This window comes from Serratia proteamaculans (assembly GCF_008830365.1).
Classification (GTDB): domain Bacteria; phylum Pseudomonadota; class Gammaproteobacteria; order Enterobacterales; family Enterobacteriaceae; genus Serratia; species Serratia proteamaculans.
Genome location: NZ_WBKI01000001.1, coordinates 115344 through 171439 on the forward strand (window position 1 = coordinate 115344; position 56096 = coordinate 171439).

A 56096-nucleotide genomic window follows, 5' to 3' on the forward strand; every position below is an offset into this window, starting at 1 on the left:
ACGGCTAAACCGCCGATCAGCCAGGAGTAGATGCCGGCGGGACCGGCGATGGAGGAGACGTGGCTGGCAGCAAACAGCCAGCCGGAACCAAAAATTGCGCCCAGGCCGATAAACGTCAAATCGGTGAGCGTAAGCTGCTTCTTGAATTTGCCTTGGGTTGTCATGGATTTACCCTTTTGTTATTAGGTGGCATGCAGATGCGGCCGGGCTAGTTGCTGGCAGGTGAGTGGATCGGATCTCGGGTGTAAATACCGTTAACCAACCTCAGCAGGCCAAGCGGATTACTGTCTTGCAACGGTGGCGGCAATAACGCAGCCGGATAATTTTGCAGGCAGACAGGGCGCAGGAAACGTTCAATGGCCAACGTACCGACCGAGGTGCCACGGGTATCGGTGGTGGCCGGATAAGGGCCGCCGTGAACCATGGCGTCGCACACTTCCACTCCGGTCGGGTAGCCGTTGAACAGCACTCGTCCGGCTTTACGGGTCAGCAGTTGCGCCAGCGGCGCGGCGTCGGCCAGATCGTCGGCGTCGGTCAGCAGCGTGGCGGTCAGTTGCCCTTGCAGGCTTTCCAACACGGCGGTCAGTTGCTGGTGGTTTTCTACCGTCACCACAATGGCTGCCGGGCCAAACACTTCTTCCAGCAACAGCGGATCCCCGCTGAGCAGTAAATGACTGTCGGCCTGATACAGTTGTGGCGCCGCCAGATGAGGCCGATCCTCAGGATCACCGGCCAGATGGCGAATGCCTTGGTGCTGATCCAGTGCCGCTAATCCGCTGCGGTAATGTGCCAGCGTGCCGGCATTGAGCATCGGCTGCGGGGCGGCGGCGTTTACCCGCTCGGTTAATTCACGGATAAACTGGCTGAATGCTTCGCCGCGTTGGCCGATGATCAACCCCGGCTTGGTGCAGAACTGGCCGCAACCCAGCGTGAAAGAGGCAACCAGATCGCGTGCGATCTGCTGCCCACGTTGGGCTAATGCCTGCGGCATGATGATCAGCGGGTTGATGCTCGACATCTCGGCAAAGACCGGGATGGGGTGCGGACGGCGCATGGCCAGATCGAACAAGGCTCTGCCGCCGCGCAGCGAGCCGGTAAAGCCCACCGCCTGAATGGCCGGGTGCTGTATCAGTTCCGCGCCAATGCGGTCGCCGTAAATCATGTTGAATACCCCGGCCGGGATCTGTTGCTGTTCTCTGGCCCGTTCAATCGCCTGTGCGGTCAGCTCGGCGGTGATCATATGGCCACTGTGCGCCTTGAACACCACCGGGCAACCTGCGGCCAGTGCGGCGGCGGTATCACCGCCTGCGGTAGAGAAGGCCAGTGGGAAATTGCTGGCGCCAAACACCGCCACCGGACCGAGCGCCGTGCGGTATTGGCGTAGATCCGGACGAGGTAGCGGCGTCCGCTGGGGTAACGCGCTGTCGATACGCACAGCATGCACATCACCACGGCGCAACAGGGTGGCAAATAACCGCATTTGGCCACTGGTTCTGGCACGTTCACCGTTCAGACGCGCTAATGGCAAGGCGGTTTCCTGCATGGCGAAGGTAAAGAATTCCTCATCCAGTGCATCCAACTGCTCGGCAATAGCCTCAAGAAAGTCAGCCCGGCGTTCGGCACTGAGTTGAGAATAGGCGGTGAACGCCAGTGCGGCGGCATCGGCGGCGGCGGCGGTTTCTGCGATGCTGGCCGAGAAAAAACGGTGGCCGGTCGGCTGGCCGTTATCGGCGCGTAGGCTGACCAGTTCGGCCTCACCGCTGGCGCGGCGTTGGCCGCCAATAAACTGTTGACCGCTGATGGTATGGGCGTTGGGCATGGGGTCCCCCAATAGGCAAGTGGCTGGGCCCGGCAGGCGGCCGGGCGAGAGTGGCAATTACAGGCCGACGTCCGGTAGCGCAGGGCGGTTTGCCAGCGCTTTTTTAACCACGGCGGTGACTTCGGCCAGCGTATCGCCCTGCAGCGCCAGGCGAGGTGGACGGGTGATGGCGCTGCCGCGACCTACCAGCTCTTCACACAGCTTGATGCACTGCACCAGGTCTGGCCGCGCATCCAGATGCAGCAACGGCATAAACCAGCTATACAGCGCCAGTGCTTCTTCAAAGCGTTTTTGCTTCGCCAGACGGAACAGGGTTTCGCCTTCACGCGGGAAGGCGTTGGACATGCCGGAGATCCAGCCTTCGGCACCGACGGCGATGCTTTCCAGCACCACGTCATCGAGCCCGGCGAACAGTACAAAGCGATCGCCGACCTCGTTACGCAGGTCGATAAAGCGACGGGTGTCGCCGGAAGAGTCCTTGAAGCACACGATATTTTCGCAGTCGACCAACGACGTCAGAATGTCCGGCGTCACGTCGTTTTTGTAAATCGGCGGGTTGTTGTAGACCATAATCGGCAGATCGGTGGCAGTGGCGACGCTGCGAAAGTGGGCGGCCGTTTCGTGAGGTTTGGCGGAGTAGACCAGCGCAGGCATGACCATGATGCCGTCAACGCCGACCTTTTGTGCTTCACGCGCCATGTCACGGGCAAAGGCAGTGGTGAATTCGGCAATACCGGCAATCACCGGGACCTTGCCTTGCGCCGCATCGCGCGCTACTTCAATCACCGACAGTTTTTCCTGAACGGTCATCGAAGTGTTTTCGCCCACGGTGCCGCACACCACCAGGCCAGAAACGCCGTCTTTGACCAGGTTTTTGATCACCGTATGGGTGGCGTCGAGATCCAGAGAGAAATCGCTACGAAACTGAGTGCTGACCGCCGGGAATACGCCGCTCCAGCTAATGGCTTTATGGCTCATAGTGTTTGTCCTGTCGTCCAAGTTTGTTAATCAATGGTGAATTATTGGTAAAATCCAATCACAGATTGACCTGTATTGTTCGCAGGAGCTTGACGGTTTTCTCCGAATGCCATGACGAAATTGGCACAGTGGCGCCACGAATCAGGCGACGAAAAGACTGACCTTAAAAGCGCCGAAGTGAAGTCTGTTAATAAATTAAATCATAGGGTTAAGGTGATAGGGTTGTGCGGAAGTCGCGCGGTGTAGACCCCGTCATGGCTTTGAATTGGCGGCTGAATGCGCTGTGATCGGTGTAGCCGCACTGCAGGGCAATGTCAGTAATCGGCAAGTCGCCTGCCAGCAGTTCGGTGGCTTTTTCCAGCCGAACCTTGTGCATCATCTGGCGTGGCGTGAGGTGGAAAATACGTTTGCAGTAACGTTCGATCTGCGCCACGGAAAGGGCAGTGAGTGCGGTTAATTCCTCAAGGGCAATCGGTCGGGCGTAATGTTGACGAATATAGACGTCGATCGCCGCCAGTCGCTGATAGGCAGGGTGGTTGGCTTTGGCCTCCTGCAGGTCGTGCGAAATGCCCGCCATGCCGATGATTTTGCCCTGCGCATCGAACAACGCCAGCTTTTGCGTCAGGCACCAGCCGGTCTCGCGCCCACTGTATAGGTGCATCTCCAGTTGGTCCTGGATCAGCACGCCGTTGCGCAGCACGCGCAGATCCTGCTCGGTATAACCTGACCCTAATTGGGTCGGAAACACGTCCGCCGAGGTTTTCCCCAGCAGGGGGGTGACGGTTTTAAAGCCGCAACGTTTGGCCAGCGTCAGGTTGGCCAGCAGGTAACGCGCTTGCAGGTCTTTGATGAAGAACACCACGTTGGGAATGGCATTGAGCAGCGGAGCAATCAAAGCCAGTGAATTTAGCAGATCGTGCAAGGTGTTCGGACGTTGTTGCGCCAGCCCATCACACCAGCGGGACAGTTGTTCTACGGCAAAAATGTCCTCTTCCGGTTCATCGATAAGGGGGAGAGGAGCCGTAACAACCTGATGATCTTGGGTTAAACGCATAGCATTACCTTTTCCCGCTGGGTGACTCAGAGTCTGAGGCGGCCGGACAGGCCGTTTTTGGCGCGCTTAATCAATATTAACTTTCTTATAACTTTTCAAGCTTAGCTGCCAATTATGCGGATGACCGCATACTTTTGTTCCCTGAGGTGTACCGGCCCGGCACCATCCCGCCTGGAGGATTGTGCTGATTTCTGCATTCGCCACGCCGAAATCCATCAAGCCGCCGTCAGCATATTCGGTCAGTCTAGCCCCATAGGTAACATTTCATTAACCCAGGAGACTCCGATGGCACTTTCTTCGCATTTCACCGCGCTGCGGGCGATCGATTCCCATACCGCCGGGGAGCCTACCCGACTGATTGTCGAAGGATTCCCCGATTTGGGTACCGGCAGTATGGCTGAACGCAAGGCGTTGTTTGCTCGACAGTATGACGACTGGCGTAGCGCGATCATTCTGGAACCTCGCGGCAACGACGTGCTGGTGGGAGCCTTGCTGTGTCAGCCCTGCTCACCGCAGGCCGCCGCCGGGGTGATTTTCTTCAACAACAGCGGTTATTTGGGTATGTGCGGTCATGGCACCATCGGTCTGGTGGCCTCACTGGCCTACCTGGGGCGAATTGGCGTCGGTGAGCACCTGATAGAAACCCCGGTGGGCACGGTGAACGCCACCTTGCATCAGGACGGCAGCGTGACGGTGGAAAACGTCCCGGCCTATCGGTATCGCCAACAGGTCAGGGTTGAGGTCAGCGGCTATGGGCCGGTGGTGGGGGATATCGCCTGGGGCGGTAACTGGTTTTTCCTGATCGGCGAACATCATCTGGCGATCAATACGCAAAATCTGGAGGCGCTCACCGCCTTTAGCTGGGCGGTGCGTCAGGCGCTTGAGAGCGCAGGGATTTATGGGGAAGACGGCGGTGTTATCGATCATATCGAACTCTTTGCTGATGACGCGCAGGCCGACAGTCGCAACTTCGTGCTGTGTCCTGGCAAGGCTTATGATCGCTCGCCTTGCGGCACCGGCACCAGCGCCAAACTGGCCTGTCTGGCGGCCGACGGCAAATTGCTGCCGGGTGAGAACTGGCACCAGGCGAGTGTGATTGGCAGCCAGTTCAGCGGCTATTACCAACACAGCGGCGATCGCGTGACCCCTTTTATTCGCGGTCAGGCCTACGTGTGTGCCGACAGCCAACTGCTGCTGGACGAGCGCGATCCCTTCGTTTGGGGGATCCGCTGATGGTTGCCGGCAGGCAGGCAGATGCGATAGTGGTGGGCGCCGGTATCATCGGTGCCGCCTGCGCCTGGCAGCTGGCGCAGCAAGGGTTACAAGTGCTGCTGGTGGACAACCAGCGTGCCGGGGCGACGGCGGCCGGCATGGGGCACCTGGTTTGCATGGACGATAATCCCGCCGAGTTGGCTTTAAGCGCCTATTCATTGCAACTGTGGCGCAACCTGGTGGATCGCATGCCGGAAAACTGTGCCTGGCGCGGCTGCGGTACGCTGTGGCTGGCGGAGCGGGACGATGAAATGGCGATTGCCGAAGGTAAACTGCAACGCATGGCGGAATACGGTGTGACGAGCGAGGCACTGAGCGCCGCGCAGGTTGCTGCTCATGAACCCATGCTGCGGCCCGGATTGGCCGGTGGCTTGCGTGTGCCGGGCGACGGCATTGTTTATGCGCCCAATGTCGCCCGCTGGTTAGTGGCCGACGCCGGGGCGGCGGTCAGGGTAATTGCGGGGGAAGTCACTGCGCTGGAACAGCAGGCGGTGGCGCTGACGGGGGGCGAACGGTTGACGGCACCTGTGGTGGTGCTGGCCTGTGGGTTACAGGCTGACAAGTTACTGGAACAACCCTTGCTACGCGCCAAGAAAGGGCATCTGGCGATCACCGATCGCTATCCGCAACGGGTACGTCACCAATTGGTCGAGCTGGGGTATGGTGCCAGTGCTCACGCCAGCGACGGTACCTCGGTGGCATTTAACGTTCAGGCCAGGCCAACAGGCCAGCTGTTGATCGGCTCTTCCCGCCAGTTTGATGCCCCCGACAGCAGCATCGATATGCCGTTACTGGCCGCCATGCTGGCACGGGCTACCACTTTTTTGCCCGCATTGGCGCAGATGAACATTATCCGCTGCTGGACCGGCCAGCGCGCCGCGTCCGCTGACGGATTGCCGCTACTCGGGCCGCATCCACAACATCGCTGGCTGTGGCTGGCGTTGGGGCATGAAGGCCTGGGCGTCACCACCGCGCTGGGCAGTGCCGCGCTGATTACGGCGCAGATCTATAACCATCGACCGGCAATTGACGATACCCCTTATCTGGCGGCACGAATGTTCCGTAAGGAGGCCTTGCCGGTATGAGCCAAAAACAGAATTTACTGACATTGACCCTTGACGGTGAAAGCCTCTGCGTACCGGAGGGTTCCAGCGTGGCCGCGGCGCTCAGTCTGAGTGGGCGGGATAGCTGCCGCATCTCGGTCAATGGACAACCCCGCACGCCGTTTTGCGGCATGGGTATCTGCCAGGAATGCCGCGTCACGGTGAATGGTGTGCGGCGTTTGGCGTGCCAGACGTTGTGCCAGCCTGGCATGCATATTGAGAGGACAGAAAATGAGTGATCTCGCGTGCGATGTGCTGATTATCGGTGCCGGCCCGGCAGGGTTGGCGGCAGCCTGTGCTGCGGCAGAGAGTGGTCAGTCGGTGTTGGTGCTCGACGATAACCTGCGCCTAGGCGGGCAGATCTGGCGTGACGGGCCGAACGTGGCATTGCCGGCACTGGCTCTGCAATATCGGCAGGTTATCGGGGCACTCAGTAATGTGACGCTGCTTAACGGCGTGAAGATTGTCGCCCAGTGCGGGCCGCAGAAAATTCTCTATGAAGATGCGGCGGGCAGCGGGAGGGTGGATTATCAAGCGTTGATCCTGTGCTGTGGTGCCCGGGAACTTCTGCTGCCATTTCCCGGCTGGACACTGCCAGGGGTGACCGGGGCCGGTGGATTGCAGGCGCAGATTAAGCAGGGGTTGTCTATCAAAGGGGAACGGGTCGCCATTGCCGGTAGTGGGCCACTGTTGTTGGCCGTGGCTGCCAGCGTGGTGAAAGCCGGTGGCGAAGTGGTCATGTTGGCGGAACAGGCTCCTGCTGCCCGGTTGGCGGCCTTTGCCGGTGGTTTGTGGCGCTGGCCGGTGAAACTGCGTCAGTCCTTTAGCCTGTTCAACCGGCATTATCGTCCTGATAGCTACGTGCTGAAGGCGCTTGGCGAACAGCGACTTACGGCGATTCATATCCAAAAAGAGGCTCGTGAGGTCACGCTAGATTGCGATCGCCTGGCCTGCGGTTTTGGGTTGGTGGCGAATATCGAACTGGCTATGTTGTTGGGGTGCCGTATCCAAAATGATGCGGTTGCCGTGGATCTTTACCAGCAAACCAGTCAGCCGCAGATTTATGCTGCCGGTGAATGTACCGGGATCGGCGGCAGCGAGTTGGCATTGACGGAGGGGGCGATTGCCGGCTATGCCGCAACCGGCAACGAGGAGCAGGCGCAAGCATTGATGGCACAATGCGATAAGTGGCGGCGATTTGCCGGTGCGGTGGCGCGAACCTTTGCGCTTAACCCGGTGCTGAAAACGCTGGCGACACCGGAAACGCTTTTGTGTCGTTGTGAGGATGTATCTTTGCATCAGTGCAGTGAATTTGCAGATTGGACAGCGGCCAAGTTGGGCAGCCGCTGCGGTATGGGCGCTTGCCAGGGCAAAATCTGTGCGACAGCGGCGCACCATTTACTCGACTGGCCACTGCCGGCTCCGAGGGTCCCGCTGACGCCAGTCAGGGTCGCCACCCTGGCCCGTTTGGGGCGCAGCGAGACTGACGGATAAGCCAACTAACTGCACTCAGGCACGCCGCACGGTGATGATGAGTCCTCTCCGGCGGCAAGTTGTGTTATGGGGCCCAGACACCAAGTCCGTTGTTGCCCCTGTTACTGTGGCCAGTAATAGGTTTTCTCATGCCAGCCTTTGCCATACATACAGGCTTCGATGGTCGCCGAACGGGCACCTTCATTGCGATCATTTTGCACCGTTTTAAACGAAGGTTGTTTATCGTAACGGTAGCCTTTCGGGCAGTCTTTCTTGTCTTTCTCACAGCTATGGTATTGGTTTTCGTAGCTAAACTCGAAATCTCTCACCACGTCGGGGGGGAAACGTTCGTAGCCTCGTCCCTTGCACTCCGCATATTCCGCCTCGCGTGTGGCGTTCCCGGCACCTGCTCTCTCCCATTGAGTGCAGGCCGTCAATGTAACTAATGGTAATAAAATCAAAAATCTATACGTCTTCATGATATCCCTAACTCTTCATTTCATCCTAAAAGCACTCGCTAAGAATCTTCCTAGGCGAGGTGGGGCGTGAGTGTAATAAACTGAGGCAAAAATTGGAAATGATAATAGTTATTGTTTAGAAAAGGTTGAGGTGACGGGTAGCAAGGATGAGTATTTGTAAGTGAAATAATGCTCATTTGTTATCATATTCGTGCTAAGTTTTTCTGATGATATATTCGACTTATTCCTTAAGATATTTACCTAAGGATTTTTTCTTATTATTGGCTGCAAAAGGATATTTATTCAGTGGGGAATTAAAGCTGGGATGTTTATATTGCTTTTTCAAAATAATCACAATTAAAGCCATTATTGAATTCACCGGTAATACGATTGCAATTTATGTACAAATTTTTTAGATTCAGCAAGGATGAGTGCTTCATCATGATGATGAAGAAATTAAAGGGAGTTTTATTTTGGCGAATAAATCTGAGATACCTAAAGACAGTGGTGATTTACCTTCATTATCAGATGATTGTGACAGGTTGAGAAACCTTTCTGATGTCGGTGATTCATTTGGCTATGGCCGCACTCGCTTTTATCAATGGTGCCGAGGGCGCGGTTTTCTTACCCTTATGAATGCACCTTCTACGGAGATGATTAACGCCGGTTATATGGTGACGGCGCTGTCAGAAAACGGCTACTCGCGGGTCTATGTGACTGAGGATGGCTTTAACTATGTGGGCAGTGTATTTCGTGATGACATCAAAAAACGCATGGTTAAGCTTTAAGAAATCATAAAAATCTTACTCATTTCAATACGCTAACCACAGAATCTTCTTATGGTGGTCGGTTGCCTTGCCTGACAGGCAAGGCGGTCGGCACCGAGGTATTGTCACCTCCCTGAATTTCTCCAGCTCACTGGAAGTTATCCTAATTTTTCATTGATGATGTCCCGACGCTACAGTCAGTGGCAGTTATCTTGCTAGTATGAGGATGGGTTTATTTCAGGAGTTCAGGATGAAGCATTATGCCGCGTTACTCGTTACCACCGTGCTGTTGTCTGGCTGTGCCACTCAGGCGGTTCCCTTACAGCAGGCTGAATCACCGCCTCCAAGCCGGTTGATGCTATATCAGAATGTACCGCAAACGCCTTTTGCCACGTTGGTGGTGGTGCGTGACAGTGGGATGCTGGCAGGAAGTTGCCGGACCGGGGTTTATATCAACGGAGAGTTTGCCGCATCGCTGGCATCCGAAGAAAAGGCCGAGTTCCGGGTGCCAGTAGGCAATAATGAAATTAGCATTGGGCAGGATATGATCGAAAACAGTCTGTGCATTTGGCGTGATACCAGCGGGCGCTTGCCAATGACGCTGCGCGCCGGCGAGAGCCGCTATTTCCGCATTGCGGGTGATATGCAGCGCGGCTTTGTGTTGCAGGCCGGTAAGCCGTAATTCAGGCGGGGCGCAATCAACGCCCTTGCCACCATCCCCATAGCGTAATCAAGAGCCACGCCGCGGCAATCCAGCACAACACTGCGGCCGCCAACGCCCAGGACAATCTCATGCTGTTGATAAAGAAATACAGCGAGATCAGATACACCAGGTAAGGCAAAACGGCCCACATACCGAAAATCAGCGTGGTTCTCAGTGCCTCTATTGAACGTTCGCTGCCGACAATGTAATGGGCGATCAGGGCAAACGTTGGGAACAGAGGGACCAGGCCGGCGATATAGTAACTGCGGCTTTTGGCAAGCAGACCGATTAATACCACCACCAATGCGCCGATCAGTGCTTTAACGAGGATGCCCATAGTGCTCTCTGGCGTAAATAAAAATACATTGCCTGAAATAACCCGTGGGTTCAATGACTCGGGAGGGACTGCTGAGGAAACGGGCCTGCAATGACGGCAGGCCGGAAGGGCGACAGATTATTGACGGTAAGCGTGCTTAATCTGTTGGATGCTGTTTTTAAAGATTTCGGCCTGGGCCGGATCTTCAATCTGTGCGATAAAGCGTTCCATGTTGATAATGACTTTCCCGGCATCGGCCTGACCGATCGATTTCAGGATCAGCGTCAGTGTGGCTTTAAGGCAGGCAACTTCTGTCGCCAGCATTTCCGGGTTTGCAGACGTAGTGAAATCAACGTTGCTCATTTTCTCTCCTGATTTTTGAGGCCGAAGCCTGAAGCAATGTACATTTTTATGCGCACCCACACCGATGTCATTCACTCGGACCTGCAGATGCGTATTTAACTGGGCGCGGAGTATAGCATAGCATGCAGATATCCACCTGCACTGATAGCGCTGGATCGGGGGCCGTGGTGGTTAACCTGGTATCTATCCGGGGTTTCACCGATTTCACATTATAGTGCATACTCACTATTGATTAATTAATCAGCTTGCCAAACAATACCGCCAGGTTATTTTTTCTGTGTTAATAAGTATTTGTCCGCCTGCTTATTGTTTACTTGTTCCGATTATTTAAATGATCAACATTAGCCCCTTGCCTGACGTTACACGGACGCGGGTTGAATAATTTCTTTTGCAATGGATTTAGCCCTGTGAGATAAAGGCAAAGTTACCATATTGTTTTGTTTCAATGGATTACACTTACATTGAGTGGCATTGCTATTATTTGTGTTGCGATTGCTTACACTGATTTTACCTGCGGTTTAGGGTAGACGCACTATCATGAGGTCAGGACTGCACATGGTAATATTTCCATCGTCGGCTTTTCCTCTGCAATCCATGGTTTTATCGGGCTGCATTGAGCGGCTAAAATTCAAAAATCAGGCCCATTCCGCAAAGTTAATCGGGAGTAAGTATTAATCTGTGTTCATTCTTGTCTGAAAAACAAGTAATATCTCAGGCTATAACAGAGGCTGATTGCGTTACTCCCTTCTTTTTGGAGATTTTTCCTTGATTAGCGTTCTTCTTGTTGATGACCACGAACTGGTGCGCGCAGGGATACGACGCATTCTTGAAGATATCAAAGGTATAAAAGTTGTCGGGGAGGCCCAGTGCGGTGAAGACGCCGTGAAATGGTGCCGTGGCAATGCTGTAGATATCGTTCTTATGGATATGAACATGCCGGGTATTGGCGGGCTGGAAGCCACGCGCAAGATTGTGCGTTATGCGCCCGACGTGAAAGTTATCATGCTGACTATTCATACCGAGAACCCATTGCCTGCCAAGGTGATGCAGGCTGGGGCCGCGGGCTACCTGAGTAAGGGCGCTGCACCACAGGATGTGGTCAATGCCATTCGTGCGGTACAGGCCGGACAGCGCTATATCGCGTCCGATATTGCCCAGCAAATGGCGTTGAGTCAGTTGGAGCCGCAGACGGAAACGCCGTTTAGCTGCCTTTCTGAGCGCGAGCTGCAGATTATGCTGATGATCACCAAAGGTAAAAAGGTTAACGAGATCTCGGAACAACTGAGTCTCAGCCCTAAAACGGTGAACAGTTATCGCTACCGTATGTTCAGCAAGCTGAATATCAGCGGTGATGTTGAATTGACCCACCTGGCTATCCGACACGGATTGTTCAATGCGGAGACGTTGTTAAGCAGTGAGTGACCGTTTTGATGCCAAAGCATTTCTAAGCACCGTAACCAGCCAGCCTGGCGTCTACAGAATGTACGACGCTACTGGCACGGTTATCTACGTCGGTAAAGCCAAAGATCTGAAAAAACGCCTCGCCAGTTACTTCCGCCAGCAGGTGGGTAGCCGTAAAACTGAGACGCTGGTTAAGAATATCGCTCAAATAGACGTAACTGTTACGCATACCGAAACAGAGGCGCTATTACTGGAACATAACTACATAAAGTTATACCAGCCGCGATACAATGTTCTTTTGCGAGACGATAAATCTTATCCGCTGATTTTCCTCAGTGCGGACAGCCACCCACGGCTGGCCGTACATCGTGGTGCCAAACACGCCAAGGGGGAGTATTTTGGCCCATTCCCCAATTCCTATGCCGTGCGTGAGACGCTGGCGCTGCTGCAGAAACTGTTTCCGATACGCCAGTGTGAGAACAGCGTGTACCGCAACCGCTCGCGCCCCTGTTTGCAATACCAGATCGGTCGTTGCCTGGGGCCCTGTGTCGCCGGGTTGGTGAGTGAAGATGAGTATCGTCAGCAGGTGGATTATGTGCGCCTGTTTCTGTCCGGCAAGGATCAACAGGTACTGCATCAGTTGATTGAACGGATGGAAAACGCCAGCAAGGCATTGAACTTTGAAGAGGCCGCGCGGATACGCGATCAGATCCAGGCAGTACGCAGAGTGACGGAACGTCAGTTCGTGTCCGGTAACAGCGACGATCTGGATGTGATCGGCGTGGCATTCGAGTCTGGCATGGCCTGCCTGCACGTATTGTTTATTCGCCAGGGTAAAGTGTTGGGCAGCCGCAGCTACTTCCCCAAAGTGCCGGGCGGCACCGAAATGAGCGAAGTGGTACAGACATTTGTCGGTCAGTTCTATCTACAGGGTAGCCAGATGCGTACCTTGCCGGCAGAAATCCTGTTGGACTTCACATTGCCGGAGAAAGACCTGTTGGCCGAGTCGCTCTCTGAACTGGCCGGTCGTAAAATCCAGATCCAGAGCAAACCGCGAGGGGATCGCGCACGCTACCTTAAACTGGCGCGTACCAACGCAGCGACTGCCTTGACCACCAAGCTTTCTCAGCAGTCGACCATTCATCAGCGATTGGCAGAATTGACGAAGGTACTAAATCTTTCCGAGATTAACCGCATGGAGTGCTTCGATATCAGCCATACAATGGGTGAGCAAACCGTCGCTTCTTGCGTGGTATTTGACGCGAATGGGCCGCTGCGTTCTGAGTATCGGCGCTATAATATCACCGGCATTACACCGGGGGATGACTATGCGGCGATGGCGCAAGTGTTGAAACGCCGCTATGGTAAGGCTCTGGAAGAGAAAAAAATCCCCGACGTTATCTTCATTGATGGCGGTAAAGGGCAGCTAGGTATGGCGATTGATGTGTTTAATTCGCTGAACGTGAGCTGGGATAAAAACAAGCCCTTGCTGATTGGCATCGCCAAAGGCGCTGACCGCAAAGCCGGGTTGGAGACGTTGTTCTTTGTGCCGGAAGGTGAGGGCATTGCCCTGCCGTCGGACTCACCGGCGCTGCATCTGATCCAGCATATCCGCGATGATTCGCATAACCACGCGATCACCGGGCACCGTCAGAGAAGAGCAAAAGTAAGAAATACCAGCGCGTTGGAACTGATCGACGGCGTTGGACCAAAACGGCGACAGGTGCTGTTGAAGTATATGGGCGGACTTCAACCATTATTGAACGCCAGCGTTGAGGAAATTGCAAAAGTGCCGGGTATTTCACAAGCATTGGCAGAAAAGATCTACAATGCATTGAAACACTGAGGGCAATGTAGCAACATACTCTTAATTCCCACTCCAGCCAGATAGTTACCGTAGCATTATGCAATTGAATATACCGACTTGGCTTACTCTGTTTCGCGTAGTTCTGATCCCATTCTTTGTTCTGGCATTTTATCTGCCGTTCACCTGGGCTCCGATGGTTTGCGCCGTCATCTTTGTGTTTGCTGCCATAACCGACTGGTTTGATGGTTTCCTCGCCCGTCGCTGGAAGCAAACTACCCGTTTTGGGGCGTTCCTCGACCCGGTGGCGGACAAGGTGATGGTGGCGGTGGCGCTGGTACTGGTGGCAGAACACTACCATGTCTGGTGGATTACCCTGCCTGCGGCGACCATGATTGCCCGTGAAATTATCATCTCGTCACTGCGTGAGTGGATGGCGGAGATCGGTAAGCGCAGCAGCGTGGCGGTGTCCTGGATTGGCAAAGTGAAAACCATGGCGCAAATGATGTCGCTGGTCGGGTTATTGTGGCGCCCGGACCGGACCGTTGAGTATGTGTCCTTTGGTTTGTTGTACATCGCGGCGGTGCTGACTTTCTGGTCAATGTTCCAATATTTGAACGCTGCCCGCAAAGATTTGCTGGAACCCTGATCAAAGCGCTGCAAAAATCGTCAAACAAACGTAATGAGCCAACAATTTTATTGACTCATTACGTCAGGTAAGTAGAATGCATCGCATCAGACGGCAGCAGTGATTTGCCGAAAGATAGCAAAAAAATCAGTAAGTTCTGATTAATGCGGGAATAGCTCAGTTGGTAGAGCACGACCTTGCCAAGGTCGGGGTCGCGAGTTCGAGTCTCGTTTCCCGCTCCAAATTTAATAAAGCTGGTGTTTTACGAGCTTTAGCCTGTAAAAGGCAAATAGAATTTAGGCGCGTTAACAAAGCGGTTATGTAGCGGATTGCAAATCCGTCTAGTCCGGTTCGACTCCGGAACGCGCCTCCAATTTTCCCGAGCCCGGGTGGTGAAATCGGTAGACACAAGGGATTTAAAATCCCTCGGCTTATGGCTGTGCGGGTTCAAGTCCCGCCCCGGGTACCAGGAAAATAAATTCAAGAATAACAAAGCAATAAGTAGTAATGTCGTAGCCGCCGTGAGGCGGTTTTTTTGTTTCTGACACCCGCTTTGCCATACCCTCCTGATATCCCTTTACCCTATTCAAACGCCAAATAATTTCCTGACGGTCAAACGACAATCATCAATCGGGCCTGGCGGAAATACCCGGCCGTTGAGCCGGGGTTGTGTCTATCTGTTTTTCCTCAAAGTCTTGACCACTCATGGTAGATGCCGAACGGCGGTGCTATATCCCCGCGCTACAGTTCGCCACCCACATCATGGTTACCACGGCGGCAATGGAGATAATGGTACATAGATCCGATTTGCGCATGTAGTCCCTTAGCGGCCAGTGACGCCAATGACTTCGATAGCCGCTCGGTGCAGCTTTTGGCCGTAGTCATCGGGTTGTCTTTCGATCTCTTTGATCAGATAAGCGAGAATGTTTTGCTTGCTGATGGGTTGATTGGCGGAGAGCACCTGAATAATGCCCTTACCGAGCAAGTTGTAGATTTGTTCACGGTACGTCTCGATATCTTTATCGTTGAGACCGTAAAGGGTGTAATCGATCATGGAATTTTACCGCTGATGAAATTTAAAGCGCCAGCCGAAGCTGGCAGAGAAGCCATATAAAAAATAAAATCGTGCAAATTCCACTTAGGGAGATATCCAGGTGGCAGGTTAACGATAGCGTAGTAAGAATATTCCTATCAATAGGCAGCGGCAATCTGGATGGCTAATTAGGAAAATCCTCAGGCCGTTGCCTTGGCCTGGCGGGCAGATCCTGAGGAAACCTGAACGGTGCGGCAGTGCGGATTTAATCTTCTGTTTGTGCGCCCAAACTCTCGGGCAGCAGCTGTGCCAGCAGCAGGTCCAGAGTCAGCATCAGCCCGTAGCGAGCAGCGCTGCCGCCGCTGAGCGGCAATACCTTATCGGCCAGCGTCGCCAGCGTGCTACCTACCGGGGTCAGGGCGATGCGATAAGCCCCAGTGGCGCCAGCCAGCCTGGCGGCATTGAGCAAATCGGTATTTTCCCCACTCATCGACAGCAGTATCACGCACTGTTGTGCGCTCAGAGTAGAGGCGGTCATGCGCATCAGTGCTGCATCCTGGCAGGCAAAGGCAGGGTAACCCAAACCCACCAGGCGTTGTTGCAGCTCGTTGACGTACAGCGCCATGCTGTTTACGCCAAAAATATGCACACTTTTGGACTGGCTCACCTGTTGGCTGGCGTCGATTAACGCCGAATGCTCTACCTGTTGCAGCTGTTGATGCAGCGTAGTCTCCACGTCGTTGACGCGTTGCAGCCACAAACGAGGAGGCCCATTGGGCGTGGATTGGGTGCTCAAATAGCGTGAGCCACTGACGCTGGCTTGCGCCAGCTTCATACGCAGATCGCGAATATCATCACAACCGATGGTTTTGGCGAAGCGGGTGATGGTCGCCGGACTGACCCCAGCCTGACTGGCCAGCAGCTCTATAGTGGCGGAAGAGGCGAAGGCGATATCGTCCAGAATGGTCTGTGCGACCTTGGCTTCCTGCTGACTGAATTGGTTTTGCCGCGCGCGGATCTGATAGACGATGTCGCCGATATCTTCACAGCCGATGGATTTGGCAAAGCGACTCAAAGTCGTGGGGCTGACGCCGGGCAGCTTGCCAATACCGGCGGCTGAGGCGAATGCGATATCCATGCCGCCCAGCACGGGTTGTGCTACTGCTGCCGGCTGGTTTGCCGGCACAGGTTGGGTACGCATCAGCGAGATAAAGTCGTTAAGATCCTGGCAGCCCAGGGTTTTAGCAAAATGAGCGACGATCTCGGTACTGACGCCGGCTCGCTCCGCCAACTGTTCAATGGTCGCCGTTGAAGTGAAGCTGAGGTTGTCCAGGATAGTCCTGGCAATTTTCGCCTCCTGGCGGCTGAACGGACTCTGGCGAAACTGAATGTGGTAAACGAGATCCATGACTGCAGTGTCCCTTCTGTTATGCCAACCGGCACCTGTGCTTCAAGCTAGCCTGTTTTTCGCACGGCATAAAGCGATAACCCGCAGAATAAACCAATGAAAATAATTTTCAATATGCCCTGTGGGAAAACACGACGTTGCTCTCAATGTTTATTCGCTGGTTACTTATCCTGCTGTTTTTAAACGCTAAAACTCTAAATTGAAATTTTTATTCGGGCATAACTCGATCGTCGATCACAGTGTTGAAAAAAATTTTCATTGAGATTTTTATATAACGTTATGTTTTTAAACAATTAAATAAAAATCATAATCAAATCGTATGGATCTAAGGTATTTACAAGCGTGTTACATAGCTGTTTTATATTTGAACAGCCGTGGTGGCTAACAACCGGGACACTGAAAAATGCAAACAATCGTCTTATGCTGCGCCGCAGGAATGTCTACCAGCATGCTGGTACAAAAAATGAAAATCGAAGCCCAAAAACGGGCGCTGGATATCGAAATTGAAGCTGTACCGGTAGCGGATTTTGAACGTATCGTCGGCCGGGCGGATATCGTCCTGCTGGGGCCGCAGGTTAAATATGAACATGCGCGGCTTGCTGAACTGGCGGCACCCTTGGGCAAAACCGTGGCGGTTATCGACATGATGGATTACGGCACCATGCGCGGCGACAAGGTACTGGACAAGGCGCTCGGCCTGCTGGCCTGAAAACCCTTCTGGAACCAGGCTTCTGACATTCGTTTATTTATTGATTTATTGATTTATTGCGGGTTATTTCACTGACCCGCAGTGGGATCACCGTGCCTGTCATCAGGCGGGGGAGGGAATGATGGATTTGGAAACTAGCGTGATGGAATTGCTGGTTCATGCCGGTAGTGCGCGAAGTTCGCTGCTTTCTGCATTGCAATTAGCGCGTCGCGGTGAATTTGAGGCCGCTGGCGACAGACTGGAAGAGGCGAAGGCCGCTATCGGCCAGGCGCATAGCATGCAGACGGAGCTGATTGGTATGGATGAAGGCAGTGGAAAGGTACCGGTCAGTCTAATTCTGGTGCACGCGCAGGATCATTTGATGAATGCGATGCTGATCCAGGATCTGGCCACCGACATGATCGAACTTTATCGTCGTTTACCCCAGGGGACAGGCAATGACTAAAATCACCGTAATCGGCGGGGGCAGCAGCTACACGCCAGAGTTGGTCGAAGGATTGATCGCACATTATCAGGATGTTCCGTTCACCGAGTTGGCGCTGGTTGATGTGGAATCTGGCCGTGAGAAAGTGGGCATCATTGCCGAATTGACCAAAAGAATGCTTAAGCGCAATGGGCTGGAGCAGGTGGTGGTTTCGGTGCATTTCACACTGGAACCGGCCATTCGCGGTGCCAGTTTTGTACTGACCCAACTGCGGGTGGGGCAGTTGGCCGCCCGTGCTGCCGATGAGCGTCTGGGGCTGAAATACCAGCGGCTGGGGCAGGAAACCACCGGCATCGGCGGCTTCGCCAAGGCACTGCGTACCATTCCGGTCATACTGGAAGTGGCGCGCATGGTAGAAGCTGTGGCGCCAGATGCCTGGATTATCAACTTCACCAATCCGGCCGGGATCGTCACCGAAGCGGTCTCACGTTACAGCAAGGCGAAGATTATTGGTCTGTGCAACGTGCCGATCACCATGCACCACATGATCGCAGATATGCTGAAGGCACCGCACGATCAGGTGGATCTGCGTTTCGCCGGGCTGAACCATATGGTGTGGGTGCATCAGGTCACACAAAGCGGCAAGGATGTGACCGCCAAAGTGCTGGAGATGCTGAGCAATGGCGAAACGCTGTCAATGAACAACATCAAAGACCTGCCGTGGCCGCCGGCATTTTTGCAGGCGCTGGGAGCGATCCCTTGTCCGTACCACCGTTATTTTTATCAAACCGCCGGCATGCTGGAAGAAGAGATGGAAGCGGCCGCGGCTCAGGGCACTCGCGCCGAACAGGTGATGAAGGTTGAGGCGGAGTTATTTGCCTTGTATGCCGACCCTACACTGGATAAAAAACCGGAACAACTGAGCTTTCGTGGCGGTGCCTTCTATTCTGAGGTGGCGGTCGAATTGATCCGCGCCATTCACAATAACAGCGGCAAGGTGCTGGTGGTGAACACCCGTAATAACGGCGCCATTCAGGGCCTGCCGGATGATGCGGTGATTGAAACCAACTGTGTGATCGATGCGCAAGGCGCTCACCCGCTGAGTTTCGGCCCGTTGCCACTGGCCATGAACGGCTTGACCCAGCAGGTTAAAGATTTTGAACGGCTGACCATAGAGGCGGCGGTGCATGGCGATCGCCAGAGTGCGCTGTTGGCGCTGGTGGTGAACCCGCTGATTGGCGGTGTCGGCATCGCACAACCCTTGCTGGACGAGGTGTTGAACCTTAACCAGGCCTATTTACCGCAGTTTAATTAAGTCGATATTCCATAATAACAACCACGACAGCCGGCTTTGCCGGGCAGGGGGGATGATGGCGGGTCTAAATAGCATTCTGGAACGTTACGTGTTGCCGACGGCGTTAAAAATCGCCGGGCAAAAACATATTTTGTCAGTGCGGGACGGCATAATTCTCAACATGCCGTTTATGTTAATCGGGTCATTTTTCCTGATCTTCGCTTATTTACCGATCCCCAGCTACGCCAATCTGATGGGCGAGGTGTTTGGTGCAGCATGGCGGGATAAGTTGCTGTATCCGGTCAAGGCGACTTACGACATCATGGCGATAATCTCCAGCTTTGGTATTGCCTATCGGCTGGCGGAGAAATACCGCGGGATGGATCCGCTCAGTACCGGTGCAGTTTCGCTGGTGGCGTTTATCATGACCATTCCCCAGCATACGCTGTTTGCGCCGGTGAAAGGGGCTGCAGAGCAAATTGTTAAAGGCGTGCTGCCGATGAATTTTATCGGTAGTCAGGGACTGTTTGTGGCAATCGTTGTGGCACTACTGTCGACGGAAATCTACCGTTTTGTGCATAACCGTAATCTGGTGATCAACATGCCGGAAGGGGTACCGCCGGCGGTGGCAAAATCCTTCCTGGCGCTGATCCCGGGGTTCTGCGTGCTGGCAGTGATCTTGTTGCTGCGTTTGATCGTTGAAGCCACGCCGTTTGGTGATATCAATACCATGATCGCCACGCTGATCGGCATTCCAATGCATCACGTGGGGGGAACGCTGCCGGGGATGATTTTCTCGGTGATCCTGATCGGCCTGCTGTGGACGCTGGGGCTGCATGGTGACGCCATCGTACTGGTGTTTATTCAACCGGTGTGGCTGGCGAATATGTCAGAAAACCTGGTGGCGTTTCAGAGCAATCAGCCGATCCCACACATTATTACCCAGCAATTTTACGACCTGTGGATTGCACCCGGCGGCACGGGTGCTCTGTTGGGGTTAGTGATCTTTATGCTGTTGCGCAGCCGTAGTGCACAGATGAAACAGTTGGGGAAAATCGCCGCACCGGGTTGTCTGTTTAATATCAGCGAACCAATGGTGTTCGGGATCCCGCTGGTGATGAACCCGTACTTCTTCCTGCCGTTTATCCTGACCCCGGTGGTGCTGGTGATCGTGACCTACAGCGCGATGGCGACCGGATTGGTAACACCTCCGGTGGGGATTGCCTTGCCGTTCACCACGCCGATTTTCATCAGTGGCTATCTGGCGACCGGCGGCCATATTTCGGGAACGGTGATCCAGGTGGTCAATTTATTGATTTCGATGGCAATTTACTATCCTTTCTTCCGTGCCTGGGATAAGCAAAAATACCGTGAAGAAAATCAGGCGGCGATGCCGGTATCAAACACCGTGGCCGATGAGCAACCGCAGACACCATAAGATCTGTCCTTTTTGCGGCGGTGGTTATAGAGGCCTCCGTCGCAGCAAGGAAATGAAAAAGACGTCACACACGACTTGTTACATTATAACAGCATTAATCTTCGCCACCGCAGCAACGTCCGCCTAAAATGCCTGTCAGATAACCATCCAGCAGCAGGAGAGAGAAAACTCTCAACAATAACCTGTATCTGGCAAACGGTTATGAATTCACTTTGGCAAGAATGGTATCAATAATGCAGAAGTTCCGACGCTGGACCCAGTTACAGGTCTCTTTCTTTATCGCTTTCTATCTCGGTGTGTTGCTCAATATCCCCATATTTTACCGCCGGTATCAGCAACTTCATTATGACAATTTATTGTCGATCGGCATTGAAGTGGTCGCCGCCTTCTGCCTGGTGTGTTTCATCACGCTACTGATCTCGTTTTTGGGGCGCAAACTGTTCCGTATTTTGGCTTCGCTATTGGTACTGAGTTCGGTTGCTGCCAGCTACTACATGGTGCTATTCCATGTCGATATTGGTTACGGCATTCTGGCGGCGGTGATGACCACTGACGTTGACTTGTCCAGGGAGTCGGTGGGCTGGCATTTTGGCGTGTGGGTAGTGCTGGTTAGCCTGTTGCCGTTGCTGCTGATTTGGTTGGTGCCGATGCATGAGGCCAGTTATAAGCACGGTAACCACCTGGTTTGGTTCAAAAAGGGCGGAGTTATGCTGACCGCTGCACTGCTGTGCTGGTTACCACTGAAACTCATGGGCCAGGTGCAGGACCGCCACGATCGAGATAATAATCAAATGATGGCCAGCTATGGTGGGGTAGTGGCCGGCAGTTATTCACCGTCCAACTGGCTCTCAGCGCTGGGTTTGTTGACCTACAGCTCATACAGTCAGGCAGAGGACAGCCGTAATCTGTTTGATCCGGCGGCACATTTTACCTATCAAGCGCCAAAAGACGTGAATGATCTGTATGTGGTGTTTGTGATTGGCGAAAGCGCCAGACGTGACCATATGGGCATTTATGGCTACCAGCGCGACAACACGCCGAATCTGGATAAGGAAACCAACCTTGCGGTGTTGCAGGGGTATTCCTGCGACACCTCGACCAAACTCTCGCTACGTTGCATGTTCGTGCGAGAAGGCGGTGCGTCGGAAGCCCCCGAGCGGACGCTGAAGGAAATGAACGTGTTCTCAGTGCTGAAAAAGCAGGGCTTTTCCTCAGAGTTGTTCTCGATGCAGAGCGAAGCCTGGTTTTATAACAAAACCCAGGCGGATGATTATGCGCTAAGAGAAAGTATTCAGGCGGAAAAACGCAATGCCGGCAAACCTGTGGATGATATTGCGTTGATTGATGAGTTGCGGGATTCGTTAGATCGTCACCCGCAGGGCAAGCACTTGGTGATCCTGCATACCAAAGGCTCGCACTATATGTACACCGAGCGCTACCCTCGCGCTTTCGCCCGCTACCAGCCGGAATGCCAGGGTATTGACGACACTTGCTCTACGCAATCGATGGTTAACTCTTACGACAACAGCCTGCTGTATACCGATTACGTCCTTGAGCAGGTTTTCAATCAGTTGCGTAATCGCAATGCCATCGTGTTCTACGCCTCGGATCACGGTGAGTCGATCTCGGAAAATATGCATTTTCACGGTACCCCGCGTGATCATGCACCGAAGGCGCAGCGTACCATTCCGATCATGGTTTGGGCATCTGACAAGTTTCTCAGCCAGCCCGATCATCAGGCGGCCTTTAATCAGTTGAAAGCGCTACAGCAGGCAAAAACGCCGGTTTTCCACGAAAAGCTGTTCGACAGTATTCTCGGCTGCATCGGTTATACGTCACCGGACGGCGGCATTGTGAAACAGCGTAACTGGTGTCAGGTTAACTGAGCCCATTGCAGAATGACTAACCGCCGAAAGGCGGTTTTTTTACATTTGAATAAGGCCGGTTTTTATTGGCTAAGCTATGCTGAGGTCGGGTTAAAAGTGAGGTATGACGGTGAAAGCATTAACTATCGTGGGAAATGACCTACGTCTAAAGATCCTGACGGACGCGAATACGGACATCGTTCATCGTTACTTCCAGGAGAATCAGCAGCACCTTTCTCCCTGGGAGCCGAAGCGATCTGCCGATTTTTACAGTGAAGAAGTGATCCACCAGCGGTTGTGGCATGCGCAGCGGGATGCCGAGCAGGGAGTGGCTTATCAGTTTGGCATTATCAATGGCACCGGCACGGAGATGTTGGGTGCCTGCAACTTTTCCAATATAGCTCGTGGTCCCTTTCAGGCCTGCCATCTGGGGTATTCAATAGCTGCCTGCCATCAAGGCAAGGGGATAATGACCCTGGCGCTCACTACGGCCCTTGACTACATGTTGGTTGAACTGGATCTGCATCGCGTTATGGCCGCTTATATTCCGACCAATGCTCGCAGCGAAAAGCTGCTGTTGCGCTTGGGGTTTGAGAAAGAAGGTTACGCGAAATCCTATCTTAAAATTGCCGGCCGCTGGCAAGATCACGTATTGACCTCGTTGATTAACCCACGGCACGCAGAGTAACCCTTCGGCGTTGATAGCCAAAAAAAAGCCACCCGCAGGTGGCTTGTCGTCAGAGCATTGTTTAGTCCAGTTTTGGATGCTGGTCGATCAACGTCTGTTTTTTCTTTTCCAACTCGGAAATCTGCTCGTTGATGTCATCGACTTTCTGTTCGATGTTATCGTAGTTTTCCTGCAGCAGCTCTTTGGCTTCCGAGCGATCCGAGGCGGCCGGGGTAGCACCACGCAGTGGCTTATTGGCGGTTTCCTTCATATACAGGCCGGTGATCAAACCGATCACGGCTACAACCATCAGGTAGTAGGCCGGCATATACAGGTTCCCGGAGGATTCGACCAACCAAGCGGCTACCGTGGGTGTCGCACCGGCAACCAGTACCGAAATGTTAAACGAAATTGCCAACGCGCTGTAACGAATGTGTGTTGGGAACATCGCCGGCAGGATCGAAGCCATGACGCCGGTGAAGCAGTTCAACAGCACCGCCAGCACCAACAGGCCGACGAAGATCAGGCCGATCACATTACTGTTGATCAAAATAAAGCACGGAATAGCCAGCGCCAGCAGGCCGATACTGCCGCCAATAATAAACGGCTTACGGCCGATACGGTCACTGGTCAGGCCGATGACCGGTTGCACAAACAACATGCCGATCATGACGGCGATAATGATCAGGACGCCGTGATCTTCCGAGTAGTGCAGGTTATGCGACAGGTAGCTCGGCATGTAGGTCAGCAACATGTAATAGGTCACGTTGGTCGAAATCACGATACCGACGCACACCAGCAGGCTTCTCCAGTGCTTGGCTGCGATCTCTTTAAACGAGGTTCTCGGCGGATTTTCGATGGCGTTGCGGTCTTCTTTTTCCATCTTTTCCACGTGCTGCTGGAATGCCGGAGTTTCTTCCAGCGCATGACGCAGGTACAGGCCGATCAGGCCTAATGGTGCGGCGATGAAGAACGGAATACGCCAGCCCCAGTCGAGGAAGTTAGCTTCACCGACGATACTGGAAATCAGCACCACGACGCCGGCACCCAGCACGAAGCCGGCAATCGAGCCGAAATCAAGCCAACTGCCCATAAAGCCACGCTTTCGGTCCGGGGAGTATTCGGCGACAAAGATGGCTGCGCCGGAGTATTCGCCACCGACCGAGAAGCCCTGTGCCAGCTTGGCTACCAACAGCAGCACCGGTGCCCAAATACCGATCGACGCATAAGAGGGGATCAGACCGATACAGAAGGTGCTCACCGCCATAATAATAATGGTGATGGAAAGGACTTTTTGTCGACCGAACTTATCGCCCATCGAACCAAAGAAGATGCCACCTAACGGACGTACCAAGAAGGGAACGGAAAAGGTTGCCAGTGCGGCAATCATCTGTACGCCGGGAGTGGCGCCAGGGAAAAAGACTTGCCCAAGGGCGTAGGCGACAAAGCCGTAAACACCAAAGTCGAACCATTCCATTGCGTTGCCCAATGCAGCCGCGGTTATCGCCTTTTTCAGTTTGCTGTCGTCAATAATGGTGATGTCATTAATCAGCATCGGCTTATGTCGTTTTTTTCTTAATTTCATATAATCATCCCTTAATCAATTCTAGTCGTACGTGAATTCGCGATCCTTCTGCCCAGTTATCAGTTTGGTTAATCTAAACGCTATGCGCAGAGATCCCCCATTGCCATTTTTTGTGTGATGCGAATCACGTAATATTTCAATTTTCACCGGGAATATGTCATTTAGGTGACTAATTATTTTGCATCTATAGCTTAACGTTATATCGGATGGCGATCAAATTTAGCAGTTTATCTTATGGATTTGCACCAATTTAGCGCATAAACAGGTTAACTATTGTGCATTTTGCTGGTTTTTTGTCTGGTGGGGGATGCGTTAAGTATAGGAACAACTGCAGCAAAAAACGGCAAAATTAATGCATTTTTCGGGCGAAGAAAAAGGCCTGACGCAGACGCCAGGCCGGCGAATTATTGCGGGGAACCGCCAAATTCTAAATAGAGTTGTGCCAGATTTTGGTATTGGCTAAAGCGATTTTCATCCAGCGCCTGCTCCGCCTGCCTGCGACGATTTTGTGCATCCAGCCAGAAGGTGATAGGGACGGCACCTTGCCTGTAACGGCTCTCATTCAACCGCTCAGATTTGCGTGCCAACGCCAACGAAGCCTGCAAGTGTTTTTCCTGTGCTATCAGTTGCGTACGCAACGACAAGGCATCGTCTACATCGGCCATGGCTTTATACAGCGCCTGTTTGAATTCCAGCACCTGCAGATCGTAGTCGCTGCGGGCGATTTTGATATCAACGTCCATTTTCCGCCATTCAAGAAACGGTAACGTTAGTCCTGCGCTCACCGAGACCAACGGATTGCGCAGAAATTCCAGCAATGCGCTACTGCTGCTACCCAATGAGCCTGTCAGGCTAAAGGCCGGATAGTACTGAGTGCGTTTCACATCGACGTTGGTCAGTGCTTCACGCAATCGCAGCTCTTTGGCGCTGATATCTGGGCGGTGGCGCAACACGCTGGCCGGGATACCGGCGTTGATTTGCGGCAGCGGACCCGTCGGCAAACCACCGGGCTCCACCAGCGCATTGCCCGGCGGTGCGCCCAGTAATACCGTCTGTTCGTTGAGTGCCTGCTGACGCTCACGCAGCAGCGCCAGATGACTGCTTTCCTGATTGATCAGATTTTGCTCGGCATCCACCACGTCCAGTGAAGAGATGCTGCCGGCGCGGTAGCGGGCATTGACCAACTGTAAGGTCTGCCGGGTGTAAGCGATATTTTGCTGACTGACGCTTATCCGTTGGTTGATAAAGCCTATGCGCCAGTAATTTTTGCTGGCGTTAGCGAGCAAGGCCAAACGCGCACTTTGCAAATCCTGTTGGGTGGCCTGGCTGGCCCATTCTGCGGCGTCACGCTGTCGCGCCAGTTTGCCCCACAGATCGACCTCGTAGCTGACGCCAAGGTTGGCGCTGCTGCTTTTATTCCAGGGTGATGAATTGGCAAGGGCGTTGCTGGCTTGGCTATTGAGCGTAGCATTGACGCTTGGCTCGGTGCCGATATCGGCCTGTTGTGCCGTCAATTGGGCGCGGTAAACGCGCAGCGCGGCAGCGGCCAGGTCGTTATTGGCCAGCATGACCTGTTGCAACCAACGGTCTAACTGGGGATCGTGGAAATCGTGCCAGTCAAAAGGCACCGGCGTAGCGGCGGCATCGCTGCTGTCCGGCCACTGGGATGGGTAGTCTACCTTCACTGGCTGATATTCGCTTTTCAGCGCGTTGCCGCAGCCGGTACTAAGCAGGGCGGCGAGGCATAACGCCAGGGGGGATAAAATTTTCATAAGTTACTCGCTGGCCAGTGAAATGACCGGATCCATCCGCGCCGCTTTGCGGGCCGGGAGATAACCGAAGATCATGCCGATCAAGGTGGAGCAGAAGAAGGCTACGGCGGCGGCCTGCCAGGAATAGATGGCGGTGAGCATGCCGCCCGCCAGCAGGGTAAATAGCGAACCGGCGGCGAAGGACAGCAAAATGCCCAGGATCCCGCCGATCAGGCAGACCAGCACGGCCTCAATCATAAATTGCTGCATTATGTCGCTGCGACGTGCGCCTACAGCCATACGTACGCCAATTTCATGCGTCCGTTCGGTCACCGAGACCAGCATGATGTTCATCACGCCAAGGCTGCCGATAATCAGAGAAATTGAGGCCACCATCAGGATCAGCAGGCTGAGGGTCATTGAGGTGTGTTCGATCGATTTACGGTACTTGTCGAGGTTGAACAGCATAAAGTCTTTTACGCCGTGGCGCTGGGTCAGCAACTGGTTAATGGCGGCGACGGCAGCCTCGTTGGCGACGTCATCCTTCAACCGGACACTGATGCTGCTCAGCGTGGTTTTGCCCACCATGCGATACATCACGGTGCTATAGGGCATCCACACTCTGATGCGGTTGGGGGCCGAGTCCTGGTTACTTTGCACCACGCCAATCACCCGGGCCGGCACGGCACCAAGAAACACAATTTGGCCCAGCGGCTCTACGCCGAAATCCCCGAACAACGACTGACGGGCGTTTTCGTCAATGATCACTTCCTGCAACGCATTGCGGTCATCCCGGAAGTTGCGACCTTGCACCAGCGTGAAACCGTTAACACGTAAATAATCGCGTCCAACGCCGCTGATCGACGCATTGGCTGACTTGCTGCGAAAGTGAATGCTGTCTGAGGCCGTGACTTCAGGACTGACGCTGTCGACAAAGCTTTGACTGGCCAGCGCGTCGGCATCTGCCGGAACCAGAGTACGGATGCTGTCGATGGCATCATCGAAGAAATCACGGCCGGGGTAGATGCTGACCACGTTGGTACCGAGACTTTTAATACTCTCCAGCGTGCGTTGTTTGGCGCCTTCGCCCAGCGCGACCACCGTCACGACCGCAGCAATGCCGAAAATAATGCCGGTCATGGTCAGAGCGGTACGCAGGCGGTGGGCATTCATGGCTTTCAGCGCCATTTGCAGCGACTCACGGGTACGATCGAGCAGACTCTGCCAGTAGCCTTGTGCTGCCGGTGGGCTTTTTTGCATCTTCGACAGTGGGGCCGTCGTTTGACGGCCGCTGTCGGCGACGATCTCACCGTCCTGCAGTTCGATGATGCGTTGTGCGTGCTGCGCCACCTTCATATCGTGGGTGACGATCACGACGGTATGGCCACGCTGATTAAGTTCGCTGAGGATCTCCAGCACTTCCTGGCCGGAACGGGAGTCCAGGGCACCGGTGGGCTCATCCGCCAGGATGATTTCAGCACCGTTGATTAACGAACGAGCGATACTGACGCGCTGTTGCTGGCCACCGGAGAGTTGCCCAGGTTTATGGTGCTCACGGCCCTCCAACCCCAGTCGAGCCAACAGTTGTGCCGCGTTCAGACGGCGTTGATCACGTTTGCTGTTGGCGTAAATCGCGGGGATTTCGACGTTGCCCAGCGCACTGATGTCCGGCATCAGATGATAACGCTGGAAGATAAAACCGATGTGCTCTCGACGTAGCCTGGCCAATTGATCCGGCGACAGGTGAGCCGCATTTTGGCCGTTGATGTAATAGTCACCCTGGTCCGGTACGTCCAGACAGCCGATGATGTTCATCAGCGTGGATTTTCCAGAGCCTGAAGCGCCTATGATCGCGACCAACTCCCCGGCAGCGATGCTCAGGTTGATGTTTTTCAACACGGTCAGCGGCTGGCTGCTGTTGGTGTAGGTGCGGCCGATGCCTTTCAGCTCAATGATAGTGTTCACAGTGAGAGGCCTTCCTCGCTTGGCCTGGCACTTTCCTGCACCAGCACCACGTTTTCACCCGCCTTCAACCCGGACAGAATTTGAATATCGACGTTATTGGTAATGCCGGTTTTCACTTCGTGCATTTCCAACCGATTGTCCGCGGTCAGCACCTGCACCTGCTGCTTTTTATCTGCAGTTTTATGCACCGCCTGGATCGGTACTAACAGCGCGTTTTTTGCCTCACCGAGCAGTAATGAAACCTGAGCCGTCATGGCGATCCGCAAGCGATTATCCGGGTTAGGTACGTCCAGCAGTGCGTTGTAATACACCGAGGCGTTGGAGGTGCCGGAGCCGGAGGACGAACTGCCGCTGGAGATTGAGTCGTCTTTCATCACCGATTCCGGCGCCAGCTCGACGGTGCGCAGCGTGGCGTCGTAACGTTTGTCCGGTTCGGAGAAAATGGTGAAGTAGGCCTTTTGCCCCTGCGAAACGCGGGTAATATCGGCCTCGGAAATCTGCGCCTTAATGGTCATCACATCCAACTGAGCCAGTTTGACGATGGTGGGGGCGCTCTGATTGGCATTTACCGTTTGGCCCTGTTGAGTAATCACCGCGATGACGATGCCGTCCATCGGTGCCAGGATTCGGGTGTAACTCAGGTCGACCTTTTTCTTGTCGACCTCAATTTGTGCTTGCACGATGCGTGCATTTAACGCGATCAGTTCGGCGCGGGTGGCGGCGAGCGTGGCTTCCGCCGCCTCAAAATCTTCGCGGGAGCCGGCTTCATCACTCAACATGCGTTTCTGGCGCTTAAAGCGAGACTCGGCCTGTTTCAATAGCGCCTGTTTAGCCTGTAAATCCGCCTTGGCGACGTTCAGCGCCGCTTCGGCGTTACGCAGATCGTTACGTTGCGGCAGATCGTCTATGTCGGCGATAGGCTGGCCCTTGGTGACCCGATCGCCCAGTTTAACCTTCAGGGATTTGACCTGGCCGGAAACCTGCGCCCCGACATTGACCCGTTCTATTGCATCAAGCTTGCCGGTGGCCAGTACGGCATTTTCTATATCGCCCAGACGAGCCGGTGCCGTGACCGCGGCGGTCTGAGAGGGGCTTTGCAAAGAGAACACGGCCACCAGGGCAAGTATGACCAGCAAGGCGCCAGCCAGGATAAACGCCAAACGGCGCGGAGTGACTTTCATAGTGTTATCCATAACAGAAAACGATGATCCCAGAAGGCGCTATAGTGGCATCCAGCGCTTTAACTAACAATAAACACGCTGCAGACGGGCGATAAAATGGCGATGGTTAATGATCACTATCTGAAATCAATCCTACGCTGCAGGTTAAATAGGCGAAAATGTAAGATTTCTCTGCAAAATCAGCCATTCATAGGTCAATAACTTGAATCCGCAGCATTAATATGGATAATGCCAACCCGAAGCAACGGAATGCGCTATTAACTCAGTTGGCAGAGTGGTTGGTTTTAAAATGCTTTTTTGGCTACAAAATTGATAGACGCGGGTTCGAGTCCTGCATAGCGCGCCAGCTTCCTTTCGTGAACTGTTACCGTAAAGTGCACCCGGGTTGATTTGCACTATCGGCTCCTTGTTGGGTTTTTCGGGTGTGCTTTGCCGTAGCCGTTTCCTCTCCTTTCTTTATGTTTTCTTCTGTTCCATCGATCTTTGCTAAACTGTAATCAGGCAGGTATGCTGCCCGGCAACAGGAGATCGCTATGTCTGAGTCCGATCAACTGCAGGAATTATTGCAACGCGTAGCGGCACTTGAAGCCCGCGAACAGTCGCTGACCGCCGCCTCCAATGCCTATCAGGCGATTATCACTACCATGCTCGGCAACCTGGAGAGACAGGACCGTGACAAGATTATTGCGATGATCGACCAGGCGCATGAACTTGCCTATGCTCGCGCCATTCAGCGCTGCAATGAGCCGCAAAAGCAAAAAATCAAACAGGCTGACGATATCGCTCAGCGGATGTTTATGTTTGCTCAAGGTAAAAACTCCCTGCAACGTTAGCCAGCATAGGTATAACAGTTGCCGATTTTAAATTGCATAACTGATCTACCTGGGCAAACTGTACCTGTGTTAGTTTGATGAATGATTATTGATAGCAATAATGTCCCCCCCAGGCATAAGGTTGTAGCGATGGACGCGATTAAAAGCATCTTGGTAAAAGAAATCGAGCGGATCAATCGGCAGGAAGGGCGCGACGGCAAGCTGCGTTTTAACAGCGAATTTGCCCGCGATCACAGTTACCTGTGCCTCGCCATGTTTGCCGGCTATTTTGCCGTGATCGCCGTGATGTATCAGGTCCCCTACATGGGTTTCATCTCCTTTTTGGCTTTTACCGCCTTCGTGTTGTTCATGTTCGCCATGCTGCTGATTGAAATCAAACCGGTGTATCGTTTCGAGGACATCGGCGTGCTGGATCTGCGCGTATGCTATAACGGCGAGTGGTATTTCACTCGCGCACTGTCGCCGCAATCGGTGAAGGCGCTTTTGGATGAGCCGTCGATCGGTGCTGCGATGAAAACCAGGATGCAGGAAATCATCGCCAATAAGGGCGAGATTGATTTCTATGACGTTTACGATCTGGCGTATTCAAAGAAGCCACAGGATGAGCAGCCGCAGGTGGCGGTGCTTAACTGAAGGGTTTCCGCCTGTGCGGTTGTCGATTATACTCACGCATTGAAGCCCGTTAAGCGTGAGGAATTTACGATGAGTGATGACATTTTCGATTTTGATATCGATGCCGAATTGGCGCAAGCAGAAGAGAAAGCGGCGCAGAAAGTCAAAGAACTGCCAGAAATCCTTGAGGATGAGGCGGACTGCGAAGGCTGCAAGATCTGATTGCCATCGTTAATAAAGAACCGCTGCGGCGGTTTTTTTATGCCCAAAATCCGAGTTGCAGGCAAAAAAAAGCCCGTTTCAGGCGGGCCAACACTTAAGTAGTATGAGGGTTTATTTTTATTACCGACTGCGCTTAGGATACGCGTAATGGTCGGCAAGAGATGTGGGCGTATTGTAACAAAATGGTTGTAGTTGTGTTTCCGTGTTACGCCCACCAGGTCAACGATTAATCCAGCACAAATCCCCAAATCAGCAGCGCCGCCACGGTAATCAGGCAGAGCGTGGAGACGGTTATCAGTATTTTTCCCAGAATGTCTTTTTCTTGTTGCTGCTGTGCCACGTTAAAATTATCCAATTAAGAGCCTGTGGACCAAATCGGCGATACCCAGATCCAGCACTATGACCGTCAGTGCAATCCCCAGCATGGCCGATAGAAATCGAGTTTTACTGTTCAAATCAATACCCACCACCGCTATGCAGTGTTCCCAGAGTAAAGGTTAAACCGCCGGGGCTGAACGCCCGCTTTTGATAATTACAGAGTTTAAGAACCTTTCCAGGACTATAAGTTCCGTCTGTTTTGAGGGGGGCCGCTGCGTGTGTTGCTCCGCAGCGGCCGGTAGTGCAGAAAAATCAGTCAGCAACAATTCTTACGCCAATTTTACTGATGGCGTTGCCATCCATTTCGGCGATGGTCCAGGTCAGACCATCCCATTCTACCTGGTCGCCGACCACGGGCTCGCCGCCAATCAGTTTAAGGACGAATTGCCCCAGTGTTTGTTGTTCGTCCACGCCTTCCTGCAGGTTAAGCCCATACACCTGTGAAATATCGCTCAGGCGTGCGTCCGACTGCAGGATAAAGTCACCGAAGAAACGCTCATCCATGGTGACCACTGGCGCCTGGCTAAACAGTTTGCCCAGCACCGGTAAGTCATGTTCGTGGCCGATAACGCACAGAATGTCATCTTCACGCAGTCGCGTACTACCGCTGGGGTGCAACAACTCTTTGCCACGGAACAATGCGGCAATGCGCGTGCCCGGCGGCATTTTCAGCTCACGCAGTGCAGCGCCCACACACCAGTTTTCTGACGACAGCTGATAAACAAACTGCTCCCATTGGTTTTCAGGGTGTACGTCCAACCCAACCCGCGAAATTGGCGCCAGTGCCGGCGGTACGATTACCTTGGCTTTCTTCGCGGCGAACGACAGCGTGGTGCCTTGCAGTAACAGTGAGACCAGTACCACAAAGAAGGCCACGTTGAAGAACAGCTGCGCATTCGGCAATCCGGCCATCATCGGGAAGACGGCCAGAATGACCGGCACGGCACCGCGCAGGCCAACCCATGAGATAAAGCTGCGTTCACGCAGGGTAAAACTGCGGAACGGCAACAGCCCGATAAACACCGAAAGCGGTCGGGCGAACAAGATCATCCACAGCGACAGCAGCAGGGCAGGGATGGCGATAGGCAATAACTCGTGCGGATTGAGCAGCAGCCCCAGCACCAGGAACATGCCAATTTGGCTCAGCCAGGCCAGTCCGTCAAAGGTCTGGACAATACCGTGCCGGTTGCGGATCGGGCGATTGCCCAGCATCAGGCCGCACAGGTAGACCGCCAGAATGCCGCTACCGTCCAGCGCGGTGGTCAGGGCAAAAATCAAAATGCCACCGCTGACGGCCAACAGCGGATACAGGCCTTCCGCCAGTTTTATGTGGTTGATTAGCGTCAACAGCAGCCAACCGCCGCCGAGGCCAAAGACAATCCCCATGCCGAACTGCTGCAGCAAATGGAGCGGGAACATCCAGCTCAGCGTGGTTTCGCCGGCGGAGATCATCGCAATCAGGGTGATGGTAAGAAACACCGCCATGGGGTCATTGCTACCGGATTCGATTTCCAGCGTGGCGCTGACGCGGTCGTTAAGCCCTTTACCGCCCAGCAGTGAAAATACTGCGGCGGCGTCGGTGGAACCGATAATGGCGCCAATCAGCATGCCCTGCAGCAAGTCGAGGTTGAACAGCCAGGCGGCAGCCAGCCCGGTAAGCCCGGCGGTGATCACCACGCCGACGGTGGCGAGGGAAAGTGCCGGCCAGAGTGCCACGCGGAATGAGCTGACGCGGGTGCGCATACCACCGTCCAGCAGGATCACGGCCAGTGCCAGGTTACTGACCAAATAGGCCACAGGGTAATTGCTAAAAACGATACCGCCAGGGCCATCGACCCCCGCCAGCATGCCGATAGCCAGGAAGATCACCAGAATGGGGATACCCAGGCGTGAGGAAAATGAACTGAGAAGAATACTTGCTCCCACCAACACGGCACCGATGATGAACAAACTGTTAATGGTGCTGGCATCCAAAATAACGTTCTCCTGCAGGCTGGGGGAAAGGCGTTGCGCGCGGGCGCAGATACCCCATGATGATAGCCTGTTTTTTAGGTAAAACGCCAAGGCTGATTTACAAAACAGTTTGGCATTTATTGTCATTTAAGAAGGAAAGCGTGAGGAAGTGGGGATAAATCGGTGAACTTCTTACTTTTATCTATATTTATCAGCTTACTGTGGTTCTATCCTGACAATAAACCTCAATTTCCATTGCGACGGTGGAGGAAAAACCATTAAACCCCCGTCAGGAGGCTTAATGGTTTGCAGGCGTGGTGTGATTAATGATCGAGTGATTGCAAAGCCCGCTTGATCAGCTCGGCAGCCAGTTTGCGTTCTGACTCCGAAATACCGTCAAGGTTAAGGCTGGAAAGCTCGGTGACCAGAATACTGCGGTCCTTGCCGCCGATCGACGCATCCAGTGCGGACAGCAATCGGCCAAGAATTTTTAGCAGGGTGGCGTTTTCTGGTACGGCTTCCGGAGCCGAAGTGTCTTTATCAGTCATTAAAAATCCTCTCTGTCGTGACGGAAGGGAGATACTGCAAACATTGTCGTAATGATAGCGACAACGCCGTCCCTCAGGGTTCATTGAGCCCAATCGCTACCGTAAGGCAGGGATGTGGATTTCCACTTATGCGTTGTAGTTATAACAACTAGCAGCAATATGCTCCAGCATAACTTTGCCTTAACTTTCACCCGCAGGGTGAGCAATGTGTGCTCAGTGGCTTAAATAGGCTGGGGTACGGGTATGCGAAATCATGATATCGGTTATGGCGTACAGACGTATGACAGCAAACGGCCCAGCATACTGGGCCATTGGCTTATTGCGGTTTTCCGGAGAACAGGAAACGCAGCAGGGGAATGCGTTTGTGCAGCTCATATAAGACGAAGGCACAGGAGAAGACAAACACCAGACCGAGCACGAAACCCAGCAGATTATTGTCGATATACGGCGTCACAAAAGCGCCATATATCAAGGTCAGTGGGTGGTGCACCAGATATATAAAGAGCGATGCATTGACCAGATAAGTGATTCGGGGTGAGTGATAGTTCAGCAGGTTATGTCCGAATGAGAAAACCACGTTCGCCATCAGGATCCCCAGCAGGGTTTTGATCACCACTTCCAGCTCGAACATATAGCTGCTGTGGGTCAGATACTTCTGATTTAGCATGTAGGCAATGAACAACAGCAGCGAACCGAGCAGCGACCAGAGTGAGGGCTTGAGAAAAATCTCTTTCAGCCACACATACTTAAAGGCGTAAGCACCCAGGATGAAGAACGGCAGGTAGAACATGGTCTCCATTACCACGAAATTGAACAGGCCATTGGAGAGTAAATGCGGTGCGAAAATTAAAATAATGCGGTGCGCGGCCGAGTAGAATAAAGCATAAATAAGAAAGAGCAGTGAGATATTTCCTAATCCAGTCATTTTATTTATTGGATAGGGAAGGGTATTGCTTTTAATCGCCTTGATTTTTTTGAACAGATAAAAACAAAGGGTGGTCAGCAATGTCAGGGTTAATAAAAACCACAGATGAGAAACCAGTTCCCAAACTGTGACATTTATTTTCTGATAGAGCGAAAAATTTTCCCAGCCGTTTAATTTATCGGTGAAGTATTTCAGCATGAAAAACTGTGGCACTGTTATTAACGGGATCGAGCTCAGCAGCGGGATCGCCACCCGTTCCAGTCTGACCTTCAACCACTTATGGCGCTCATAGCGCTCGTAGAGCATGTACGAGAAGTAGCCGGAAATCACGAAGAACACCTGCATGCGGAAGGCATGGATGAAGTCGTTCAGCACCGTTAGCGAGAAGGACGGCGTAGCACTGTTTACCGCCCAGGCGTGGCTGGAATAGATCAGGGACAGATGAAAAGGGATGCCGAGCAACATCAAATAAGCCCGGATCGAATCGAGGAAAAACTCGCGTTGGTTGCTGCCTTTAGTCATAGGTTACCGCTGGTGATTTTATCGAATGGTCATTAACACGCTTAATAAGTCGGCAATGGTTAAATCGAACCTCAAACCCTACTATAGCGTTTCACATTTTTCCATAGCGTCTTGTTGCGGGGCTTGCTACGCTGGTGTTTAGTCAGCTGCTTAAACTATGAGCCATAAACATGAACCATCCATTTATCATGTTGTCGGAAAGCTGAATAATCCATTAATATGGATTTAAATGATTTGAGCACACGAATAGGGGGGGATGTGCTAGTTAATATATTATCCAAGAAACCACGCGCCGCGAGCGTACGTTGGTTAGGTGCGACCGTATTGTTCACGCTGTTTACTTCGCCGGCATGGGCTTTTTCTATTGATGATGTGGCCAAGCAGGCACAGGATCTGGCAGGAAAAGGCTTTGAGGCTCCGAAGAGCAACCTTCCTTCTCAATTCCGTGAGATGAAATTCGCGGACTATCAGCAAATTCAGTTCAATCACGATAAAGCCTATTGGAGCAAGCTGAAAACCCCATTCAAGCTTGAGTTTTATCATCAGGGGATGTATTTTGACACGCCGGTGAAAATCAATGAAGTCACCTCGACCACCGTGAAGCAGATCAAGTACAACCCGGACTACTTCAACTTTGGTTCGGTGAAGCACGATCCAGATTCGGTAAAAAACCTCGGCTTTGCCGGTTTCAAGGTGATTTATCCGATCAACAGTGCGGACAAGAACGACGAAATTATGAGCCTGCTGGGCGCGAGTTACTTCCGCGTGGTGGGTAAAGGGCAGGTTTACGGGATTTCCGCACGTGGCCTGGCGATTGATACTGCATTGCCGTCCGGTGAAGAGTTCCCGCGTTTCCGCGAATTCTGGGTTGAACGTCCGAAGCAGGGCGACAAACATCTGGTGATTTACGCGCTGCTGGATTCACCGCGTGCTACCGGGGCTTACCGTTTTGTGGTCTATCCGGGCCGCGATACCACGGTGGACGTCGAATCTAAAGTGTTCCTGCGCGACAAGGTCGGCAAACTGGGCATGGCACCGCTGACCAGCATGTACCTGTTCGGGCCAAACCAGCCTTCACCAACGCTGAACTACCGTCCGGCGTTACATGACTCTAACGGTCTGTCTATCCATGCCGGCAACGGCGAATGGATCTGGCGTCCGCTGAATAATCCGAAGCATCTGTCCGTCAGCACCTATCAGGTCGAGAACCCGAAAGGTTTCGGTCTGCTGCAGCGTGGCCGTAACTTCAAGGATTACGAAGATCTGGACGACCGTTACGATCTGCGTCCAAGCGCCTGGATCGAACCGCGTGGCGACTGGGGCAAGGGGAAAGTTGAGCTGGTGGAGATCCCAACGGCGGATGAAACCAATGACAACATCGTGGCCTTCTGGACTCCGGACGTGTTGCCGGATGCCAAAACGCCGTTGGCACTAAACTATCGCCTGCATTTCACCCGTGACGAAGACAAACTGCATTCGCAGGACATTGCCTACGTCAGCCAAACCATGCGTTCTACCGGTGATGTGAAGCAGTCTAACCTGATCCGCGAGCCAGACGGCAGCGTGGCATTCCTGGTTGACTTCGTTGGCCCGGTACTGAAAGGCCTGGACGCGGCGACGCCGGTTGCTGCTCAGGTGAGCATCGGTGACAACGGTGAAATGGTAGAAAACAATGTCCGCTATAATCCAGTGACCAAAGGCTGGCGTCTGACGGTGCGTCTGAAAGTGAAAGACGACAAGAAGCCGGTAGAAATGCGCGCAGCGCTGGTCAATGGTGATAAGACCCTGTCGGAAACCTGGAGCTATCAGCTACCTGCCAATGAATAAGCCTACTCAACTTGCCCAGGATTATCTTGCGGCAATGCCTCTGACTGCTCAGCAGTCAGAGGCGCTTAAACCCCAGCCGGGAGCGGATGACGCCCAGGCACTGGAGGCGCTGCATCGCAAGATGGGCGCCGCCGATGCCAACGTCGATACGCTGTCGGCGGATGACGTGGCGCTGGCCTCTGTCAAAGCGCGTATCGAAAGCGCCTGGCCGGATGCGGTCAGCGACGACGATTTTGACAATGATGTGGAAGGCCGCAGTATTCTGAAGGCCACGCCGCCGATTAAACGCACCAGCATGTTCCCGGAAGCCTGGCGCACCAACCCGGTGGCGCGCTTCTGGGATTCTCTGCTGGGGCGCTCGCCGCACAACCGTCATGCTTCCAAAGAGGAAGCCGCCGCGGAAAACCGCTGGCGCGTGGTCGGTTCGATGCGCCGTTATGTGCTGTTGGTGCTGATGCTGGTGCAGACCGGTATCGCTACCTGGTACATGAAAACCATCTTGCCGTATCAGGGCTGGGCGCTGATCGATCCGCTGGCGATGCTGGACCAGGATCTGATGCAGTCTGTGCTGCAACTGCTGCCTTATGTGTTGCAAACCGGTATTCTGATCCTGTTCGCCATTCTGTTCTGTTGGGTGTCGGCCGGGTTCTGGACCGCGCTGATGGGCTTCCTGCAGTTGCTAATCGGCAAAGACAAATACAGTATTTCTTCTACCATCAAAGGCGATGAGCCAATCAATCCGGCGCACCGCACCGCGTTGATCATGCCGATCTGTAACGAAGACGTCGAACGGGTGTTTGCCGGCCTGCGCGCGACCTATGAGTCGGTTGCCGCCACTGGTCAACTCGAACACTTCGATATCTACGTGCTGAGCGACAGCTACGACCCGGATATTTGCATGGCGGAACAGAAGGCCTGGATGGAACTGTGCCGTGACGTAGAAGGCCATGGCCGTATCTTCTATCGCCGCCGTCGCCGCCGTGTGAAGCGTAAAAGCGGCAACATCGACGACTTCTGCCGTCGCTGGGGGGGCGAGTACAGCTACATGGTGATCCTGGATGCCGACAGCGTGATGAGCGGTGAGTGTCTCACCGGTCTGGTACGCCTGATGGAAGCCAATCCGAACGCAGGTATCATCCAGTCGGCGCCGAAAGCCTCGGGTATGGATACGTTGTATGCCCGCGTGCAGCAGTTTGCTACCCGGGTCTACGGGCCGCTGTTTACCGCCGGTCTGCACTTCTGGCAGTTGGGTGAGTCGCACTACTGGGGTCACAACGCGATTATCCGCGTGAAGCCGTTTATCGAGCACTGTGCGCTGGCACCGCTGCCGGGCGAAGGCTCCTTTGCCGGTTCCATCTTGTCGCATGACTTTGTGGAAGCCGCGCTGATGCGTCGTGCCGGTTGGGGCGTGTGGATTGCTTATGATCTGCCGGGCAGCTATGAAGAATTGCCGCCGAACCTGCTGGACGAACTGAAACGTGACCGTCGTTGGTGCCACGGTAACCTGATGAACTTCCGCCTGTTCCTGGTGAAAGGCATGCACCCGGTGCACCGTGCGGTGTTCCTGACCGGTGTAATGTCTTACCTGTCGGCACCGCTGTGGTTTATGTTCCTGGCGTTGTCTACCGCATTGCAGGTGGTGCATACCCTGATGGAGCCGCAGTACTTCTTGCAGCCACGTCAGCTGTTCCCGGTCTGGCCGCAGTGGCGTCCTGAACTGGCGATAGCGCTGTTCTCTACCACTCTGGTGCTGTTGTTCTTGCCTAAGCTGCTCAGTATCGTGCTGATCTGGGCTAAAGGTGCCAAGGAATACGGTGGTGGCGTGCGTCTGTTCCTGTCAATGCTGCTGGAAATGCTGTTCTCGGTGCTGTTGGCACCGGTACGTATGCTATTCCATACGGTGTTCGTGGTCAGTGCCTTCCTCGGTTGGGAAGTGGTGTGGAACTCTCCGCAGCGTGACGACGATGACACGCCATGGAGCGAAGCCTTCAAACGCCATGGTTCACAGATGCTGCTCGGCCTGGTCTGGGCCGGTGGTATGGCCTGGCTGGATCTGCGCTTCCTGTGGTGGTTGTCGCCGATCGTGTTCTCGCTGATCCTGTCACCGATCGTTTCGTCTCTGTCGAGCCGGGCGACGCTGGGTATCAAAAGCAAGCGAGCCAAACTGTTCCTGATCCCGGAAGAGTACTCTCCGCCGCGCGAACTGCTGGCGACCGAAGAGTATTTGCAGCTTAACCGTGAACGTGCTCTGGCCAATGGCTTTATGCACGCGGTGGTTAACCCGTCGTTCAATGCTTTGGCGGCTGCGCTGGCGACCGCGCGTCACCACCTGCGGGGTGCTATCGAGCACAATCGTGAAGAGCGGGTGAACGAGGCATTGCAACTGGGGCCGGAGAAGCTGGTGAAGGGCAAACGCCTGGAGCTGTTAAGCGATCCTGTTGCGTTATCGCGCTTGCATCAGCGTGTTTGGTTACTGCCGGAAGGGGCCGCCTGGCGCGAGCACTACCAGCAACTGCCGCACAATGAACGGGCTCATCCGCAAGGTCAACGTTAAGCCTTGACCGGGTAGCCGAAACGGGGAATGCGCATTGCGTGTTCCCCGTTTTTTTTGGCGCTTCGCTTACGCCATGCTGACAATCTGAATAGAAAAAACTATGTTAACATTCGCAGCGGGCGTTGTTTACTTTCAGAACAACCAGGATCAAGAGTCAATTTGGTGAATCTTTCTGCTTTTCTTCGGCTGGCATTATTGGCAGCAGGCGTGACGCTGTTAACCGGCTGCGGCAGTATTATCAGCCGCACAGTACCGGGCGCTGGCCACGGCCATCAATATTACCCGGGTGTGCAATGGGATCTGCGCGATACGCCCTGGCGTTATGTCACGGTGATCGATGTGCCGCTGTCGATGGTGGTAGATACCTTTATGCTGCCGTTTGATGCGCAGCACGGGCCTTACGAGTAAGCCTGGTCCCGGGTGGCAAACACCAGCAGTTGGTATCCATGCGGGCCGCAGTGGAAGGGGGCCAGCACCGTCATCTTCAATCCCTGCTGATGGGCCGCCAGTGAGTGCGGGTTGCTGTCGTCAATAAACAGAGCGCCAACGTCGAATTCCTCCCGGGTGTGTGCCTTGACGGCGGCGAACAGTTGCTTCAGCACGCCTTTGCCACGCCAGGCGGTATCCAGACACACCGGGCCATACATAAACACCCGCTGTTCATTCAACGGTTGCCCGTTGAACGACTCGCCGGCAAGTTTTTCCAGCATGGTATCCACCACCGGCGGGCGGGGCTGCGCGTCCGTGGTCATCAGGCAAACAAAACCGGCCAACGCCTGATCTTCAACCGCCACCAGAATACCCAGACCCTGGTTAATGCGGGTTAATTGGGCTTCGTTCATACTCGAAACAATAAAACCCTGACGTTTCTGGCTGTCGCTTAAATTGGCCGGGGTATTTTGTGTTTGCAGCTGCAGAATGGCGGGGTAATCCTCGGGGCGTGCCTGGCGGATAATCATGATGCCTCTCTGAAAATGATGGGGAGTTTATGGGCGGGAAGTTTCGCTCCCGCCCGCTATCATTCAACGTTCATCCCACTCGTCGGCGGCGGTTTGGCCCTCTTCGGTATCCAGTGGGGGATCGAGTTGGAAATCCCCTTCTTCCCACTCGTGCAGCGTGTTTTCCTCGATCCATTCGGCGCTGATTTCGACTTCGTCATAATCACCGTCGAAAATGGCCTGTGCGGCGGCACCGCTGCGTAACGTCAGACACTCGACCGATTCCCCTTCTTGCTCAAAGAACTCGGCCTGCCACAGGATATCACCATCCTGCATCACGTACTTTTGCAGATTGAACTGTTGTGGCACCGGCGGTTGATCGTCGTTACCGCTTTCGGCGGACTCAATAAATTCCTCGCGCGCTGCTTCAATTGCTTCTTCCAGGGTTGCATACAGGCTCATGGTTATCTCCAGTAATGAGGGTAACGAAAGGATTTTGGCCGTGCCAAAACGCCATGACTGACATCAAAAGTAATTGTTGCTGCACTGGCGCAGGATGCAAATTTTTTTGTTGTCCGTTTCGCGACGATGGTTGTCCGCCAGGCGGGAGCAGGTCATCTTCCGGCAGGAAATAATAAGGCATCGCTTATGACAGCCCAGGAGATCGCCATGTTACCCAACCCCTCAATCAAATATCGTCCTTTCCCGCAGGTGGTATTACCGGAGCGTCAGTGGCCCGGCCGTACCCTGCAGCAGGCCCCGCGTTGGTGCTCCAGCGATCTGCGTGATGGCAATCAGGCGCTGGCGGAGCCGATGGATAATGACCGTAAGCGCCAGTTCTACCAACTGCTGTTGCAGTGTGGGTTTAAAGAGATTGAGGTGGCGTTTCCTTCGGCGTCGCAAACCGACTTTGATTTTGTTCGCTCATTGATTGATGAGCAGCTGATCCCGAACGACGTCAGCATTCAGGTCTTGACCCAGTCGCGTGACGACCTGATCGATCGCACCTTTGAGGCATTGCGGGGGGCGCCACGAGCTATTGTGCATTTGTATAACGCCACCGCGCCGATGTTCCGTGAAATTGTGTTTAAGCAGGATAAGGCGGCAACGGTGGCGCTGGCGGTCAACGGGGCGCTGCGTATTCGTCAGCAGTGCGAGCAGCAGCCGGAGACCGCCTGGACCTTTGAGTATTCGCCGGAGACCTTCTGCTTTACCGAGCTGGAGTTTGCGCTGGAAATTTGCGAAGCGGTAGCGGATGTCTGGCAGCCTGGCCCTGGGCGGCCGATGATCATCAACCTGCCGGCGACGGTGGAAGTTAGTACGCCGAACGTTTACGCCGACCAGATTGAATGGTTTTGCCGTCGCTTCAGTCAGCGAAATCGGGTGACAATCAGCGTGCATCCGCATAACGATCGCGGTACCGGAGTCGCCTGCGCCGAACTGGCGATGCTGGCCGGCGCCGATCGGGTGGAAGGCTGCCTGTTCGGTAACGGTGAGCGCACCGGTAATGTTGACCTGGTGACGCTGGCGCTCAATTTGTATACCCAGGGTATTGCGCCGGGGCTGGACTTTAGTCAGTTGAAGCAGGTGGTGGAGGTGGTCGAGCAATGCAACCAACTGCCGGTGCACCCGCGTCATCCTTATGCCGGTGAACTGGTTTTCACCGCCTTTTCCGGCTCGCATCAGGATGCGATCAAAAAGGGGTTCGCCGCCCAGCAGCAGCGACAGGATGGCCTGTGGCAGGTGCCTTATCTGCCGCTCGATCCGGCGGACGTCGGCTGCAGTTATGAAGCGGTGATCCGGGTTAACAGCCAGTCGGGCAAAAGTGGGGCGGCCTGGCTGCTGGAACAGAACCATGGATTGTCGTTACCCCGCGGGCTGCAGATTGATTTCAGCAAAGTAGTGCAGCGATCCACCGACGGCAGCGGCAAAGAGATGACCACCGCCGAGTTGTGGCGCCTGTTTCGCGTCAGTTATGGCCTGGTAGAGCAACCGCGCTTGCAATTGCTGAGTTATCAGACCGAGAGTCACAGCGTCGAGGCCTACAGCTTCAGTGCTCGGGTGTTGTTCGAGGGGCAACAGCAGCGGTTGCTGGGCGTAGGGAACGGCCTGTTGTCCAGTGCCGTGGATGCATTGCGTCAGAGTTTTGGACTGAATCTGGCAATAGAGGACTACCACGAGCATACATTAGGGCATCAGAGCCACAGCCGCGCCGTAGCCTACATTCGCTGTACGCTGGCGCACGGTGAGGCGGCTTATGGCGTGGGCATTGACGTCGATTCCGCCAGTGCCTCGTTACAGGCACTGTTCAACGTTGCCGCACGTTATTTGGCGAAATAAGCACTGGGCGCGACGCCGAGCAGGCGACGGAACATGGCGCTGAAAGCACTGGGGCTGTCGTAACCCAGATCCAGCGCCACTTCCAACACCGAATGCCCGGCGGCCAGCGCATTCAATGCCGCCAGTAACCGGGCACGTCGCACCCAGTCACCAAAGCGCAGCCCGGTCTCACGCTGAAAGCGCCGTGACAGCGTGCGGCCACTGACATTGATGTAACGGGCCGCCTGCTCCAACTCCCAAGGGTGTGCCAGCGATTGTTGAATATGCCGACACAGTGTCAGCAGTGCCTCAGTACGCGGCTCGGGTAGATTCAGTGGCAAAATAGGCAGCACGCGCAGCTCATCCAGGATCAGTTCCATGATCCGCTCTTCACGTCCTCCGGTGGGGTAGTCCGCCGTAATATCCATCGCACAGATAATCAGTTCGCGCAGCAACGGGGAAACCTGCACCACTTCACAGCGTGCCGGCAGATCGGCGCGCGCCAGCGGATCGACCAGCAGAGCTCTTGCCGCGACCTTACCAGTGATGCGCAGGCTGTGCTCAACCCGTGCCGGCAGCCAAACGCCGCGCCCTGGCGGTACCACCCAACTGCCCAGACGGGTATTGACCTGCACCACGCCACTGAGGCTATGAATCAGTTGCGCGCAGTCATGGTAGTGGGGCGGCTCGAAGTCGCCGTGCTGGTAATCTTTGGCAATAGGTACAATCGACCGGTTGGCGGGCACAGCGTCATGGAAAAGCAGCATTGTTTGGGGCATCCCCAGTCCGCGGAAAGTGATAACGGTAGCATGCCATGCTGAAACCTTTCGTACCAGCCTATGGTGCGGTGGGGGAATATAGTTTATAAATATACAATATATTATTTTATAAACTATATGGAAGGGTGATGGATATCGACAGCATGCGGCAGGCGGCAGCGCAGGCCGGAACATTACTGCGGACGCTGGGCAATGAGGATCGCTTACTGTTGCTGTGTCAGCTCAGCCAGGGCGAGATGTCGGTAGGGGAATTGGCTCAGGCGTTGGCGATCCGCCAGCCGACACTTTCACAACAGCTTGGCGTATTGCGTCAGGAAGGCTTGGTATCCACACGCCGTGATGGCAAGCAGATTTACTACGCGGTCAGCGATGAAAAGGCGCTGGCAATACTTGGCACCCTGTATCAACTCTATTGTCCAAAACCGGGAGAGGTACAATGACCATTGACTGGCTGCATTTTACGCCGTTATCTGCCCTGGCCGGCGGAGGTATTATTGGTATCGCGGTCACGCTGCTGCTGGTGTTTAACGGCCGTATTACCGGCATCAGCGGGATTACCGGGGGGGTGTTGACGCCGCAGGGCAAAGAGAAAGCCTGGCGGGCCGCATTTCTTGTCGGGTTGTTGGTATCGCCCTGGCTGTATGGTCTTGGCGCGCCACTACCGACAATGCCAGTGAGTGGCAGCAGCCTGTGGCTGATCGTGGCCGGATTGTTGGTGGGGTTGGGTACCCGGTTGGGCGGCGGCTGCACCAGCGGCCATGGCGTTTGCGGTACGGCGAGGCTGGCACCGCGTTCGCTGGCGGCCACGGCGGTATTCATGCTGCTGGGCTTTGCCACGGTCTGGGCAGTTCGTCACTGGGTGGGAGGCTAACACCATGTTCAGATACCTGTTTGCTTTGCTGAGCGGTGCGATTTTTGGTCTTGGCCTGATCGTTGCCGGTATGGCCAATCCGGCCAAGGTCTTGGCATTTCTCGATATTACCGGCCATTGGGATCCGTCGCTGGCATTGGTGATGGTGGGGGCGATTGCGGTGGCGGCACCGGCGTTTATTTGGGCTCGCCACCGACAGCGCAGTTTGTTGGGTGACGAGATGCAGATCCCAACCAACCGTCGTCTTGACGGTCGTTTACTGGCAGGCAGCGCGTTGTTTGGCATTGGCTGGGGCATGGCGGGCATTTGCCCTGGGCCGGCCTGGGTACTCGCCGGGGCGGGCTCTTCGGCTGGTTGGCTGTTCGTGGCGGCGATGCTGGTGGGCATGGCACTGTATGAAATCATTATGATGCGGAGAAAATAATGCCGATAGCTAATGCGGTACTGCGCATTGCGCGCCCGACCGATCGTCTGCAAGAAATTGCGGCTATGTACTGTCAGGGGCTGGGTTTCGAACGGTTGGGCGAGTTCGACGGTCATCAGGGTTTTGACGGCGTGATGGTCGGGCACCCGCAGCATGGTTATCACCTGGAGTTCACTCACCATCGTGGCGTCAAAGTGGGGCAGGCGCCGACGCAAGATCATTTACTGGTGTTTTATTTGCCGGATGAAGCGGACTGGCTGATGGGATGCCAGCGAATGCTGGCCGCCGGTTTTCGGCGTGTCGCCGCCTACAACCCTTATTGGGACACCAGCGGACAGACGTTCGAGGATCTGGACGGTTACCGGGTGGTGTTGCAACAGCGGGCCTGGGAGGCATAAAAAAGCCAGCGCACCGGGCGCTGGCTGAAGGGTAAACGAAACAGTAATCAGGCGTTGGCAGCCGGTTTCTGTGCGCTTTTGCCCTGGGTGTTTTCCATCATGCGGCGGATCGGGACGATCAGCAGGGTCAATACTGCGGCACAGATCAACAGCGCAATTGAGCAGCGTGCGAACAGGTCAGGCAGCATACCCAGTTGGTCGGCTTTCACATGGCCACCGATCAGACCGGCCGCCAGGTTACCCAGCGCGCTGGCGCAGAACCACAGCCCCATCATCTGGCCACGCATTCTTTCCGGCGCCAACAGGGTCATGGTCGCCAGCCCGATAGGGCTAAGGCACAGTTCACCCAGCGTCAGCATTAAAATACTGCCGACCAGCCACAGCGGTGACACGCCCGCGCCGCCGTTGCTCAGCACGTTCTGCGCAGCCAGCATCATCAGCCCGAAGCCCGCAGCGGCAAACAGAATACCGATAACGAACTTGGTGATGCTGCTCAGACGGATTTTGTTACGCGCCAGTGCCGGCCATGCCCAGCTAAATACCGGTGCCAGCAGGATGATAAACAGGGCGTTGATCGACTGGAACCACACCGCCGGGATCTCGAAGCCGCCAATCATACGGTTGGTATAGTCGTTGGCAAACAGGTTGAACGAGGTCGGTTTCTGTTCGAAGGCTGACCAGAAGAAGGCTGCGGACACCAGCAGGATGAAGCAGACCAACAGGCGGGCGCGTTCTTTACGGCTCAGGCCGGCAAACACGAACAGGTAAATGAAGTACAGGGTGACCGAGGCGGCAATCACGTAAACCAGCGTACTGGCCACGGCGACCGGGTTAATCACAATGATGCCCTGGGCAATCAGGGTGATAATCACCGCCGCACCGACGGCCAGCGCAATCAGCCAGGCGCCGACGCCGTTTTTCTTGGCGACCGGGCTGTTCCAGGTAGAATCCAGGCCCACTTCGCTGTCATAGCGTTTCATCGCCGGGACGGCAAATACGCGGAAGATCACCAGCGCGACCAGCATACCGATACCCCCGATACCGAAGCCCCAGTGCCAGCCGTGGGAACGGATCAACCAGCCGGAGATCAACGGGGCGATAAACGAGCCCATGTTGATGCCCATATAGAACAGCGAGAAACCACCGTCACGGCGGTTGTCGCCTTTCTTGTACAGCGTACCGACCATCACCGAGATACAGGTTTTGAACAGGCCGGAACCCAGCACGATAAACATCAGGCCGATGAAGAACAGGTTGTTGCCCATAAAGGCAGACAGCGCGATCGACAGGTGGCCGAGGGCGATCAGAATCGAGCCGTACCAGACCGCTTTTTGCTGACCCAGCCAGTTATCTGCCAACCAGCCGCCCGGCAGGGCTGCCAGATACATGCTGCCGGCAAAAATACCGACAATCGCTGAAGCGTTTTCACGTGCCAACCCCATGCCGCCGTCGTATACCGTGGCAGCCATAAACAGGATCAGTAATGGGCGAATGCCGTAAAACGAGAACCGCTCCCACATTTCGGTAAAGAACAGGGATCCCAGCGGATAAGGATGGCCGAAGAAGGTCCGGCTTTCTTGGTTATTAACAGAGGATTGCATAACGTCTTCCCAATAAAATGCGCCGCATTGATGCAGCTTATATTGTGGTATGTATGTGTATTTAAGGAAGGTGATCCACCCAGTGCGGATTACCCGACAAAACCGCAGCCGCAGCGCCCGTTAACCGTGGAAAGCGCGTCGGCCTTTTTTCACTTGGCCAATGTTTTACATCGGGCGTGATATTATTTAACCATTTGATAACTGGATGGTGGTTTTGTCTAGTCCCTGTATCCCATTTTTTAGATGAAAAGTCGACAAACATCTCCTTTCCTGGTTTTTATGTTGGTTACGGCGGGAATGTTATTGACAGGTGGTTTATTGCACTAAAAGTTAATAACTGTTTTAAAAACAAGTAATTGAATTAAGAATTATCTGATGAGTGCTGGCAGAGGGATACTGAAGGGTATCAATACTAAAAGTAGGGTAAACGGGTCGTCGGCTCATTTAAGTGAGGGAACTGGTGATAAATACGGCTATTACTCTTCCTGCAGGGTGTCTTCCCTCATCCGCGTCGGTCGGCGTTGCAAACACCACCAGGAATAAATCGCGTTGAACAGCACCACCACGGCGGTGACGCAGAATACCGCGCGAAAGCCATAGCTGGCGGAGACGGCGGCACCCATCAATGGGCCACTGACGTTGCCTATATCGCGGAATGATTGGTTATAGCTGAAAATCCGCCCGGCTACCTGATTGGTGCAGTTATAGATCAGCAAGGTTTGTACCGCTGGCAACAGCGCACCGTCGGCCGCACCCAGCAGGAAGCGCAGTACGCCGAGTTGCCACGGGGTTTGCACAAAGGCCATTGGGATCAGCAATAGCACCGATACGATCAGCATAAACACCAAGATACGCTCCGGGCCGATCCTGTCGCCCAGTTTGCCCAGCCGTGGCGCACTCATTAGCGCGGCGACGCCCGGCACCGAGGCGATCAGGCCACTGACAAAGGCCAGATTATGAATATTACCGGCCAGGTCACGCACGTACAGCGTCAGGATCGGCGCTATGGAGCCGGTAGCGATTTGAATAATCATGGTAGTGACAAACAGACTGAGGATCAGCTTGGGGCTTTTTAGCGCCGCAAACACCTGACGGGCGTGCAGCATGTCTTTTTTCTGCACCGGGGTGAATTGCTCTTTGACATACAGCAGTGTCAGAACAAAGCAGGCCAGCAGCACACCGGCGGTAATGTAGAACACCGGACGCAGGCCATATTGGTCGGCTAGGAGGCCACCAATCAGTGGCCCAATCAAGGCACCACTGACCCCGCCGGTGGACAGGGTACCCAGCGCCCAGCCGCTGCGATTGCGCGGCACCTGAGTGGCGATCAGCGCGTTGGCGTTGGGGATAAAACCGCCGAGCAGGCCCAGTACCGCACGCAGCGCCAAAAATTGCCAGATATTCTGCGCCATGCCCATCAACAGCATCACAATCGCCATACCCAGTGCCGATCGCAACAGCATCAGCTTACGTCCGCGCCGGTCAGCCAGCCCGCCCCAGAACGGGGAGGCAATCGCAGAAAACAGGAAGGTGATACTAAAAACCAGGCCAGACCACATGTTCAGCGCTTGGTGGCCGGTGACGCCAAGGGTTTCTACATAAAGCGGCAGGAATGGCATGATCAGGCTGAAGGCGGCACCGGTGAGGAAACACCCCAGCCAGGTGACAAAAAGATTGCGTTTCCAGTTGATGGGTTCTGGTGCCGAAGCCATATTTTCCTGCTGCATAAGGTGGGGCGCTTTGCGGACGTGCACAAGCAAGGGGGCAAAGCAAAAAAGTTAGCCTGGTAAGTATGCGCTTAATTATAGGCGGCATCAATTGATGTGGGGAGGGATGGGCGGAAAATGAAATAAAGTTTTAAAAATAGAATATTGGCAGTATTCCGCGCTGTGCGCGCGGAAAATCGGCAGATTTAAAGCCCGGCGAGCAGTTCAAAACCACTGGCGGTGGTGGATAGGGCGACATCGGTAATCTCATAGTGCGCTACGGCGTTGAAGGGATCCTGCGCAACAATGGCGTCCAGTTGGGCGCGATCTATGCCCTTCACCAGGATCACACCGCCGGTGCGTGGATTCTTACGGCCGGAGGCGATGAAAGTGCCGTCTTGGAAATATTTTTTCAGCCAGGCAAGGTGCCCTTCAAGGTGGCCGTCGACTTCTGCAATCGGGCGGTGGTAGGTCAGGTTAACGATGTACATAACAACTCCAGGATTAGCGACGAAGGCTTTACCATCCCACCGTTACCGCCGATTCTCAAGATCAGTGGAATAAAAAACCCGCCGTGCGGCGGGTTAGCGGTCAGTACAGCGAAGGCTCGCCTTCCGGACGAGTTTTAAAGCGGCGATGCAGCCACATGTACTGATCCGGTGCCATCAGGATCTCCTTCTCCACCACTTTGTTCATAAAGGCTGCGGCCTCGAACTCATTATCCAGCGGGAAGTTTTCCACCGCCGGCTGCATGATCAGTTCGTACCCTTTGGCGTCCGGCAGGCGGCGTGGGGTAAAAGGAATAATCGCGGGTTTACCCATTCTCGCCAGTATGTAGCTGCCGGTGGTGGTGGCGGCTTTCTCCACGGCGAACAGCGGGGCGAACACGCTGCTGCGTGGGCCGTAGTCGTGATCCGGGGCGTACCAGATGATGTCGCCCTGTTTCAACGCACGGATCATGCCTTTCACGTCTTTACGGTCCAACATCGATTTGTTGGAACGCATGCGACCCCAGGTTTGCAGCCAGTCCATCAGCTTGTTGTCGTGCGGCCGGTAAACGCCGATACCTGGGTTATGAATGCCAAAGATCCGGGCACCGAGCTCCAGCGTCAGGAAGTGCAGGCCGATCAGCAGTACACCCTGATGGTTGTCTCGAGCCTTCTGAATATGTTCCAGCCCGCGGACCTGGAACCAGCGCTCGATACGCCAGTTTGGCCAAAACCACGCCATGCCGGTTTCAAATAACCCCATGCCGACGGACTCAAAGTTCTGAACCACCAGCGCATCACGCTCGGCCTGTGGCATATCAGGGAAGCACAGCATCAGGTTACGCTGGGCAATCTCCACGCGGCGTCTGAGAAAGCGCATGGAAAAACGACCCAGCGAGGTGCCAAGGCGATAGATAATCGGGTAAGGCAGCAAGACCAGCAGATAGAGCAAACCGATGCCGATCCAGGTAAGCCAGTAACGCGGATGCAGTAAAGAGCGATTAAAAGAAGGAACTTGAGTCATGTGTTCTCAGCTTAGAAGCAGTCATTTAATGATAATAACAGAATGATGGGAGGGCCAGTTCTGCACCGAAGCCTTGACCCTGCACGATTTTCTGCCGTTTATAACCGACTATTGTGGCATTTTTATCGCACAACGTGAAAAGGCACCGCATTAAAACATCATTTTTAATGATAAATGGATATAAGTTGGCCAATAATTCGACAGAACCGCTCTAAAGGATAAAATCCGTAAGCGACAGACGCGTATTATACCGCGCAATTATTCAGGGGGTTTTATGTTGGCATCATGGTTAAGTGCGGGACTATTGGTTACCGGGGCATTGTTGGGCAGCCTGGGGGCCCACCTGCAATTTAATCCGTTGCTGGCGGTGTCGGGCGTCGCCCTGTTGGCGGGGATCGTAATTTCCGGTTTTACCGAATGCCGGGGCGGGCGCTGAGCCTCACCCCGGTTTCCTCAGCCGTTTTTAAACAAGCCTTTTAATACGTGCGGTTCAGAGCGCCAATATTGCGGCGGTGCACTGACCTTTTCACCCAGTTTAGCGGCGGCGTGCCAAGGCCAGCGTGGGTTGTATAGGATGCCGCGAGCCAGCGCGATCATATCCGCCTGCCCGGTGGCGACAATCGCTTCCGCCTGTTCCGGCTCGGTAATCAGCCCGACCGCGATGGTGGGCAGCCCGCTTTCCCGCTTGATGGTTTCGGCGAACGGTACCTGATAATTAGGACCCACCGGGATCTTCTGCTGTGGTGAAAGGCCGCCGCTGGAAACGTGAATATAGTCGCAGCCCAGCTGTTTCAGCGTTTTTGCCAGCGCAACCGACTGCTGCTCATCCCAACCCCCCTCGACCCAGTCACTGGCGGAAATACGCACGCCGAGTGCCTTGTGCGCCGGGAACACGGCACGCACTTCAGTGTAAATTTCCAGCAGCAGGCGCATGCGGTTTTGCAATGAGCCGCCGTACTGGTCGCTGCGCTGGTTAGCCAACGGTGAAAGGAACTGGTGCAGCAGATAGCCGTGCGCGCCATGTAGCTCAATCAATTCAAAACCGAGCCGATCGGCGCGTTTTGCTGCGTCAACAAACTGGGCTTTCAAGCGTTCAATCTGTTCCAGGCTCATTGCCGCGGGAGACTCATCCTGCTGGGCGAAGGGGACCGCGGAGGCGGAGAGCGTCTGCCAGCCACCGTTGGCGGCATTAAGTTGACCACCGCCTGCCCAGGGGACAGCGCAGGAGGCTTTGCGCCCGGCATGGCCCAGTTGAATACCCAGTGGCATGGTGGCGTGTTTTTTCACTACCTGTACCACATCCGCTAACGCCTGTTCGGTTGTGTCGTCCCACAGGCCGAGATCGTTGGGGGTAATACGCCCTTCAGGCGCTACCGAAGTCGCCTCGACAATCAACAAACCGGCACCGGACAATGACAGGTGCCCAAGATGCAGGGTATGCCATTCGGTAGCTTTGCCGTGTTCGGCGGAATATTGGCACATGGGTGCGATAATAATACGGTTGGGTAAATTCAGTTTTCCCAGCGTTATCGGGGTAAATAGCTGACTCATGACGTCCTCCAGATCCGTGGCCAATAGGGGATAAGCTCCTACTAGGAGTATCGGGATTTGTGAACAGCGTCAAGTTTCCAGCGCTTCACCTCATCGACGGGTTAATGCTGTTTTGAGCCACATTTTCGGGTATTATGTGCGCCGCGCGTGGGCCTGTGGTCGGCGCGTGTTCAAATCAGTCACCTCCCGAAAGACAGGAAAGTACACCATGCCAGTGTTACATAACCGAATTTCTAATGAGGAACTGAAGGCGCGCATGCTGGCGGAAACCGAGCCGCGCACCACAGTTTCTTTTTATAAATATTTCACCATCGAAGATCCCAAAGCGTTTCGCGACAGCCTGTATGTTCAGTTCGACAAGCTGAAGGTGTTTGGCCGCATTTATGTGGCGAAAGAGGGTATCAACGCGCAAATCAGCGTGCCGCAGAATAAGTTTGAGGCGTTCAAAGCCGCGCTGTTTGCCTCACATCCGGCGCTGGATCAGGTGCGTCTGAATATCGCTCTGGAAGACGATGGAAAATCCTTCTGGGTGCTGCGCCTGAAGGTGCGCGAACGCATCGTTGCCGACGGTCTGGATGATGAGAGCTTCAACCCGGCAAACGTCGGTGAGTATCTGCAGGCCGATCGCGTTAACCAGATGATTGACGATCCGGATACGCTGTTTGTCGATATGCGTAACCATTACGAATATGAAGTCGGCCACTTTGAAAACGCTATCGAAGTGCCTTCAGACACTTTCCGTGACCAACTGCCGATGGCGGTTGAGATGCTGCAGGACAATAAAGACAAAAATATTGTCATGTACTGCACCGGCGGTATCCGCTGTGAAAAAGCCAGTGCCTATATGTTGCATAACGGCTTCAAGAACGTCTATCACGTGGAAGGCGGGATTATTGAGTATGCACGCAAGGCCAAAGAGCAGGGGTTACCGCTGAAGTTTGTCGGCAAAAACTTTGTGTTTGATGAGCGCATGGGCGAGCGGATTTCCGACGACGTGATCGCCAATTGCCACCAGTGCGGTGCACCTTGCGATACTCACACCAACTGCCTGAATGACGGCTGTCACCTGCTGTTTATTCAGTGTCCGAGCTGTGCGGCCAAATTTGAAGGCTGTTGCAGCGAGATCTGCCGCGAAGAGTTGAAGTTGCCGCGTGAAGAACAGCGTGCGCGCCGTGCCGGTCGTGAAAATGGCGTCAAGATTTTCAATAAGTCGAAAGGGTTATTGCAGACCACGATGCACATTCCGGCACCGGAAGATGAAGGCCCGGCAAGCTGAGCCAACAGCAAGCGCGGCGGCCTTGCCGCCGCGCTTCGGTATTACTTCGCGCGAACGCCTTCCACAGAAATAATCAGCTCCACGTCCTGCGATGCCGGGCCGAGATCGGTGGTGATGCCAAAGTCTTTCAACTTGATTTTGCCGTTGGCTTCAAAGCCGGCACGGTAGCCGCCCCACGGGTCATTGCCCTGGCCGATCAGTTTGGCGTCCAGCGTGACCGGTTTGGTCACGCCGTTCAGCGTCAGGTTACCGACCACCGCATAGCCTTCGCCGTTCTTTTTCACTTCGGTGGATTCAAATGTAGCCTGCTTGTTCTTTTCCACGTTCAGGAATTCGGCGCTGCGCAGGTGTTTGTCACGCTCAGCGTGGTTGGTATCGACGCTGGCGGTGTTGATCGTGACGTTAACCTTGTCCTTGGCCGGATCTTTTTCGTCGAAGGTGAAGCCGCCGTCAAAATCCTTGAAGGTGCCGTACAGCCAGCTGTAGCCCAGGTGTTGGATGCGGAACTCGATAAAGGCATGTTGACCCTGTTTGTCGATCTTGTAGTCAGCAGCCAGCGCGGAACCAGCGCTCAGCAGCAGTGCGCCTGCGGTCAGGCCCAGTACGGTTTTCTTCAACATAGCAATCTCCATAAATCCAAAGGTTAATCGGCGCTGCTACCCAGCATCCGTTTCAAAGTAACATCACGATCAACAAAGTGATGTTTAAGCGCAGCCAGACCGTGCAATACCGAAAGCACTACCACGACCCAGGCCAGGTAAAGATGGATGGTACCGGCCGTATCGGCCTGTTCCGCCATACCGGTGACGGTAGCGGGGATATCGAACCAGCCGAAAACGCTGATCGGTTGACCGTCGGCGGTCGAAATAAGGTAGCCGCTGATCAGGATACTGAACAGCACGACATACAACGCCAGATGGGCGAGGATTGCGCTCACGCGGGTAAACCTGCTGTAGCTGGCCAAAGGTTTGGGCGGCGGCGAAACAAAACGCCAGACTACCCGGACCACCATGACGATAAACAGCAGCGTACCGATGCTTTTATGTATCTCTGGTGCCTGGTGATACCAGACATCGTAATATCCCAGTGTGACCATCCATAGGCCCAGGGCAAACATGCCGTACACCGTCAGTGCAACCAGCCAGTGGATCAGCACTGAAATATGACCAAAACGGTTGGCGGTATTTTTCCAAAGCATCCTGTTTCCTTACCTTCCTGATTTTCTGGCTGCAATAATTAAACTTTAAGAAACATAAAATCAATAATAAATTTAACTATGTTACTTCTTAATAATATTAATCAGAGAATTTGGCCGAGATAGCGGTAAGTTAGTCAGTGAAATCGTCGAATTGATGACTGTGGGACGATTATTGATTTTATCTTATCGATTGAAATAAAAAGGTTTTATTTATTAGTGTCAGCTTTTGTCATTTTACGTAAATACCCTGAGTTTTTTCACAAATAAACCCTAGTCAAGATTTTCGATTATTTCCAGTCGAGGTTCAGTAAAACGGAGATTTTTATTCTCCCGGTAATAGCTCTGCGACGTGACCTCAGAGTTTGCTAACATACCACTCATCTGATGGCCCGCTGGGCCAGCGCTATTAACGCAAAGGACATGTATGGGCCGAACCCTGTTGACCGATCGCAGCCTGCGCCTGGTGATTATGCTGGCGATGTTGGTGATTATTCTTGCCGGTGTTAAAGCGGCGGTGGATGTTGTGGTGCCTTTCTTGTTGGCGCTGTTCCTGGCCATGGTGCTGAATCCGCTGGTGATACAGCTCGAACGCTGGCGAATACCTCGCGCACTGGGTGTGACTTTGTTGGTGGTGGCCGTGGTGGTGATGCTGATGTTGTTTGTCGGCGTGTTGGGAGCATCGCTGAACGAATTTGCGCGCTCGCTGCCGCAGTACCGCGGCATGATGCTGGAAAAGCTGAGTGAACTGCAGCATTACGCCGATCGCTTCAAAATCACCATTTCCACCGAGGCGATGTTGCAGTATGTCGATCCGAGCGCGGCGATGAACCTGATTACTCGCCTGTTGAGCCGATTCTCCGGCGCGATGACCAATATCTTCCTGCTGCTGATGACCGTGGTATTTATGCTGTTTGAAGTACAACTGCTGCCCTACAAATTGCAGCAGGCGCTGGATAAACCGAGTGAAGGCATTGCCAACATTCAACGCGCGCTGGATGGGGTCACTCGTTATCTGTTGATCAAAACGGCGATCAGCCTGGCGACCGGCATCATTGTCTGGGCATTCCTGGCTGTCGTGGACGTGCGCTTTGCCTTTATCTGGGGGCTGCTGGCGTTTTTGCTGAATTATATTCCCAATATTGGCTCGGTGATCGCCGCCGTTCCTCCGTTGGTTCAGGCCCTGTTGTTCAACAGTTTTGGCGATGCGCTGGTGGTGGCTGCGGGTTTTATCACTATCAATCTGGTGATTGGCAACATGCTGGAACCGCGGGTGATGGGACGCGGACTGGGGTTGTCGACGCTGGTGGTATTTCTGTCATTGATTTTCTGGGGCTGGCTGATGGGGCCGGTGGGGATGCTGTTGTCGGTTCCCCTGACCATTATTACCCGTATCGCGTTGGAGACCACCGAGGGTGGGCATAAACTGGCGGTGATCCTCGGTGACGGTCAGCCGGACAAACAGGTTACTCCGGAGTAAAGAACACTTTCCCCTGCGTCTTGCTGGCGGCGGCATGTTGCAGCGCCAGTTTATAGTGCCGCAGTGGGTAGATGGCTGCGGGGGGACGTAACTCCAGTTGTCCACGCCTCAGCAAGTGGAAAAGCTGTTGGAACGCCGCCTGCCACTGGGCTGGCGTTGCCTGTGCATTCCATTTGCGCAGGTGGAACAGTGAAGTACGCAAGCGCAGTTGCT

General features: G+C 54.2%; 58 protein-coding genes and 4 tRNA genes (2 of these 62 cut by a window edge). 33 read left to right on the forward strand and 29 right to left on the reverse strand.

What is annotated here, in order from left to right; translation table 11 throughout:
• From F8R23_RS00515 to F8R23_RS00530, 4 genes are all read right to left on the reverse strand, one after another.
• Nucleotides 1-164, reverse strand: the start of a protein-coding gene (locus F8R23_RS00515) for an APC family permease (protein ID WP_129935007.1). Its footprint begins 1402 nt before the window's first position; only the first 164 of its 1566 coding nucleotides appear in the window; it begins with the start codon at nt 162-164; its stop codon lies off the left edge, out of view.
• A 44-nt stretch (nt 165-208) separates the two neighbouring features.
• Entirely contained in the window at nt 209-1819 is a 1611-nt protein-coding gene (locus F8R23_RS00520) for an aldehyde dehydrogenase (NADP(+)) (RefSeq protein ID WP_151415136.1), read from the reverse strand.
• Between the two features lie 57 nt (nt 1820-1876).
• Nucleotides 1877-2797 carry a dihydrodipicolinate synthase family protein gene (locus F8R23_RS00525; RefSeq protein ID WP_099061667.1) on the reverse strand — a complete coding sequence of 307 codons (921 nt, stop codon included), beginning with the start codon at nt 2795-2797 and terminating at the stop codon, nt 1877-1879.
• Nucleotides 2798-3005: 208 nt separating this feature from the next.
• A complete protein-coding gene (locus tag F8R23_RS00530) occupies nt 3006-3851 on the reverse strand; it encodes an AraC family transcriptional regulator (RefSeq protein WP_151415137.1) in 846 nt (281 codons plus the stop codon).
• A 285-nt stretch (nt 3852-4136) separates the two neighbouring features.
• Between F8R23_RS00530 and F8R23_RS00535 the strand changes: the two genes are divergently transcribed.
• From F8R23_RS00535 to F8R23_RS00550, 4 genes are read left to right on the forward strand one after another with little or no spacing between them, the layout of a single operon-like run.
• The gene (locus F8R23_RS00535; protein WP_112350436.1) at nt 4137-5084 is read left to right on the forward strand and encodes a 4-hydroxyproline epimerase; all 948 of its coding nucleotides are present in this window, start codon (nt 4137-4139) and stop codon (nt 5082-5084) included.
• Complete coding sequence (locus tag F8R23_RS00540; protein ID WP_151415138.1) at nt 5084-6208, forward strand: NAD(P)/FAD-dependent oxidoreductase; 1125 nt, start codon at nt 5084-5086, stop codon at nt 6206-6208. The genes F8R23_RS00535 and F8R23_RS00540 overlap by 1 nt, the downstream gene beginning before the upstream one ends.
• Nucleotides 6205-6465, forward strand: coding sequence for a (2Fe-2S)-binding protein (locus F8R23_RS00545; protein ID WP_112350438.1), 261 nt, complete (start codon nt 6205-6207; stop codon nt 6463-6465). Before F8R23_RS00540 ends, F8R23_RS00545 begins: the two co-directional genes overlap by 4 nt.
• Complete coding sequence (locus F8R23_RS00550; RefSeq protein WP_151415139.1) at nt 6458-7720, forward strand: NAD(P)/FAD-dependent oxidoreductase; 1263 nt, start codon at nt 6458-6460, stop codon at nt 7718-7720. Before F8R23_RS00545 ends, F8R23_RS00550 begins: the two co-directional genes overlap by 8 nt.
• Nucleotides 7721-7821: 101 nt before the next feature.
• Here F8R23_RS00550 and F8R23_RS24390 read toward each other — a convergent pair whose 3' ends face one another.
• Nucleotides 7822-8178 carry a hypothetical protein gene (locus F8R23_RS24390; RefSeq protein WP_085116186.1) on the reverse strand — a complete coding sequence of 119 codons (357 nt, stop codon included), beginning with the start codon at nt 8176-8178 and terminating at the stop codon, nt 7822-7824.
• Nucleotides 8179-8588: 410 nt separating this feature from the next.
• On the opposite strand from F8R23_RS24390, the gene F8R23_RS00560 reads away from it, so the two are divergent.
• The gene (locus F8R23_RS00560) at nt 8589-8945 is read left to right on the forward strand and encodes a hypothetical protein (protein WP_176980251.1); all 357 of its coding nucleotides are present in this window, start codon (nt 8589-8591) and stop codon (nt 8943-8945) included.
• 229 nt (nt 8946-9174) lie between these two features.
• Nucleotides 9175-9606 carry a hypothetical protein gene (locus tag F8R23_RS00565; RefSeq protein WP_129935000.1) on the forward strand — a complete coding sequence of 144 codons (432 nt, stop codon included), beginning with the start codon at nt 9175-9177 and terminating at the stop codon, nt 9604-9606.
• Between the two features lie 16 nt (nt 9607-9622).
• Here F8R23_RS00565 and F8R23_RS00570 read toward each other — a convergent pair whose 3' ends face one another.
• Complete coding sequence (locus tag F8R23_RS00570; RefSeq protein ID WP_085116188.1) at nt 9623-9964, reverse strand: GlpM family protein; 342 nt, start codon at nt 9962-9964, stop codon at nt 9623-9625.
• A 117-nt stretch (nt 9965-10081) separates the two neighbouring features.
• On the reverse strand, nt 10082-10306 hold the full coding sequence (locus tag F8R23_RS00575; RefSeq protein ID WP_129934999.1) for a DUF2594 family protein: 225 nt from the start codon (nt 10304-10306) through the stop codon (nt 10082-10084).
• 765 nt (nt 10307-11071) lie between these two features.
• Here F8R23_RS00575 and uvrY point away from each other — a divergent pair.
• The 6 genes from uvrY (at nt 11072) to F8R23_RS00605 (ending at nt 14608) form a co-directional block, all read left to right on the forward strand.
• Entirely contained in the window at nt 11072-11728 is a 657-nt protein-coding gene (gene uvrY / locus F8R23_RS00580) for a UvrY/SirA/GacA family response regulator transcription factor (RefSeq protein ID WP_012006273.1), read from the forward strand.
• Entirely contained in the window at nt 11721-13553 is a 1833-nt protein-coding gene (gene uvrC / locus F8R23_RS00585; protein WP_112350441.1) for an excinuclease ABC subunit UvrC, read from the forward strand. Before uvrY ends, uvrC begins: the two co-directional genes overlap by 8 nt.
• 58 nt (nt 13554-13611) lie before the next feature.
• Nucleotides 13612-14160: a CDP-diacylglycerol--glycerol-3-phosphate 3-phosphatidyltransferase gene (gene pgsA / locus F8R23_RS00590; RefSeq protein WP_017892379.1), complete on the forward strand. Its 549-nt coding sequence runs from the start codon at nt 13612-13614 to the stop codon at nt 14158-14160.
• A gap of 145 nt (nt 14161-14305) precedes the next feature.
• Nucleotides 14306-14381 (forward strand) — tRNA-Gly (locus F8R23_RS00595).
• Nucleotides 14382-14438: 57 nt separating this feature from the next.
• Nucleotides 14439-14512: transfer RNA gene (locus tag F8R23_RS00600), tRNA-Cys, on the forward strand.
• Nucleotides 14513-14522: 10 nt separating this feature from the next.
• Nucleotides 14523-14608: transfer RNA gene (locus F8R23_RS00605), tRNA-Leu, on the forward strand.
• 354 nt (nt 14609-14962) lie between these two features.
• Here the strand turns inward: F8R23_RS00605 and F8R23_RS00610 are convergent.
• Nucleotides 14963-15193: a biofilm development regulator YmgB/AriR family protein gene (locus tag F8R23_RS00610; RefSeq protein WP_099061659.1), complete on the reverse strand. Its 231-nt coding sequence runs from the start codon at nt 15191-15193 to the stop codon at nt 14963-14965.
• Between the two features lie 244 nt (nt 15194-15437).
• Complete coding sequence (locus F8R23_RS00615) at nt 15438-16580, reverse strand: MurR/RpiR family transcriptional regulator (protein ID WP_129934997.1); 1143 nt, start codon at nt 16578-16580, stop codon at nt 15438-15440.
• A gap of 403 nt (nt 16581-16983) precedes the next feature.
• Between F8R23_RS00615 and F8R23_RS00620 the strand changes: the two genes are divergently transcribed.
• From F8R23_RS00620 to F8R23_RS00645, 6 genes are all read left to right on the forward strand, one after another.
• Entirely contained in the window at nt 16984-17289 is a 306-nt protein-coding gene (locus F8R23_RS00620; protein ID WP_099061657.1) for a PTS sugar transporter subunit IIB, read from the forward strand.
• 118 nt (nt 17290-17407) lie between these two features.
• Nucleotides 17408-17734, forward strand: a complete 327-nt coding sequence (locus tag F8R23_RS00625) for a PTS lactose/cellobiose transporter subunit IIA (protein ID WP_129934996.1) — start codon at nt 17408-17410, stop codon at nt 17732-17734.
• A complete protein-coding gene (locus F8R23_RS00630; RefSeq protein WP_129934995.1) occupies nt 17727-19028 on the forward strand; it encodes a 6-phospho-beta-glucosidase in 1302 nt (433 codons plus the stop codon). The genes F8R23_RS00625 and F8R23_RS00630 overlap by 8 nt, the downstream gene beginning before the upstream one ends.
• Nucleotides 19029-19083: 55 nt before the next feature.
• Nucleotides 19084-20445 carry a PTS cellobiose transporter subunit IIC gene (gene celB / locus F8R23_RS00635; RefSeq protein ID WP_129934994.1) on the forward strand — a complete coding sequence of 454 codons (1362 nt, stop codon included), beginning with the start codon at nt 19084-19086 and terminating at the stop codon, nt 20443-20445.
• A 233-nt stretch (nt 20446-20678) separates the two neighbouring features.
• A complete protein-coding gene (eptB, locus tag F8R23_RS00640; protein ID WP_129934993.1) occupies nt 20679-22331 on the forward strand; it encodes a kdo(2)-lipid A phosphoethanolamine 7''-transferase in 1653 nt (550 codons plus the stop codon).
• Nucleotides 22332-22440: 109 nt separating this feature from the next.
• Nucleotides 22441-22998: a GNAT family N-acetyltransferase gene (locus tag F8R23_RS00645; RefSeq protein WP_129934992.1), complete on the forward strand. Its 558-nt coding sequence runs from the start codon at nt 22441-22443 to the stop codon at nt 22996-22998.
• 61 nt (nt 22999-23059) lie between these two features.
• Here F8R23_RS00645 and proP read toward each other — a convergent pair whose 3' ends face one another.
• From proP to etsA, 4 genes are all read right to left on the reverse strand, one after another.
• Nucleotides 23060-24562 carry a glycine betaine/L-proline transporter ProP gene (gene proP, locus F8R23_RS00650; protein ID WP_129934991.1) on the reverse strand — a complete coding sequence of 501 codons (1503 nt, stop codon included), beginning with the start codon at nt 24560-24562 and terminating at the stop codon, nt 23060-23062.
• 404 nt (nt 24563-24966) lie between these two features.
• Nucleotides 24967-26334, reverse strand: coding sequence for a macrolide efflux RND transporter outer membrane subunit EtsC (gene etsC, locus F8R23_RS00655; RefSeq protein ID WP_151415140.1), 1368 nt, complete (start codon nt 26332-26334; stop codon nt 24967-24969).
• Between the two features lie 3 nt (nt 26335-26337).
• A complete protein-coding gene (locus tag F8R23_RS00660) occupies nt 26338-28278 on the reverse strand; it encodes a MacB family efflux pump subunit (RefSeq protein ID WP_151415141.1) in 1941 nt (646 codons plus the stop codon).
• Nucleotides 28275-29459, reverse strand: coding sequence for a macrolide efflux RND transporter periplasmic adaptor subunit EtsA (gene etsA, locus F8R23_RS00665; protein WP_129934988.1), 1185 nt, complete (start codon nt 29457-29459; stop codon nt 28275-28277). The genes F8R23_RS00660 and etsA overlap by 4 nt, the downstream gene beginning before the upstream one ends.
• Before the next feature lie 251 nt (nt 29460-29710).
• Between etsA and F8R23_RS00670 the strand changes: the two genes are divergently transcribed.
• The 4 genes from F8R23_RS00670 to F8R23_RS24355 all read left to right on the forward strand — a co-directional run bounded on the left by F8R23_RS00670 (nt 29711) and on the right by F8R23_RS24355 (nt 31126).
• A tRNA-OTHER gene (locus F8R23_RS00670) sits at nt 29711-29805 on the forward strand.
• A gap of 187 nt (nt 29806-29992) precedes the next feature.
• The gene (locus F8R23_RS00675) at nt 29993-30292 is read left to right on the forward strand and encodes a hypothetical protein (RefSeq protein WP_129934987.1); all 300 of its coding nucleotides are present in this window, start codon (nt 29993-29995) and stop codon (nt 30290-30292) included.
• 129 nt (nt 30293-30421) lie between these two features.
• Nucleotides 30422-30925 carry a YlaC family protein gene (locus tag F8R23_RS00680; protein ID WP_129934986.1) on the forward strand — a complete coding sequence of 168 codons (504 nt, stop codon included), beginning with the start codon at nt 30422-30424 and terminating at the stop codon, nt 30923-30925.
• Nucleotides 30926-30994: 69 nt separating this feature from the next.
• Nucleotides 30995-31126, forward strand: coding sequence for a hypothetical protein (locus F8R23_RS24355; protein ID WP_012006291.1), 132 nt, complete (start codon nt 30995-30997; stop codon nt 31124-31126).
• Nucleotides 31127-31352: 226 nt separating this feature from the next.
• Here F8R23_RS24355 and F8R23_RS24360 read toward each other — a convergent pair whose 3' ends face one another.
• From F8R23_RS24360 to mdoC, 4 genes are all read right to left on the reverse strand, one after another.
• Complete coding sequence (locus F8R23_RS24360) at nt 31353-31481, reverse strand: hypothetical protein (protein ID WP_256347897.1); 129 nt, start codon at nt 31479-31481, stop codon at nt 31353-31355.
• 275 nt (nt 31482-31756) lie between these two features.
• Nucleotides 31757-33478: a potassium/proton antiporter gene (locus F8R23_RS00685; RefSeq protein WP_112348164.1), complete on the reverse strand. Its 1722-nt coding sequence runs from the start codon at nt 33476-33478 to the stop codon at nt 31757-31759.
• Between the two features lie 302 nt (nt 33479-33780).
• On the reverse strand, nt 33781-34005 hold the full coding sequence (locus tag F8R23_RS00690) for a hypothetical protein (RefSeq protein ID WP_085116203.1): 225 nt from the start codon (nt 34003-34005) through the stop codon (nt 33781-33783).
• 316 nt (nt 34006-34321) lie between these two features.
• A complete protein-coding gene (gene mdoC, locus F8R23_RS00695) occupies nt 34322-35452 on the reverse strand; it encodes a glucans biosynthesis protein MdoC (protein WP_151415142.1) in 1131 nt (376 codons plus the stop codon).
• A gap of 258 nt (nt 35453-35710) precedes the next feature.
• Between mdoC and F8R23_RS00700 the strand changes: the two genes are divergently transcribed.
• From F8R23_RS00700 to F8R23_RS00710, 3 genes are all read left to right on the forward strand, one after another.
• The gene (locus F8R23_RS00700; protein WP_176980288.1) at nt 35711-37279 is read left to right on the forward strand and encodes a glucan biosynthesis protein G; all 1569 of its coding nucleotides are present in this window, start codon (nt 35711-35713) and stop codon (nt 37277-37279) included.
• Nucleotides 37272-39833, forward strand: coding sequence for a glucans biosynthesis glucosyltransferase MdoH (gene mdoH / locus F8R23_RS00705; protein WP_129938780.1), 2562 nt, complete (start codon nt 37272-37274; stop codon nt 39831-39833). The genes F8R23_RS00700 and mdoH overlap by 8 nt, the downstream gene beginning before the upstream one ends.
• A 162-nt stretch (nt 39834-39995) precedes the next feature.
• Nucleotides 39996-40241, forward strand: coding sequence for a YceK/YidQ family lipoprotein (locus F8R23_RS00710; RefSeq protein WP_099065689.1), 246 nt, complete (start codon nt 39996-39998; stop codon nt 40239-40241).
• Here the strand turns inward: F8R23_RS00710 and F8R23_RS00715 are convergent.
• Both F8R23_RS00715 and F8R23_RS00720 read right to left on the reverse strand, forming a co-directional pair.
• Entirely contained in the window at nt 40232-40792 is a 561-nt protein-coding gene (locus F8R23_RS00715; RefSeq protein WP_151415143.1) for a GNAT family N-acetyltransferase, read from the reverse strand. The two genes, F8R23_RS00710 and F8R23_RS00715, sit on opposite strands and share 10 nt — an antisense overlap.
• A gap of 63 nt (nt 40793-40855) precedes the next feature.
• Entirely contained in the window at nt 40856-41233 is a 378-nt protein-coding gene (locus tag F8R23_RS00720) for a MysB family protein (protein ID WP_085116209.1), read from the reverse strand.
• Nucleotides 41234-41440: 207 nt separating this feature from the next.
• Between F8R23_RS00720 and leuA the strand changes: the two genes are divergently transcribed.
• On the forward strand, nt 41441-43111 hold the full coding sequence (leuA, locus tag F8R23_RS00725; protein WP_129938779.1) for a 2-isopropylmalate synthase: 1671 nt from the start codon (nt 41441-41443) through the stop codon (nt 43109-43111).
• Here the strand turns inward: leuA and F8R23_RS00730 are convergent.
• Nucleotides 43096-43857 carry an AraC family transcriptional regulator gene (locus tag F8R23_RS00730; RefSeq protein ID WP_085116211.1) on the reverse strand — a complete coding sequence of 254 codons (762 nt, stop codon included), beginning with the start codon at nt 43855-43857 and terminating at the stop codon, nt 43096-43098. The genes leuA and F8R23_RS00730 overlap by 16 nt on opposite strands.
• 140 nt (nt 43858-43997) lie before the next feature.
• Between F8R23_RS00730 and F8R23_RS00735 the strand changes: the two genes are divergently transcribed.
• Genes F8R23_RS00735 through F8R23_RS00750 form a run of 4 tightly spaced genes read left to right on the forward strand, consistent with a single transcriptional unit; the run spans nt 43998 to nt 45562 of the window.
• On the forward strand, nt 43998-44309 hold the full coding sequence (locus F8R23_RS00735; RefSeq protein WP_129934982.1) for an ArsR/SmtB family transcription factor: 312 nt from the start codon (nt 43998-44000) through the stop codon (nt 44307-44309).
• Nucleotides 44306-44740 carry a YeeE/YedE family protein gene (locus tag F8R23_RS00740; protein ID WP_112348159.1) on the forward strand — a complete coding sequence of 145 codons (435 nt, stop codon included), beginning with the start codon at nt 44306-44308 and terminating at the stop codon, nt 44738-44740. The genes F8R23_RS00735 and F8R23_RS00740 overlap by 4 nt, the downstream gene beginning before the upstream one ends.
• Nucleotides 44741-44744: 4 nt before the next feature.
• Nucleotides 44745-45164: a YeeE/YedE family protein gene (locus F8R23_RS00745; RefSeq protein WP_129938778.1), complete on the forward strand. Its 420-nt coding sequence runs from the start codon at nt 44745-44747 to the stop codon at nt 45162-45164.
• Complete coding sequence (locus tag F8R23_RS00750) at nt 45164-45562, forward strand: VOC family protein (protein ID WP_129934980.1); 399 nt, start codon at nt 45164-45166, stop codon at nt 45560-45562. Before F8R23_RS00745 ends, F8R23_RS00750 begins: the two co-directional genes overlap by 1 nt.
• Before the next feature lie 47 nt (nt 45563-45609).
• Here the strand turns inward: F8R23_RS00750 and F8R23_RS00755 are convergent, their stop codons facing one another.
• From F8R23_RS00755 to F8R23_RS00770, 5 genes are all read right to left on the reverse strand, one after another.
• Nucleotides 45610-47163, reverse strand: a complete 1554-nt coding sequence (locus F8R23_RS00755) for a peptide MFS transporter (RefSeq protein WP_129934979.1) — start codon at nt 47161-47163, stop codon at nt 45610-45612.
• 61 nt (nt 47164-47224) lie between these two features.
• Complete coding sequence (locus F8R23_RS24105) at nt 47225-47425, reverse strand: hypothetical protein (protein WP_129934978.1); 201 nt, start codon at nt 47423-47425, stop codon at nt 47225-47227.
• A 214-nt stretch (nt 47426-47639) separates the two neighbouring features.
• Nucleotides 47640-48875 carry a multidrug efflux MFS transporter MdtG gene (gene mdtG, locus F8R23_RS00760; RefSeq protein WP_129938776.1) on the reverse strand — a complete coding sequence of 412 codons (1236 nt, stop codon included), beginning with the start codon at nt 48873-48875 and terminating at the stop codon, nt 47640-47642.
• 200 nt (nt 48876-49075) lie between these two features.
• A complete protein-coding gene (locus F8R23_RS00765; protein WP_151415144.1) occupies nt 49076-49360 on the reverse strand; it encodes a YciI family protein in 285 nt (94 codons plus the stop codon).
• 100 nt (nt 49361-49460) lie between these two features.
• The gene (locus F8R23_RS00770) at nt 49461-50381 is read right to left on the reverse strand and encodes a Kdo(2)-lipid IV(A) acyltransferase (RefSeq protein WP_129934976.1); all 921 of its coding nucleotides are present in this window, start codon (nt 50379-50381) and stop codon (nt 49461-49463) included.
• A 274-nt stretch (nt 50382-50655) separates the two neighbouring features.
• Between F8R23_RS00770 and F8R23_RS00775 the strand changes: the two genes are divergently transcribed.
• The gene (locus F8R23_RS00775) at nt 50656-50817 is read left to right on the forward strand and encodes a histidine kinase (RefSeq protein ID WP_099064822.1); all 162 of its coding nucleotides are present in this window, start codon (nt 50656-50658) and stop codon (nt 50815-50817) included.
• A gap of 17 nt (nt 50818-50834) precedes the next feature.
• Here F8R23_RS00775 and F8R23_RS00780 read toward each other — a convergent pair whose 3' ends face one another.
• Entirely contained in the window at nt 50835-51932 is a 1098-nt protein-coding gene (locus F8R23_RS00780; protein ID WP_151415145.1) for an NADH:flavin oxidoreductase/NADH oxidase, read from the reverse strand.
• Nucleotides 51933-52140: 208 nt separating this feature from the next.
• Between F8R23_RS00780 and trhO the strand changes: the two genes are divergently transcribed.
• A complete protein-coding gene (gene trhO / locus F8R23_RS00785) occupies nt 52141-53208 on the forward strand; it encodes an oxygen-dependent tRNA uridine(34) hydroxylase TrhO (protein ID WP_129934975.1) in 1068 nt (355 codons plus the stop codon).
• Between the two features lie 41 nt (nt 53209-53249).
• On the opposite strand, the gene F8R23_RS00790 is transcribed toward trhO, so the two are convergent.
• Nucleotides 53250-53828, reverse strand: a complete 579-nt coding sequence (locus F8R23_RS00790; protein ID WP_112348152.1) for a YceI family protein — start codon at nt 53826-53828, stop codon at nt 53250-53252.
• A 23-nt stretch (nt 53829-53851) separates the two neighbouring features.
• Nucleotides 53852-54406 (reverse strand): cytochrome b, encoded by a 555-nt coding sequence (locus F8R23_RS00795; RefSeq protein ID WP_099064826.1) that lies wholly within the window; start codon nt 54404-54406, stop codon nt 53852-53854.
• Between the two features lie 424 nt (nt 54407-54830).
• Here F8R23_RS00795 and F8R23_RS00800 point away from each other — a divergent pair, with 424 nt between their 5' ends.
• On the forward strand, nt 54831-55883 hold the full coding sequence (locus F8R23_RS00800) for an AI-2E family transporter (protein ID WP_129934973.1): 1053 nt from the start codon (nt 54831-54833) through the stop codon (nt 55881-55883).
• Here the strand turns inward: F8R23_RS00800 and F8R23_RS00805 are convergent.
• Nucleotides 55870-56096: the final stretch of a zinc-dependent alcohol dehydrogenase family protein gene (locus tag F8R23_RS00805; RefSeq protein WP_151415146.1), read on the reverse strand. The gene runs 751 nt beyond the window's last position; the window shows 227 of its 978 coding nt (coding positions 752-978); its start codon lies off the right edge, out of view — the gene reads right to left on this strand; the stop codon is at nt 55870-55872. The two genes, F8R23_RS00800 and F8R23_RS00805, sit on opposite strands and share 14 nt — an antisense overlap.

Bases quoted from the DNA above. Each gene is read 5' to 3' on its own strand.
- F8R23_RS00520 (WP_151415136.1), bottom strand. From the start codon at position 1,819: ATGCCCAACGCCCATACCATCAGCGGTCAACAGTTTATTGGCGGCCAA.
- F8R23_RS00525 (WP_099061667.1), bottom strand. From the start codon at position 2,797: ATGAGCCATAAAGCCATTAGCTGGAGCGGCGTATTCCCGGCGGTCAGC.
- F8R23_RS00530 (WP_151415137.1), bottom strand. From the start codon at position 3,851: ATGCGTTTAACCCAAGATCATCAGGTTGTTACGGCTCCTCTCCCCCTT.
- F8R23_RS00535 (WP_112350436.1), top strand. From the start codon at position 4,137: ATGGCACTTTCTTCGCATTTCACCGCGCTGCGGGCGATCGATTCCCAT.
- F8R23_RS00540 (WP_151415138.1), top strand. From the start codon at position 5,084: ATGGTTGCCGGCAGGCAGGCAGATGCGATAGTGGTGGGCGCCGGTATC.
- F8R23_RS00545 (WP_112350438.1), top strand. From the start codon at position 6,205: ATGAGCCAAAAACAGAATTTACTGACATTGACCCTTGACGGTGAAAGC.
- F8R23_RS00550 (WP_151415139.1), top strand. From the start codon at position 6,458: ATGAGTGATCTCGCGTGCGATGTGCTGATTATCGGTGCCGGCCCGGCA.
- F8R23_RS24390 (WP_085116186.1), bottom strand. From the start codon at position 8,178: ATGAAGACGTATAGATTTTTGATTTTATTACCATTAGTTACATTGACG.
- F8R23_RS00565 (WP_129935000.1), top strand. From the start codon at position 9,175: ATGAAGCATTATGCCGCGTTACTCGTTACCACCGTGCTGTTGTCTGGC.
- F8R23_RS00570 (WP_085116188.1), bottom strand. From the start codon at position 9,964: ATGGGCATCCTCGTTAAAGCACTGATCGGCGCATTGGTGGTGGTATTA.
- F8R23_RS00575 (WP_129934999.1), bottom strand. From the start codon at position 10,306: ATGAGCAACGTTGATTTCACTACGTCTGCAAACCCGGAAATGCTGGCG.
- pgsA (WP_017892379.1), top strand. From the start codon at position 13,612: ATGCAATTGAATATACCGACTTGGCTTACTCTGTTTCGCGTAGTTCTG.
- F8R23_RS00610 (WP_099061659.1), bottom strand. From the start codon at position 15,193: ATGATCGATTACACCCTTTACGGTCTCAACGATAAAGATATCGAGACG.
- F8R23_RS00615 (WP_129934997.1), bottom strand. From the start codon at position 16,580: ATGGATCTCGTTTACCACATTCAGTTTCGCCAGAGTCCGTTCAGCCGC.
- F8R23_RS00620 (WP_099061657.1), top strand. From the start codon at position 16,984: ATGCAAACAATCGTCTTATGCTGCGCCGCAGGAATGTCTACCAGCATG.
- F8R23_RS00625 (WP_129934996.1), top strand. From the start codon at position 17,408: ATGATGGATTTGGAAACTAGCGTGATGGAATTGCTGGTTCATGCCGGT.
- F8R23_RS00630 (WP_129934995.1), top strand. From the start codon at position 17,727: ATGACTAAAATCACCGTAATCGGCGGGGGCAGCAGCTACACGCCAGAG.
- celB (WP_129934994.1), top strand. From the start codon at position 19,084: ATGGCGGGTCTAAATAGCATTCTGGAACGTTACGTGTTGCCGACGGCG.
- eptB (WP_129934993.1), top strand. From the start codon at position 20,679: ATGCAGAAGTTCCGACGCTGGACCCAGTTACAGGTCTCTTTCTTTATC.
- proP (WP_129934991.1), bottom strand. From the start codon at position 24,562: ATGAAATTAAGAAAAAAACGACATAAGCCGATGCTGATTAATGACATC.
- etsC (WP_151415140.1), bottom strand. From the start codon at position 26,334: ATGAAAATTTTATCCCCCCTGGCGTTATGCCTCGCCGCCCTGCTTAGT.
- etsA (WP_129934988.1), bottom strand. From the start codon at position 29,459: ATGAAAGTCACTCCGCGCCGTTTGGCGTTTATCCTGGCTGGCGCCTTG.
- F8R23_RS00675 (WP_129934987.1), top strand. From the start codon at position 29,993: ATGTCTGAGTCCGATCAACTGCAGGAATTATTGCAACGCGTAGCGGCA.
- F8R23_RS00680 (WP_129934986.1), top strand. From the start codon at position 30,422: ATGGACGCGATTAAAAGCATCTTGGTAAAAGAAATCGAGCGGATCAAT.
- F8R23_RS24355 (WP_012006291.1), top strand. From the start codon at position 30,995: ATGAGTGATGACATTTTCGATTTTGATATCGATGCCGAATTGGCGCAA.
- F8R23_RS00690 (WP_085116203.1), bottom strand. From the start codon at position 34,005: ATGACTGATAAAGACACTTCGGCTCCGGAAGCCGTACCAGAAAACGCC.
- mdoC (WP_151415142.1), bottom strand. From the start codon at position 35,452: ATGACTAAAGGCAGCAACCAACGCGAGTTTTTCCTCGATTCGATCCGG.
- mdoH (WP_129938780.1), top strand. From the start codon at position 37,272: ATGAATAAGCCTACTCAACTTGCCCAGGATTATCTTGCGGCAATGCCT.
- F8R23_RS00715 (WP_151415143.1), bottom strand. From the start codon at position 40,792: ATGATTATCCGCCAGGCACGCCCCGAGGATTACCCCGCCATTCTGCAG.
- F8R23_RS00720 (WP_085116209.1), bottom strand. From the start codon at position 41,233: ATGAGCCTGTATGCAACCCTGGAAGAAGCAATTGAAGCAGCGCGCGAG.
- leuA (WP_129938779.1), top strand. From the start codon at position 41,441: ATGTTACCCAACCCCTCAATCAAATATCGTCCTTTCCCGCAGGTGGTA.
- F8R23_RS00730 (WP_085116211.1), bottom strand. From the start codon at position 43,857: ATGCTGCTTTTCCATGACGCTGTGCCCGCCAACCGGTCGATTGTACCT.
- F8R23_RS00735 (WP_129934982.1), top strand. From the start codon at position 43,998: ATGGATATCGACAGCATGCGGCAGGCGGCAGCGCAGGCCGGAACATTA.
- F8R23_RS00740 (WP_112348159.1), top strand. From the start codon at position 44,306: ATGACCATTGACTGGCTGCATTTTACGCCGTTATCTGCCCTGGCCGGC.
- F8R23_RS00745 (WP_129938778.1), top strand. From the start codon at position 44,745: ATGTTCAGATACCTGTTTGCTTTGCTGAGCGGTGCGATTTTTGGTCTT.
- F8R23_RS00750 (WP_129934980.1), top strand. From the start codon at position 45,164: ATGCCGATAGCTAATGCGGTACTGCGCATTGCGCGCCCGACCGATCGT.
- F8R23_RS00755 (WP_129934979.1), bottom strand. From the start codon at position 47,163: ATGCAATCCTCTGTTAATAACCAAGAAAGCCGGACCTTCTTCGGCCAT.
- F8R23_RS24105 (WP_129934978.1), bottom strand. From the start codon at position 47,425: ATGTTTGTCGACTTTTCATCTAAAAAATGGGATACAGGGACTAGACAA.
- mdtG (WP_129938776.1), bottom strand. From the start codon at position 48,875: ATGGCTTCGGCACCAGAACCCATCAACTGGAAACGCAATCTTTTTGTC.
- F8R23_RS00765 (WP_151415144.1), bottom strand. From the start codon at position 49,360: ATGTACATCGTTAACCTGACCTACCACCGCCCGATTGCAGAAGTCGAC.
- F8R23_RS00770 (WP_129934976.1), bottom strand. From the start codon at position 50,381: ATGACTCAAGTTCCTTCTTTTAATCGCTCTTTACTGCATCCGCGTTAC.
- F8R23_RS00775 (WP_099064822.1), top strand. From the start codon at position 50,656: ATGTTGGCATCATGGTTAAGTGCGGGACTATTGGTTACCGGGGCATTG.
- F8R23_RS00780 (WP_151415145.1), bottom strand. From the start codon at position 51,932: ATGAGTCAGCTATTTACCCCGATAACGCTGGGAAAACTGAATTTACCC.
- trhO (WP_129934975.1), top strand. From the start codon at position 52,141: ATGCCAGTGTTACATAACCGAATTTCTAATGAGGAACTGAAGGCGCGC.
- F8R23_RS00790 (WP_112348152.1), bottom strand. From the start codon at position 53,828: ATGTTGAAGAAAACCGTACTGGGCCTGACCGCAGGCGCACTGCTGCTG.
- F8R23_RS00795 (WP_099064826.1), bottom strand. From the start codon at position 54,406: ATGCTTTGGAAAAATACCGCCAACCGTTTTGGTCATATTTCAGTGCTG.
- F8R23_RS00800 (WP_129934973.1), top strand. From the start codon at position 54,831: ATGGGCCGAACCCTGTTGACCGATCGCAGCCTGCGCCTGGTGATTATG.